Origin of the sequence: Baaleninema sp. (genome assembly GCF_049974805.1) — a bacterium.
In the GTDB taxonomy this organism is placed as follows: Bacteria; Cyanobacteriota; Cyanobacteriia; order Cyanobacteriales; family Geitlerinemataceae; genus Baaleninema.
Map to the genome: position 1 here is coordinate 16,459 of NZ_JBNGCO010000016.1, position 41,114 is coordinate 57,572.

A 41,114-nucleotide genomic window follows, 5' to 3' on the forward strand; every position below is an offset into this window, starting at 1 on the left:
TTACCACAACTCCCCGCCCTCGAGCAACCCCTTTTTGAGGTGGGCGCGAGTTGTTTTTTTATTCAACAGGGAGAAGAGCGATCGACTGCCTATATTTCATCGTCGGAGAGCGATAAAATAAACTCCGTCCCTTTATGCGGCGGGTTATAAATTTATGATTTCCAAAGATACGCTGTTTGCAGTGTCGCTATTTCCCTATTTGGGCTTTTTGTATTTCCTGACGAGGTCGAAACAAACGCCGCGTTTGGCGCTGATTGGCTTCTACATTTTGTTAGTGTTCGTGGCGGTGACGATTCCGGCGGGAATTTACGCGAAAGTCCACTACGGGGAAAAACTGGCCAACGTGGATTGGCTGCACGGCGGCGCGGAAGTGTTTTTAACGCTGTCTAACATCGTGGTGGTGTTGGGATTTAGCGAAGCGATTCGCAAACGGCAGAAGGGTCGGGAGATGGGGAGATGATGGGATGGTGGGATGATGGTGAGATCGGGATGAGGGTGCGATAGGGGTGATGGAAGAAGTTTTAGGGATCGACCTGGGTGGAACGGCGATCAAGTTGGGACGGTTCGATCGCGAGGGGAATTGTGGTGAAAGGCTGACGGTGGAGACGCCGCAACCTTCGACCCCGGAGGCGGTTCTGGAGGCCATCGTGGGGGCGATCGATCGACTCGATCCTCGGCGAAACTGCGTCGCGGTGGGGTTGGGAACGCCGGGTCCGGCTGATGAAACGGGACGCATCGCGAAAGTGGCCATCAACCTAAGTGGATGGAAGGAGGTTCCGGTGGCGGATATTCTGGAAGGGAAGCTGAAACGGCCGGTGGTGTTGGCTAATGATGCGAACTGTGCGGGATTGGGGGAAGCTTGGTTGGGGGCGGGACGAGGGTTCGGCGACTTGATTGTGTTGACGTTGGGAACGGGCGTCGGAGGTGCGATTATTTTGGGAAACCGCCTGTTTGTGGGGCGTCACGGGGCGGCGGGAGAGTTGGGCTTGATTACTCTCAATCCTGAGGGTCCGCCTTGTAACAGTGGGAATAATGGCTCTTTAGAACAGTATGGGTCGGTGCGGGCGATTCGTCGCGAGACGGGATGCGAACCTCACGAACTGGCGGCGAAAGCGAAGGCGGGAGATGGGGAAGCGATCGAGTATTGGGAAGCCTATGGTCGGCGACTGGGGGCGGGACTGGCGAGTTTGATTTACGTTCTGACGCCGGAAGCGGTGGTGATTGGCGGTGGAATTGCGGCGGGGGCGGATTTGTTTTTTCCGGCGATGAAAGGAGAGATCGATCGGCGGGTGCTTCCGACGTCTCGGGAGGGGTTGCAAATTTTGACGGCTCAGTTAGGAAATGGAGCGGGAACGATTGGGGCGGCTCAGTTGGCGTGGCAGCATTGGCAGGAGATGTCCGGTCGATCGGAGGGGATCGAATCTTGGTAGGATTTGGGGAGGGTGAGCTACGCTAAAATTAGCCCTGAACTCGAGGTTTAAATACTAATCGTTTCAAGGCTTCCCTCAAGATTGACGAAATGCCGTTTGAGTTCCCAAAACGGTGTCAAACTAACTTATGAATTTGGCGCAAACACTGAGCGGTTGTTCGATTGCGGTCTTTATCTTCTTGCTCGGCGGAGGATACCCGTCTCAGGCGCGAGAGACTCGCACCACAGTACAAGTGGGTATTTACCAAAACGAACCAAAGGTTTTTCTGGATGAGGAGGGGGAACCGGCGGGGTTTTGGGTCGATCTGTTAGAGGAAATTGCAGCGGAGGAAGATTGGTCGCTGCAATATGTTCCCTGCGAGTGGGAGCAATGTTTGGAGGCGGTGGAGGAGAACCGCCTCGATTTAATGATGGACGTGGCCTATTCAGGGGTTAGAAACGGGCGGTTTGCTTTTAATCGAGAAGCCGTGTTGTCGGGGTGGTCGGTGGTGTACAGGGGAGCGGGGGTTTCGATCGACTCGATTCTCGATTTAGACGGGAAACGGGTGGCGGTACTCGAGGATAGCATTCAATACGATGTGTTATTGGCCCAGACGCACAATTTAGGCATCGCTCCCGAGTGGGTGGTGGTGAGGGATTTTCGGGAGATGTTTCGGCGACTGGCTCGTGGGGAGGTGGATGCGGCGGTAGCCAATCGGTTTTTCGGCCGGGATAGGCTCGAGAGCGACAACATTGTTAAAACGAACATTTTGGTGAATCCGTCTCGGCTGCATTTTATCGCGCCGAGGGTGTCGGGGGAGCCGTTGTTGGCGGCGATCGATGGCCATCTTGAAGACCTCATCGCCGATGGGAACTCTGCCTATTATCAGGCGATGGAACGTTGGTTGGAACCGAAGCGGAAGTTGGGTTGGGGGGACTTTCGCCGCCTTGGGAGAGAGGTGGTGATGTACGTGGCGCCGCTGGGTTTGGTGGTGTTTGGGATTTGGAACTACACCCTCAAGCGGGAGGTCAAACGTCGCCGCCAGGTTGAAGATCGCCTGCAAACTTTGGCGGACAATATCCCCGGCACGATTTATCAGTACGTTTTGCATGCAGATGGCTCTGACGGACTGCTCTACGTCAGTTCCGGATGTCGCCAGTTGTGGGAAGTGGAAGCGGAGGCGGCGATCGCAGATACGAACCGCTTTTGGGACTTGGTGCATCCGGAGGATATCGACGCGATGCGGGAGTCGGTGTTGGCGTCGGCGCGATCGATGACGCCTTGGGAGTACGAATGGCGCATTATCACGCCGTCGGGGCAGTGCAAATGGCTGCAAGGGGCGGCGAAACCCCAGCAGTATCGCAATGGCGATGTGGTTTGGGACGGTTTGATTTTGGATATTAGCGCCCGTAAGGAAGCGGAAGAGGCGTGGCGTCGGAGCGAGCAACGGTTTCACAATATGGCGGCCAACGTTCCGGGGGCGATTTTTCGCTACGTGCTGCACGGGGACGGTTCCGACGGGGTGGAGTATATGAGTCCTGGTTGTTTCCGACTCTGGGAAGTGGAGGCGGAGGCGGTGGTGGAAAACGCTCAGATTTTGTGGGATATGGTTCATTTGGACGACCGAGCGGCGATGTACGAATCGGTGTTAACCTCGGCTCGGACTCTGGAACCTTGGTTTTGGCAGTGGCGCATTACGACGCCGTCGGGGAAGGTGAAGTGGCTGGAGGCGTCGGGGAAACCGGAACGGCAGGACAACGGCGATGTGGTGTGGGATACGTTGATTACGGACGTGAGCGATCGCAAGCGTTCCGAAGCGGTATTGCAGCAGCAGTTTCAGCGGGAGCAGGCACTCAATCGGGTGGTGCAGGCGATTCGCAATTCTCTAGATTTAGATACGATTTTCGCGACGGCGACGGCTGAAATGGCTGGGCTATTGGCGGGTTTGGACTGTTTTGTGGCGCGGTATTTTCCGGAAGCGGGGGTGTGGCGGCACGTGGCGGAATTCCGTCGCGATGGCGATTTGCCTTCGACTCTGGGATTTGAGGTGTCCGATGCGGACAATCCTTTTACGGATCGACTCAAGCAGTTAGAAATCGTCCAGGTTCGAGATAGCGATTTAATTGAAGACGAGGTAAATCGGGAAATTGCCCGACGGATGCCGGGGGCTTGGTTGCTGGTGCCCTTGGCGGTGGAGGGTCGAGTGTGGGGATGTGTGGTTTTGACGGCGGCCGAACGTCCGTTTGCTTGGACGGAGGAGAAAGTGGAATTGACTCGATCGATCGCCGATCAGTTGGAAGTTGCCATCCAACAGGTGCAGTTATACCAACAGGTGGAGCGAGAAAAGCAAAAACTCCTCGAGAGTCAAACGGCGTTGGTGCAGGCGCAGCAACTGGCCCGGATGGGCAACTGGGAGTTAGAGGTGGCGACTCAAAGGCTGGTTTGGTCGGAAAATTTGTTTCGGATGTTTGGGTTCGAGCCGGGTGACGCGCAACTGGATCTGGCCAAGGTTTTGTCAGAGTATATCCATGCGGTGGATCGGGAAAAGCTCGCTCGCGTTCTCGAGGACGCGATGACGGAGGGGAAACCCTACGATATCGATTTACGATTTTTTAGGGTCGATGGGTCGATGGGGTACATGGAAGCGCGAGCGGAAGCGATTCGAGATGCTAACGGGCAAATCGTGAAGGTGTTCGGGACTTCGATCGATATCAGCGATCGCAAGCAAACAGAAATTGCGCTGCGAGAGAGCGAGACGCGCTATCGTACTGTTGTGGAATATCAGACGGATTTTATTCTGCGATCGCGCCCCGACACGACGATTACCTTTGCCAACGAGGTATTATGTCGGGCTTTGGGGATGAAGTTAGAGGAAATTGTGGGGAAAACGTGGCACGATTTCGCCAACGCGGACGATTTAGAACAGCGCGTGTTTCAAGGTTTGGACAAACTCAGCCCCACCCATTCGAGATTTATTGTTGAAAATCGGGACACTCGAGCCGATGGAAGCGTGGGTTGGACGCAGTGGCTCAACGAAGGGATTTTCGACGATTCCGGGCAATTGGTGGAAATCCAATCGGTGGGACGGGATATTACGGAACTGAAGCAGGTGGATTTGGCGTTGCGGGAAAGCGAGGAACGTCTGCGGTTGGTAACGGAGAACATGAGCGATTTGGTGTGTTTGCACCATCGGGACGGACGTTATTTGTACGTAACCCCTTCGAGCGAGGCGTTGTTGGGATATCGTCCGGAGGAGTTAATCGGACGGGATCCTTATGAGTTGTTTCATCCCGACGATCGCGATCGCGTGCGCGAGGATTCCCACGAGGCTGTTTTGAAGGGTCAATCGAGAGCGATTACTTATCGCATTCGCCAGAAAAGTGGGAAATACATTTGGCTGGAAACTCTCACGCAAGGGATTTTAGGCGAAGCGGGGGAGATTCTACACTTGCAAACCACTTCGCGAGACGTGAGTGATCGCGTGAAGGTGGAGAAACAGTTGAAACACGACGCTCTTCACGATGGGTTAACGGGGTTGCCGAACCGCAACTGTTTGATGGAGCGATTGGATTTGGCGCTCAAGCGATCGAAACGCTACAGCCAGTTTCAGTTTGCGGTGTTGTTTTTAGATTTGGACAATTTCAAGGTCGTCAACGACAGTTTGGGTCACTTCATCGGTGACGAACTGTTATTAAAAGTGGCGGAACTGTTACAGGAATTCGTGCGCGAAACAGATTTAGCGGCGCGGTTAGGGGGCGACGAGTTCGTGATTCTGCTCGAGGAAATCGAGGACTTGGAGGCGGCGGTACGGGTAGCCGAACGGGTGTTAGAGGCGTTGCGATCGCCGTTTCAGGTATCGGGGCGCGAAGCCTTTACCAGTGCCAGCATCGGCATCGTCATGGGAACGCCCCATCACAATCGTCCCGAGGATTTGTTGCGGGATGCGGATTTGGCGATGTATCGGGCCAAACATGCCGGACGGGGACGATACGCGATTTTCGACCCGGCGATGCATTTTCAGGTGGTGCAGCGGCTGCATTTGGAAAACGATTTGCGTCGCGCCTTGGATAACGACGAGTTCGTGTTGTACTATCAGCCGATCGTGTATTTGGAAACCCAGGTGCTGCGCGGGTTCGAGGCATTAATTCGCTGGCAGCACCCCGAACGGGGGGTGGTGTCGCCGGGGGATTTTATTCCGGTGGCGGAGGAAACGGGGTTAATCGAACCGATGGGGCGTTGGATTTTGCAGGCGGCGTGTCAGCAGTTGGCGGTTTGGCAAGGTCAGTTTCGGGATCGATCGATTAAGGTTAGCGTGAATTTGTCGGCGAGACAGCTTCACGAGGGACTGTTGCGACAGCTTGAAGATTTGTTAAAAGACTGCTGTTTGTACAGTGAGGGGTTGGTTCTCGAGATTACGGAGAGTATGTTGGTGCAAAACGTCGAGGCGACTTGTGATTTACTAGAACGGGTTCGATCGAAAGGGATTCGTTTGAGCATCGACGATTTCGGAACCGGGTATTCGTCGTTGAGTTATTTGCATCGGTTGCCCGTAGATGCTTTGAAGATCGATCGGGCGTTTGTGAGTTTGTCCGAGTCCGATTCTCGCAATCAGGCGATCGCGGAGTCGATCGTGGCGTTGAGCAATTTACTCGAACTCAATGCGATCGCCGAAGGCATCGAAACGCCGCAACAGTTGGAATGGCTGCGGGGACTCGGCTGCGAGTTAGGTCAAGGATATTTGTTTTCTGCCCCCGTTCCGGCCGATATGGCCACAGAAATGTTGAAACATCCCGCCCTCAGTTGTCCGCGCCGTGAGTTTTGAGGGGATGAGGGGGTTGTTTTATATCATAAATAATTTTATTTGTCAAGTCTTTTTTCGATAATTTCTGTTACGCTCGTCCATTGTCCGGTGGCGTCGTAGCTGCGGAGGAGGCGATAACGGAGGTTTTCCTCGACCAGCCAGCCCGATTCGAGAAAAAACGGCGAATTTCGAGGAATTTTGACCGGGACGTTGCAGGATGCGCCGTCGGGGAGTAATAGGACTTGCATGGGGGTTTTGCCGCTGTCGAAGCGAATGCGAGACCCTTCGATGCGTCCAGTAGAGGAGAATTCAAACTGGGGCGTTGTCAGGTGTTGGTGAAGTGTGTTTCCGTCGAGGCGAATCGAGAGGCGAGAGGAGGAGACATCGGGGTGGCGATAGTCGGGATACATTGTTGTTACGGTGCCTTCCCACTCGCCGACGAGTTTCTCGGCGGTCAGGGGTGGAAATTCCGGGGCGTCGCTTCCTTGGCGAAATTCCCGAATTAACGTGAATCCCGAAAAGTCCCCAGAGGGGTCGAACAGTTCCACCATGCGCATTCGTCGATCGCGGTAAATTAAACCCAATTCTGCGCCAAAGGTGGCGATGGGGGAAAACTGTACAGAACCGATGGAAAACGCGCCGTCTTCAAAAAACAGAATATTTCGCCCCAAAGTGCGATATTCCAAAGTTAACGGCGAGGGTTCCGGTTCACCGGGAAGATATTTAAAGACCTGTTGTTTAACGAGTTGGTTATCCTCCAAGCCCTCGAAGGTGACGAGAGTGGGAATATCGTTGAGGATTTCCCCGCGAGGCGAGAGTTGAGTGAAGGAACCTCGCCAAGCCCCCAGGTTGCGGAGGAAATATTGCCATTGGGTCGAAGTGGTCACGGCGATCGATCTCCCGACAGTTGCTCTGATTTTCCCATCCTCGCATTATCAGAGGTCGGGTTCGATGCCGGCCGCCCGCAATTGTTCGGCGAGGCGTTCGGCCCGCTGGTGTTCGGTTTCGGCCTGTTCTCGTTCCTGTTGGGCGATTTCGGAACTCCACAACAGCAGGTTTCCGGCGTCGTCCCACCATTGCAACCAGTACCCCGAACGATTTTCGCGTGTTCCTTGCCAAACCCCTAGGGAAAGGTGCATGGGTTCGACGGGGTATGGTTCGGCGGGTTCGACGAGTTGATATCGTCCTGTTTTGCCGAGTTTGAAGAATTCTAAGGGTCCGTTTTCTGGGTTAAAGATGGCGTAATAGGGAACCCGTAAAATTTGTTCGTAGAAGAAATATTTTCCGGGAGGATAGGTAGATTTGATGGAATATTCGGTTTCATTGGGGTCGGAGATAAACTCGACGACAATGAGGGGAAAATCTCCTTGGAGTTGGGGGTATAGCTGCGGGTGATTTCCTCGCGAGGAACGCGAATTTCGGGAATATACGCCCAATCGGGGGCTTTCATGACGAGGCGGCCGTTGAGGGTGGCGCAAATCCCGTAGTTGGTCGGGGTCAAGGTGCGATCGCCGATGTAGCCGTTGGCTTGTAAGCTATCGGTCAAGGCTGCTGCCAATGGGGGTTGGTTGATGTTGTCCACGGGGTCGTTGGGAAGTGGGAAATCGTCGGGAAGTTTTTCCCAGGTAATTTTGTATCGATCGACTGCTAACATCGTCTCAAATTTCCTTGAAGAGGGAACGGGGAACGGTGCGTAACGCGGTAATACCGGCCGGACTTTGACCCCATTTTCTGCCCGCGTCACACACCCTTGTCTGTTGGCGGTGTAAATTGTCGGTGCGTGACGATTTCTCGGTTTCATTGCGACACCCGATTTTTGAAGTCACGCATCCGACCACTGTTCACTGTTGGCTGTTGGCTGTTGGCTGTTGGCTGTAAGAAGCGATCGCCTGATAGAGTCCTTCAATGGTGTATTCTTCGGCTTCGATGTCGCAGCGTCCGAAGAGGTCCAAACAGGCTTCGGTGGTTTGGGGACCGATGGAGGCGATGGCGACGTTGTCTAGGGAAATATCTCCAGCGTCGTGGACGAGTTGGGCGAAGTTTCTGACGGTTTTGGAACTGGCGAAGGTGACGACATCGACGGTTTGGCGACGTAAGGCGTCGAGGGCTTCGGGTTCGAGGGAGGCGGGACAGCGGGATTCGTAAGCCGGAACCATTTCGACGGTCGCCCCGGCTTCGGTAAATTGTTGGGCTAAGAGGGTGCGTCCGCCGGTTTCGACGCGGGGACAGAGGAAGGTTTTTCCGGCGACGGGTTCGGGGAAGTTCTCGACGAGGGAATCGGCGATGAAGTCGGGGGGAATGAAGTCGGCGTTGAACCCGCGTTGTTCGAGGATTCTGGCGGTTTTGCGACCGACGACGGCGATTTTGAGTCCGCTGAGGCTGCGAACGTCTCGTCCTTTTTCTTTTAAGCGATCGAGTAGGTATTCGATACCGTTACTGGAGGAAAAGACGACCCAGTCGAATTTGGATAGGTTGTCGATGGCGTTGTCCAATTCGTCCCAACTGGACGGGGGGCCGATTTCTAAAGCGGGGGTGGAAATAGCGTTGGCCCCGGCGTGGGTGAGTAGGGTTTGAAAATTGCTCGATTGTCCGCTCGATCGCGTGACTAAAATGGTTTTTCCTGCTAAAGGACTGAATTTCGTTGCCATAGACTCCTCAAAACCTCGGAATTCCTCGTGCAACTGCACGACTTCGCCGATGACGATAACTGTCGGCGAGGGGGGATGTCCCGCAGTGCGTTTGACTATATTCTCTAACGTTCCGGTGCAAACGGACTGTTGGGGACGACCGGCCCAACGGATGAGGGCGATGGGAGTTTGGGGGGATTTTCCTTGCTGGAGGAGTCGATCGCAGATTTGGGGGAGGTGGCGACGGCCCATCAAAAATACGAGGGTGTCGAGTTTCGTTAAGGCGTCCGATGGGAGTCGATCGGGGTCGTGACCGCTGAAAACGGCGAATCCGGAACTGAGGGCGGCGTCGGTGAGGGGAATTCCGGCCAGGAGTGGGGCGGCGAGGGCTGAGGAAATTCCGGGGACGACTTCGACGGGACAGTTGGCTTGATGCAGGGCGCGGAGTTCTGAGGTGCTGCGGCCGAAAATGAAGGGATCTCCGGCTTTGAGACGCACGACGCGCCGTCCTTGCAAGCAGTAGGCGACGAGGAGGCGATCGATCTCGGATTGGGGGGTACTGGGTTGTCCGCCTCGTTTTCCGACGTTGAGACAGAGACAGTCGGAGGAGACCCACTGTAAGAGTCGATCGTCGGCGAGGGCGTCGTAAATCAAGACTTCGGCACGGCGCAGCAGTTCTCGGCCGCGAACGGTGAGATAGCCCACGTCGCCGAGTCCCGCCCCGACGAGATACACGGTGGGACGAGGGTGGTTCTTGGAACGCGGCGACGGCGCGTCGCGGTTGGGAGTCATGGAGTTCGTTTAGGGACGGGAGTTAGCGGCGCACGGCTTTCCACGCGACCCACACTTGCCAGAAGAATATGCTGCTGACGACGAGGGTAAATGCGATTTGAAAGTAGAAGTCGGGGCGCACGCTGAAGGCGTCGAGATTCCACATGGTGCGAATTGGCGATCGATTGTCAGGATAGTGAGGTCGTGGAGGTCAAAACCTTTCGCGGTTCTTTTGAGGGAGAACGGTGCGATCGAGTGGTTTTTATTCCACGGTATTTTTAGTATTTTAAGGGACGCCAACATCAAATTGCAAGTATTTTTATATTTTGAAATATTTTCGGGCTTTAAATAATTTTGATTTCGGGGGATTTCCGGGGTTATTTTTTAATCCTATAAACGGTATAATTTTGAGGTTCGTAAAATTCCGAGATCCTCCCAAGAATATCTTCAAAAACAAGAATATTATCCCAATTAAAAATCTTTCAACCCGGAGAGAGGGGAAATCGATGGGCTGGGAGTTGGGGTGATCGAGAACCGCATCGGTCAGAATCGGGGAACTCCTAAGCAATTCGGTATCTGGTGGAGTTCTGGGGCAGTTTTGGTCAGAACCCCAGACAGCCCCCCAGAAAAAATTGTTATCTTAAAAGGCTATCAGGCGATCCCTGAATATCGAAACCTCTCCAAATTCAAGATTTCTCGAATACAAACGCTTCATGGAAGATCGATCGCAAGCTTTACGCGCAGCTAACGCCATCAACATCGGAGACACCCCCATTCCCCCCGTTTCCCGCGTTCAACTGGAACTTCCCGTGGCGCGACTGGTCACGCAAACCCCGATTTCTCTCCCCGTCACGGTAGTCAACGGCTACGAAACGGGGCCGGTATTGTGGCTGAGTGCGGCGATTCACGGGGACGAAATCAACGGGGTGGAAATCGTGCGGCGAGTCCTCGATCGCGTCGTTCCCGAACGGCTTCGGGGTACGTTAATCGCGGTTCCGGTGGTGAACGTTTTCGGTTTTCTGGAACAATCGCGATATTTACCCGATCGCCGAGATTTGAATCGATCGTTTCCCGGTTCGCCGAGGGGGTCTCTGGCGTCGCGACTGGCGAACCTGTTCATGAAAGAGGTGGTTCACCAGTCTACCCACGGTATCGACTTACATACGGCGTCCGACCATCGCAATAATTTACCGCAAATCCGCGCCAATCTGGATGATCCGGAAACCTATCGCTGTGCGATGGCGTTTGGGGTTCCGGTGGTGATTCATTCGACGACTCGCGACGGTTCGCTTCGTCAAGCGGCGACTCAGCAGGGAATTCCGGTGTTGTTATACGAGGCGGGGGAAGCCTTGCGGTTCGATCGATCGGCGATCGAAGTGGGGGTAGAAGGGGTGTTACGGGTGATGAACGCCCTAGAGATGTACGAAACGCAACTGCACCCATTACCCTTCGCCCCGGTGGAAGTGCGAAAAACCCAATGGATTCGATCGCCGATGGGGGGAATTTTACTGTTGAACGTAGAATTAGGTCAGAAGGTGGTGAAGAAGCAAAAACTCGGCGTCATCGTGGATGTTTTCGGGAATATCGGCGCGAAAGTGGTCGCCCCCTGTCACGGTTCGATCGTGGGGATGACTCAGAATCCCCTGGTCAATCAAGGGGACGGTATCGTTCATATCGCCCACGTTCGGGACGATGAGGTGAAGGGATGATGGGGTGAGGTGAGGATGAGGAGATGAAAAACCGCGAACTGAAAACGGAAAACTGTCTTCACGGTTGGCTGTAATCGGTTCGATCTTGAGTATCACGTTTGGGGCTGTGCCAGATCCCCGGCATCTTGGAGATGCCGGGGATCTCGAGACAATCCGACCTTTGTTCGATCTTGAGTTTCACGTCTGTATAATTGCCACAATTGACTTAGGATTGCTATATGAAATTTTAACGTTGAAATTTCAGAGTTGAAATTTCAACTATGAATGCCAATTCCACACCTTAATTGTTTTATCCCAACTGCTGGAAACGATGGTTTTCCCGTCGTTGCTGACTGCCACTCCGGATACAGAACCCATGTGACCCGAAAGGGTGTATTGCACTCGACTGTCGGGAAGACTCCAGACTTTAATGGTTTTATCGTTGCTGGCGGTGACGAGGGCGCGATTGTTGGAGATGTAGGCGATCGCGTTGACGTCCCACAAATGCCCCGATAGGGTGTTGAGTTCGTTTCCTGTTTCGAGATCCCAGAGTTTTACGCTGCGGTCTTTGCTACCGCTGGCGAGTTGTTTGCCGTCGGGGGAAATCGCCACCGCTAATACTGAATTGAGATGTCCCGAAAGGGTGTGAACCAGGGTTCGATCGAGCAAATCCCACAGGTGAATTTTATTGTCGAGTCCCCCCGTGGCCAACCAGCGGCCGTCGGGCGAAAGGGCGATAGTTTTAATACTCCCCGATCGCGCCGTTAAGGTGGCACTGGCTTGGGATTGCTTCGGTTCCCAAATTTGCACGGTGCGGTCTTTGCTACCGCTGGCCAAAAAGGACCCGTCGGCGGCGAACGCTACGGAGGTGACGCCCCGCAGATGACCGTTTAAGGTGTTGATGAGCTTTCCGGTGCGGAGGTTCCACAACTTGATGGTGGCGTCGTCGCTACCGCTGGCTAACACCGCTTCGTCTGGGGAAATGGCTACGGCGTTCACAGGACGCCGATGTTGGTGGAGGGTATGTTGCAGTTGGTGGCTGCGGAGGTTCCACACCAAGATGCTGTTGTCCAAACATCCGCCAACCACCCACTGTTCGCCGGGACTCATGGCGACGGAGGTGATGAGCGAGGTCGGACCCGGTAGGGTATAGGCGCAGTGCCAACCTTTGGTGGTGGGAAGAGGCGGGGCGTGGGAAATCGGCGTGACGTTCGCTTCCCGTACTGTGGGAGGGGGATCGGAGGGTCGGGGACGGGACGGACGAGGCGGTAGGGGTTGGGGCGTGGTCGATCGCGCTTGACCCGATGGGGGTTCGATCTCTGTTGCGGGAAGTCTGTCGCGGGTGGGGTTTCCGGTGGCGACGGCTTTTTTCACGCGCCGATGGCGAGCGGGTTTTTTGGAGGCGGGGCGTTTGATGTCGCGAACGATTTCATCGACGGACTGGTATCGATCGATCAGTTGCTCTTGAATGGCTTTGTCGAGAATATATCCGAGTCGAGACCCGATCGATCGGTGTTGCGAGGCCAGTTTGTCCCGCCACCGCCAGCCTTTTAAGGGGTCGAACAAGGTATCGGGGCGAGCGTTGGTCAACAGTTGAATGCAGGTGACGCCCAAACTGTAAATGTCGCTGGCGGGATAGGCGATGCCGCTTCGCAGTTGTTCGAGGGGAGCGTAACCCACGGTGCCCACCTTCGTCCCCGGTTCGGACATGGCGTCCTGCGTCAGTTGTTTGGAAACGCCGAAATCGATGAGCATCAGCCGTCCGTCTTTTTGGCGACGTAGGATGTTGACGGGGGTGATGTCGCGATGGATGACGTGGTGTCGGTGAACGAAGCGCAACACGGGGAGTAACTGGACGAGAACTTCTTTGATTTGAGCTTCGCTAAAGGCGCCGTTTTGTTCGAGTTCGTGCCAGAGGGTCTGACCGTCGATATATTCTTGAACCAGGTACAGGCGAGAGGCTTCCTCGAAAAAGGCGAACAGGGTGGGGATGTTGGGATGTTCGCCGAGAAGGGACAGTTGTGCGGCTTCTTGGTAAAAGAGTTCGATGGTTTTTTCGTGGGTACTGGGGGTGGCGTCGCTTGCGGTTCCCTGGGGTAACAGTTGTTTGATGACGCAGAAGCTGTTGAGCCGATCTTCGTCTACTGCGAGGTACGTGCGACCGAACCCCCCCTGTGCCAGCGGTTTGGTGGGGCGATAGCGGTTTCGGAGTTTGAGGCGAGTGCCACAACTGAGGCAGTGAGTTGCGTCGTCGGAGTTTCGGGGGTGCGAACAGTCGGGGTTGAGACAAAAAATCATGGTGACGCACGCTTGCAGGATCTATTGCCATTGTCTCCGATCGTGCAGCCCGTGCGTCAGCACAACTCGACAAACGGGGAAACAGGAAACAGGAAACGTTGGACGGATCGGTTTATTCGATCGTATCAAGTGAATTCACACTCTCGTTTGAATTCACACTCTCGTTTTTTGGCGATCGCGCACCCCTGTAGTCGATCTCAGTGTCGCCGAGGGCAACCGACGAGGGTTTGGGAGGTTGGGTTTCGTCGTCGTTTGGGCGGTGGAAATCGACTCGTTTCCTTAGTATTGTAAAAACCTCACCCGGTTAAAGCCAGGGAACTTTTAAGAAACTTGATGATTTAAGACTTTTGCAGAAACCCGGTTGGTGACGAGATTCCGTGGTTTCAGCGCGAAGGTCGCTACGAAAAACCGGGTTTCTCGATCGAGGAGTGCGTAACTGCTAACGATTGACGGAAATCAAGAATTCGTGGAGTGTGAAAGGGTTTGTATGGAGCGTTTCTGAGTTTTTCCCATGTCGACGATCGATCGAACGCCGACGTTACTCGCCCTCGATTTCGATGGCGTTGTCTGTAACGGATTGGTGGAATATTTCCAAACGGCTTGGAAAGCCTATTGTCTGATTGCCAACCCGAGGGACGAGACGCCGCCGCCGGGGTTGGCGGAAAGTTTCTATCGCCTGCGTCCGGTGGTGGAAACGGGGTGGGAAATGCCCGTGGTGTTGCACGCCAGGCTGGGCGGTATTGAGGAAGGGCGGATTTTGCAACACTGGCCGGAACTCTGTCGCCGTTTGGTGGCTGAGGAAAGCTGGGCGGTGTCGGATTTGGCGGAAGCGGTGGACGGGGTGCGCGATCGATGGATTGCGGAAGACCTCGAGGGCTGGTTGTCGCTGCATCGGTTTTATCCGGGTGTGGTGGAACGGTTGCAACGGTGGCAGTCTCGGGGGATGCCTTGGGTTATTATCACGACGAAGGAAGGGCGGTTCGTGCGATCGCTCTTGCAACAACAGGGTGTCACTTTGGCAGAGGGGCAACTGTTCGGAAAGGAGGTCAAACGTCCGAAATACGAGATTTTACGGGATTTTGTGGAGAAAGACCCCCAGTCGCGAATTTGGTTCGTGGAAGACCGTTTGAAAACGTTGCAATTGGTGGCCAGTCAAGGGGATTTAAGCCACCTGCGCCTGTATCTGGCTGATTGGGGGTACAACACGGAGGGGATGCGACAAACTGCGAGGGGGAGCGATCGCGTGCGTTTGTTGTCTCTGTCGGAGTTCGATCGAAATTTGGCCGAGTGGCCGTGAAGATTTGTTGCTGGTCTTCCTTTTGAGTCTAGCTTTCCCCTGATAGACAAGATACCGTAAAAAACAGCGTGCGTGAGGACTGTATGTTGAATTCTGTTTTCGATTTAGCCACTTTAGCGGAGTTGTCGCGAATTCACTGTATTGGCATTTGTGCGGTGTTGGTACCGAGTAATTTGTTGGCCACTTCGGCGACGATGGTACTGGCGGCGATCGATCGATCGGCCGGGCTGCGGTGGATGTCTGGGGGAATTGCCAGTCTGTTGGCGGTGGCGATGGTTCTGCACGTTTGGACTTGGTTCGCCGTCGGCGTGGTGCGCGTTCCCACCTTCGTTTTACTGGCCTTAGCCAGTCTGTGTTTGGGATTGAACGCCTGGGCGGTGTTCAATCCCAAACCCTTCAAGCAACTCGATCGTTGGAAACAGTCGATCGTTGAGAGTTGAGAGTTGAGAGTTGAGAGTTGAGAGTCGATCGCAGGAACCAAGAACCCGCGATCGCTCTTCCCTTGTTCTTTTTCACGGAAACGTCCCCTTGTCCCTTCAAGTTGCTGTGAACGAAAGACCCCATCGAACCCTGTGGGGAGATGCGTGGCGACGGTTTCGCCGCGATCGCATGGCGGTGTTTGGGGCGATCGTGTTGGTGGCGATCGTCCTCGGAACCCTCGTTGGACCGCTGCTGTACGATGTCCCGATCGATGAAATCGATTTCGGGCGATCGAGTCTTCCGCCGAGTTGGGAACATCCCTTCGGAACCAACGATTTAGGACAAGACCAACTGGCCCGGATTCTGTGGGGCGGCCGCGTTTCGCTGTCGGTAGGAGTGGCGGCGATGCTGGTGTCGATGGGATTGGGGATTTTCGTGGGGTCGATCGCGGGATTTTATGGAAAATGGCTCGACGGACTGTTAATGCGGGTGACGGATTTATTTTTGGCGTTGCCGCAACTGCCCTTGTTGCTGTTAATTGTCTATTTGTTTCGCGATTCTCTCAAAGCGATCGCCGGCCCGGAATTGGGGGTGTTTGTCCTCATCGTGGTGGTGATTGGTAGCCTGAACTGGATGTCAGTGGCGAGGTTGATTCGGGCAGAATTTCTCTCGTTGCGAGAAACGAACTTCGTAGCGGCGGCCCGTGCGTTGGGAGCGACGCCGAGTCGTTTAATTTGGGTTCACCTATTTCCGAACGTTTTAGGAACGGCGATCGTTGCAGCGACGTTAGCCGTCGGACGTGCCATTCTCATTGAATCGACGTTGAGTTTTCTCGGATTGGGGTTTCCGCCGGACGTTCCCACTTGGGGGCGAATGTTGTTCGACGCGCAGAACTATTTAGAATCGGCCCCCCACATGGCGATTTTCCCGGGTTTGGCAATTTTTCTGACGGTGTTGAGTATTAATTTTATCGGCGATGGGTTACGAGACGCCCTCGATCCCAAGAGTCGGCGTTGAAGAGATTCCCGAGAGGGGGAGAAATTCTCAACGATCTGCCCTCATCATCCCCTCATCCCCTCATCTCCTCATCTCCAACGAGGGGATATTTCGATCGATAGGTCGCTTGGCGTCTGCCAAACCAGCTATAACGGTTATCGCGAACCTGTGCGTAGAGGCGATCGCCTGTGGGTTTCAACCCCGGTAACTGGCGGTAGGCGGAGACGAACAGTTCGCCGCCGGGGAGGAGTTGGCCAATTTCCTCAGCGGCGTCGCTCCCTTGCCAGCGTCGATCGGGGTTGTCGCGATCGAGTAAAATCATCCCTAACTCGCACCCTTGGGGAGTAATGTCGTAGCGATCGAGCAAGGTTTCCTCTTGCATAGGAGCGTAGCGAAAGCGGGTTCCGCCGTCGAGATTTTCCAGCAACTGCACCAACGTCACGCACAGGTTACAGTTGCCGTCGTAAATGACCAGATAAGACATTTCGCTTCTCGGGTTTCGCGTCTAACGTTGTCTGTTTTCCATATTTTGGCGTAGCTTTACAGTAAGCGGTGCGTGACGAGTTATCGGTAAGCACGAGTTCAACCCCGTTTTTCAAGTCACGCATCCTACCGACTACCGACTTCGTTGTCAATCATCAATTAAAATGTCTTCTCCCCGCGTTCTCTGTCTCGGTGAAATTCTCTTCGATTGTTTGGCAAACCAAATCGGCAAACCTTACGAAGCGGTAGAATCTTGGACGCCGTACCCCGGTGGCGCCCCGGCGAACGTCGCCTGTGCGTTGGTGAAACTGGGGACTTCGGCGGGTTTCGTCGGATGTGTCGGGGAAGACGAACCGGGCGATCGCTTGGTGGCATTGTTAGAAGATGTGGGGGTCGATCGCACGGGAATTCAACGACACCCCACAGCACCGACGCGACAGGTGTACGTGGTGCGGACGACGGACGGCGATCGCGAGTTTGCCGGGTTTGGGGAGTTCGACACCCGCGAGTTTGCCGACACTCATTTGAAGGCGTCGGCGTTGCCGGAATCCCTCTTCGAGTCGGCGGATTTTCTGGTGACGGGAACCCTGGAAATGGCCTATCCCGACAGCGAGGCGGCGATGGCCAAATCCCGAGAACTGGCGCAGAAACACGGTGTTCGGGTTCTCATCGATGTGAACTGGCGTCCGGTGTTCTGGCAGGATCTGGAGGCGGCGAAGGCGAAGATTCGATCGACTATCGAAACGGTGGATTTCCTCAAAATCTCGGACGACGAAGCTCAATGGTTGTTCGACACTCCCGAAGCGGCGGCGGTGGCGCAACATCTGCCCCAGGTTAGTGGGGTGTTGGTGACGCGAGGCAGTCGCGGCTGTTCTTACTGTTTCGGTGAGGTTTCTGGGGATATTCCAGCGTTTTCGGTGCAGGCGCAGGATACCACGGGAGCGGGGGACGGCTTCGCGGCGGGATTCGTCCATCAACTCTGCTTGCGGGGGGTCGAGGCGTTGCAGGATGGGGAGACGGCGCGAGAAATGGTGGAGTACGCCAGTGCGGTGGGGGGATTGACGGCGACGAAACCCGGTGCGATCGCCGCTCAACCGACGGCGGAGGAAGTGAAACGGTTTTTATCGCAACAGTAAGATTTGGGATATCGAGGGAGTTGAAATTCGGCTGAAATCGATGGGTTCTGTTTGTATGATTTTACAGGAATATAGTTGTAATTTTTTCTGATTGCCGTATTGTAAAACGTTTGGATTGAATTTTAGACAATTGGAATTTTTTAAAATTTCGCGCTTTTTCGGGTGTAGAGCGAAGCACGGCAGCCGTAGGATTTTTTGTGGCTTCCAAGGCTCCGGTAGGCGATTTTACGTCATTATACAGTGATTGGGGGTTGAGATATTCTGGTAGGACGTTAAGCTGTATTTCTAATTATTACATTACCTTTACAATCCGAGCCAAAATCAATTTAGCGCGATTAGAATCGCGATATCCGAGAAATCACTGAGAAATTTGTCTGTATCTAAAATTACGTTGAAGCACCAACAAACACAGCAACAACTGAATCAGCTTTAGATGGGTTGTGAGGCGAACGCCATACTATCGTATATCGCTTGTCGGTTGTCTGCTGTTGCAACGCGATCGAAGGCAATTTTTAAGCAATTTTTAAGATTTGCATTCGGGCAAGTTTCACAGATTTAAAACAAAAATTTCGAGCAGGAATCGGTTGGGTGACAACGGCAAATCCCAACTTACGCCGGAAGATTGGATTGGGTTTCCGGTTGGATTGCAATGCCCTATTTCGTAAGAGTATCGTATCGAGTTATTCACGATGCCACAAACGCGATCGAAAATTGAAATTCCGAGCGTCCAACTTCCCAAGGGCGGCGGTTCGATTAAGGCAATTGGCGAAACGTTTCAAGCCACGCCATTTACGGGGTCGGGAAGTTTTTCGTTGCCGTTTGAAACGCCTGCGGCGAGAGGGTTGGAACCGGATTTGAAGTTGATTTACAATTCGGGAGGTTCTCAGGGAATCTTCGGGTTGGGGTTCAATTTTTCAGTTCCTAATATTTCTAGACGCACGGAAAAACGGTTGCCAAATTATTCAGAAAAGGACGAGTTTGTTCTCTCCAATGCGGAATATTTAGTTCCAGCCCTCGTGCAACAAGAGGACGGTTGGACGCTGGAGGAATTCACGCGAACCGATGAAGAAGATGCTCAAACATACGGAGTTCAGCGGTATCGAACGCGGACGGAAGGTCGGTTTTTGCGAATAGAACGCTGGACGCGAGAGGTAGACAGCGATAGTTATTGGCGAGTTGTAACGCCAGATGGTATTGTCAATGTTTACGGTCGATCGCCAAGTGCAAAAATTGCCAATCCTGAAAATCCGAGGCAGGTATTTACTTGGCTTTTAGAAGAAACCAAAGATGTCAATGGAAATAAAATTTGCTATTTTTACAAATCTGAAGATAACGCCAACGTTGAAACGCACTTGTTCGAGAATAATCGCAGCAAGCCGAGTCAAAAATACTTGCAGCGAATTCAATACGGCAATTTTTTCGACTCCCAAGGAAACGAGCAGTATTCCTTTAGCGTCATCTTCGATTACGGGGAATACGACCTCGAGAATTTAACCAAAATTTCGATCGCGCCGACGGGAGTTTGGCAACCGCGACGCGACCCCTTTTCAGACTATCGCGCTGGATTTGAAATTCGCACTCATCGCCTCTGTCGAAATATCTTAGTTTTCCATCATTTTGAAGCGGAGTTAGGGGTTCGAGACAGTTTGGTGAGAGCCTTTAAACTCTCTTACGACGAATCGCCAGTTTTGAGCTTTCTTCAAAAAGTAGAACAGGTGGGATATCGGAGAAATTTCGATGGCAGTTATGCGGCGAAATCCTTGCCTCCCGTCAGTTTTCAATATTCCAGTTACGACCCGTTAGCACATCAGTTTCAACCCCTGTCTGTAGAGCAGCAAAATTCCTTACCAGGTCAGTTCGACGAAGACGATTATCAACTGTTGGATTTGTACGGGGAAGGGATTTCTGGGGTGTTGTTCGATCGCAACGGAACGACGATGTATTGGCGTCCCCAAGGAGCGGGACAGTACGGACTTCCGGAAGTGTTACCCGCCTTTCCTATCGAACGAAATCATCCTGGAAGTCCGTTGAATTACAGCATTACGGCGGGATTGTGGACTTGGTTAAACGTGCGATCGCACCACCGTTCGGGGTTCTATCAATTGGCGTCTGAAGACAGTTGGGAGGGGTGGAAAGACTTTGAAAGCGTTCCGTTCGATCGCCTCAATTCCGAAGCGGAATTTTCCGATGTCACTGGCAACGGATTCCCCGATATTTTAATCTTTGAAGAAGAGCGAGTGAAAGTTTATCCCGGCGTTCGACAAGCGGGTCATCTTCCGGCGATAACGGCGTTGCGAAATGCCGATTTACCGATGCGAGAAGCCACGGTTCCCGCCGATGAAATGCTTGTTTTGGCGGATATGTGCGGCGACGGCTTGAGCGATCGCGTTCGGATTCGCAACGGACGGGTGACGTACTGGCCGAATTTGGGATACGGGAAATTTGGCAACGCCATTGAGATAGAAAACTCGCCAATTTTTGACGAAACGTTCGATGCTTCTCGGCTGTTTTTAGCAGACATCGACGGTTCGGGAACTAGCGATTTAATTTACGTCCGCTCTCGTCAGATTGATGTCTATTTTAATCAAAGCGGAAATCGTTTGAGCGAACCGATTCAAATTCCCCTCCCGTCTCCCTATCATCCCCTCTGTCGCGTGCAACTGGCGGACGTTCTCGGGAACGGAACCACTTGTTTTGTCTTTTCCTACGGAACGCAGGAGATTCAACATCAGTTTTACGATTTTACCGGAGGAATCAAACCCCATCTGTTGACGGAAATCGACAACCATCGGGGAGCGTTGACGCGGATTCAATACGCTTCATCGACGAAATTTTATTTGCGCGATCGTCAGTTGGGAAATCCGTGGCTGACACAGCTTCCTTTTCCGGTGCAAGTGGTGGAAAAAACAGAAACTCTCGATTTGATTGCTCAGTCGAAACAGGTGCAATGTTACGCCTACCACCACGGTGGTTACGACTTCCGAGAGCGGGAATTTGCCGGGTTTGGATTGGTGGAACGGTGGGACAGTCAAGGGTTCGAGCAGTTTGGGGAAGATAGAGAATTTGAATTGCTGGAGTCCGACCTTTACGTACCGCCAATTCATACCAAAACTTGGTATCACACGGGACTCGCCGAACGGGAAGATACGCTCTCTCGACAGTTTGCGCAAGAGTATTATCGCGGCGATAAAAATGCTTTAGAACTGGAAGACAGTCAGTTTGAAACGCCGGAAGGAGAAACCCGCATTTTTCAAGACGCCTATCGAGCCTTGCGGGGGAAGGTTTTACGAGAAGAAGTCTACGCAGACGACGACCGACCGGGAGTTAGCGATCGTCCCTATTCAGTGAAGGAATATGCCTACAATTTACGGCTGATTCAACCCATTGAAACTCAGCGATATTCGGTATATTTTGCGTTAGACCGAGAAGCGATTACCTATCAGTACGATCGCAATCCCGACGATCCCCGAATTCGCCATCAGTTTTATTTAGAATACGACGCCTACGGAAACGTTCTTCGCAGTGCAACGATTGCTTACGGACGGCGGGAAAATGGACATCCCGACCCGCAACAAACTCAAGGAATCTATACCTATCAAACCTTTTTAAATTTCACGGAAAACCGTTATCGATTGGGACTTCCCACGGAATACCAAACCTTTGAATTGGGGGGATTGTCTCAAAGTGGGTATTTGACGGGAGAAGATATCGAGAATTCCTATCCCAAACCGGAGGAAACCGCCTTGGATTTCGATCGCGTTATAACGGGAGTGGGAACGCGGTTAATTGGCTGGAAACAGTATCGCTACTGGAACGACGCACAAACGGAGATTTTACCCGTCGGCGAGGCGGGATGGCGAGGGTTGCTGGGGTATACGGCGACCGCTGTGGGGTCTCGCGGTCAAATTGAATCTTTATTCAATGCTTTCGACCCGAACCGCCTTCACGAGAAGTTATTGAGTACCGATAGCGACGGCGGCGGGTTTCGCAGTCAAAGGCGAACGGCGAGCGATCGCATCTATTATTTCGACAGTGGTATAACGGCGTATTATGGCGATTCAACGCAGTTTTTTCAACCGATTCGCTTTGTAGACCAATTCGGAACAGAAACCATCGCCAGTTACGACAGTTACTATCTGTCTATTGTCGCTACAGAAGCCAAGCTAAGCGACACGCAAAGCCTAACAAATCGAGTCGAACTCGATTATCGAACGCTCAAGCCTAGCGTTGCTATTGACATCAATAACAATACAACAGAATACCTGTACGACGAACTGGGAAACGTGCAAGTGGTCAGTCGTTACGGCATCGAAAACGGCGTTCGTCGCGGCGATTTACCGATTCAAAATTATAGCATTGTTTCCAAAGCCTCTTTAGAGGAAATTTTAGACAACCCCGAGACGTATATTCAAACGGCGACGAGTTTCTTTTGCTACGATTTACTGGCGTGGGAACGGGAACGACAACCGGTTTACGCGGTGAATCTCCATCGCGATCGCTATCTCAGCGACGACGAAAACAGTTCGCTTCAAATTATGTTGGACTATTCCGACGGATTCGGACGCAGTTTGCAGAAAAAACGCAAAGCCGAACCGGGAGAAGCGTTAATTGTCAACGGCGACGGAACGGCGTCCACGGTGGAATCCGAAAACCGTTGGATTACCAGCGGACGGACGGTTTACAACAATAAAGGAGCCGTCGTTAAACAGTACGAACCCTTCTATTCTGCCAGTCCTCGCTATCAACCGGAACGGGTTTTAACAGAATACGGCGTGACGGCAATTCGTCATTACGACCCCCTCGGTCGCGTTTATCGAGTCGACCTGCCGAAAGGCTATTTGACCCGAACTCAATATAGTGCCTGGTCGGTGGTTCGAGAAGATGCTAACGATACGATTCTCGAGTCTTCTTACTATCAAGAAAGTAACGATCGCTTGTCTCCTGACGCACAGGACGCATTGGATAAAGCGGCACAACACGCCAATACGGTAACGGAAGAACGGTTAGATGCTTGGGGTCGCGCGTTTTGGGTGTTGGAATATGTCGATTTAGACCGAGAGCCGCTACAAAGTTATACTCAATTCGATATTTTAGGAAATCGAATTCGGCTGCAAGACCCGCGATTGAGAAGTCGGGATTTATTCAACTTTGAAGTGGATTACAACATGGCGGGACAGCCGTTAAAACAGGTTGGCGTGGATAACGGAACCCACTGGGTTTTGTATAACGCCGGTGGCGATGCGATTCAGCGGTGGGACAGTCGAGGTTTTCATATTTCTAGTCATTACGACGCACTATCTCGACCCATTGCAACCTGGGTTGATGGGAACGGGTTAAACCATCAAGTCGAACGCATCGTCTACGGTGAAGAAAACGACCCGGACGGCGATCGCAATTTGCGGGGTAATATTATTACGCATTTCGATCGCGCCGGACGGTTAGATTTTTCTCTGTACGGCATTGACGGTCAATGGTTGCAAACGCAGCGACAGTTTCGCGAGGAGTACGAGACTGAGCCAAATTGGTCGGATACCGTTACTTTGAGCGACGAAACCTTGACGATATCCCGTCAGTTCGATGCCTTAACTCGACTGGTTCAAACGGTGTATCCCGACGGTCGCCAGGTGTCGAACAGCTATCACGAATCGGGACGGTTGAGCGGGATTTCACTACAAGATAGGGACGGCGAACAATCGATTATTTCTGAGATTCAATATAACCCTCGCAACCAGCGGGAACGATTAGTGTATGGAAACGGTACGATTTCCACCTACGAGTACGATTTGCAAACCTTTGAACTGGTGACGTTACAAAGTCGTCGAACGGGAGACAATCGGCGGTTGCAGGATGTCGAATATACCTACGACCCCAGCGGGAATATTACCCGAATTCGCGATCGCTCTCAGGAGGCTATTTTTAGCAACAACCAACTCGTCGAACCGTTACAGGATTACACCTACGACGCACTCTATCAACTGCGGTCCGCCAGCGGACGAGAACATCCGGGGTTGTATGGGAATCGCACAGAATCGGAACTTCCCGATTACGCGCAATTTCTAAACGTTTCGCCGAATATCAACGACCGTCAAGCGGTGCAAAATTACCGGCGGCGGTTTACTTACGATGTGGCGGGAAATCTCACGCGAATTCAACATTTAGCTAACGGAAATTCCTTTACGCGAGACATTTTAATTTCCGAGACATCAAACCGCTTTATTTATCGCGATCGCGATGAATCTTCCACTTACGACGCCAACGGAAATTTAGTCTATTTAGACAGTTTACCCGCGTTGGTGTGGGACTTTGGCAACCAACTGGCGGCGGTAGATGTGGTTCAGCGAAATACCGGAACGAGCGATCGCGAATATTACGTTTACGACGCGGACGGCCAGCGAGTTCGGAAAATTTACGAACGACTCGTCAGCGGACAGATCGAAATTGACGAAACCTTCTATTTCGGCGAGTACGAAATCAAGCGAACTCGTCGGGGAAACCGCGTCACGCAAGAGCGAACCACGGTGACAGTGAGCGACGGACAAGAACGGGTAGCAATTGCCCATCGCTGGACGGTTTTACCCTTCGGACAAAATCGCAATCCACAGCTACGATTTCAACTGGGAAACCATCAAGGGTCGGTTTCTTTAGAACTGGACGACAACAGCAACGTGATTACTTATGAAGAATACTATCCCTTTGGGGGAACGGCGTTAATTGCAGGACAAAACCAACAGGAAGTGGAGCGAAAACGCTATCGATACGGCGGACGCGAACGGGATTCAGTTACGCAGTTTTACAGTTACGGTACGCGATATTACGTTCCCTGGTTGGGACGCTGGCTCAGTCCCGATTTGGCGGGGCCGGTGGACGGGTTAAATCTCTATCAATTCGTTCGCAACAATCCGGTTCGCTATACCGATGACAACGGCTTTAGAACTGTCAGTCCTGGGATTGCCAGACAGGTGGCGTTTTTTGAAGGACAGTCGAGAGCAATTTCGCGGGGAATTCCTAATGGCTTGGTTCGCCGAAGAATCGACTTTTTTGAAGGAATTAATCGGGAAACCGCGAGGCGAGGAATTCCGCCAGGGTTGGTGTCGCAACGAGTGGCACAATTCGAGCGATTGCGGGAGATTCCCAGCGGCTTGGTGTCGCAGCGGGTAGCGCAATTCGAGCGATTGGCTCAAGAAGGCTCCTCGCGGGGAATTCAAGCGGGATTGGTGAACCAGCGGCGGGGTCAAATCGAGCGGCGTCAGGAAATCCCCAGCGGTTTGGTGTCGCGGCGGGTGGGACAGTTCGAGCGTCGCATTCAGCAATCCTCAGAAGATAGAACGGCAAATTCGGCGTCGGTTCGCTTACAAACGCGGGGATTTTCTGATGATATTGCCTCGAAATTCGACCGTTCGGAATCGTCATCGGGGGGCAGTTTTACGATTTCCCTCAATACGGACATGAAAACGGCAATTTTGATTGCAGTGGGGATTTTGATTGCCATCGAACTGCATACGCAGCGACAGGAGTTAATGCGATCGCAACTGCGAAGTCGGTTGCATCGATTTCGGGATTTAAACAATGAAATTCGGCGGTTCGATCGCTCGCAGTTGAAACCGAGCGATCGCGACGACGACAACAACGATGTACGGAGTGAAAATAACGATGACAATCCTGTTTTAGATGACCGATTGGTTGGAGGGGTACAAGTGTCTGAGTTACAAGAGCCATTGGATTCGGACGCAGATGTTTCGGATGAAAAACAGGAACAAGAAGATGTTGAGGAGGAGGTGATGCAAGCCAGTGCGTCGGAAGCGGAGCGACGCCGCCACAACACCATTTAGAAATATCTGGCGGTAGGCTGTAGGTTGGGTGGAACGGAGTGAAACTCAACAGACCCCATCTCAAAAGGTTTTGTCAATGTATTAAAGGTTTTCTATTTTTAGAGAATTTGCCGATGTTGGGTGGAGTGAAACGCAACCCAACCGACCCAAATACTCCCCAAATATACAACACAGAAAACATCACGAGGTTTACTCATGTCTGCTATCAAAACTCTGTTTTCGTTTGATTTGCTGGAATCCTTTAAAGAAAGTCATCCCGATCTCAATACCGTCGAACAAATTCTCTCGTTTTCGGAAGAGCGGTTTGTTGAGATTTACCAAGCTGATTTTAACGGCGATGCTCGCAAGGCACGGCAGGTGTATCGCGAAGCGGAACGAGTGCGGGAACGGGTGGTTTTGCTGTGGGCAAATATTAAGGATACCGTGGCGTCTCTATCGATTCGCAACGGATTATTTAATAACATTCAAATTCCTGAATCCTTTATCCGCCATCAACAATCGATTCCCAGCTACGATCGCATTTTTGGAAACTTAGACTATTTAGACTGCGATGCCTGTCGGTCTATTTTCGGCCCGGCGGCCTATTTCGTAGATTTACTGCGGTTTATCGAAACCCATATTCCCCAAGAGGAACTGCCTCGCGGTCATGCTTTGGAAGAGCGACAGCCGCGTCTGTTTCAAATACCCCTGGATTGCGACAATACCTATAATTTAATTCCCTATATCGACCTGGTGAACGAAGTTTTAGAAGACATCCTTCGCAACAATCAGACGTCTCCCTATGAAGTGGTGGAAGCGGCGACGTTTCCCATGACGCTGCCGTTCCATTTGCCGTTAGAAGAAATTCGGCTGTATCTCAAACAACTGAAGCTGGATTTGCAGGGAATTTATCGGTTGTTTGGGGTCGTGGAACCGGAAATCGCACGGGAAATGTTGGCGTTGTCGCCTCGGGAATACGCCACGGTTGAATCTCAAATTGTAGATAAAACGGTTCTCGATGATTTTTACGGTGTGGATACCGACGAACGGGGAGAAGGGAGCATCGAAGATGTGTCGGTATTCCTGCAACAAACGGGGTTGTCTCGGGAGGAATTAAATCAGTTGCTCTTTTTAGATTTGAGCAACGATGAAATTTTGGCGGGGTTGTCTCGGTTGTTTTTTATTAACAAGACGGGAGATGGAGAAGGGTATCTTTATATCGAGATTGGCGAGACGTTCGATCGCTTGGTCAATTTGACGGCTTTAAAACTCGATCGCATCTATCGATTTTTGAAACTTTCTCGAAAACTTGGTTGGTCGTTTACCGATCTCGATTGGGGAATTCGCACGTTACAGGGGGAAGAAACCGCCGAAAAAGTATTGCGGTTTGATGGCATTAACGACTTCGTGTCGGTCGCCAACGCGGGAGATTTGCAACCGCAAGAATTGACTCTCGAGGCTTGGGTATTACCCGTCAAATCCGGTGTAAATCCGATTGTGGCGAAAGGAAGTCCCGATGGGTTGACGCAGTTTTTGTTCTGGATTACGCCGCAGGGAAAACTGGGATTTTTTAGCCATTTAGGAGACCCCACGCAGTCGAATTGGCAAGATTTCATTCGAGATTCTGGAAACTATCCGTTTACAGAAGTGTCGAACGATTTGGTAGCCGCCGAAGAACCGAACGGCTTAAACCTGATTGGAGAACGGACGCTGTCGTTTGCGGCATTCAGTCACGTGGCGGTTACGGTCAATCAAAAGAGCGGCAATTACTATCAACTGAAATTTTATATTAACGGGGTGTTAGATAGTACCTGGTCGCTTGACAAGCCGATTCCGATTTCTCGCAACCCTCAGAATTTCGACAATCTTGAAATTCGGCTGGGGAAAGACTTTAACAATTCCTTTTTTACCGGACAACTCACAGAAGTTCGTATTTGGAATGGGGTACTTTCGGCTGAAAACATTGCCGAAAACCGTTTCAAACGCTGTCACGGACGAGAAAGCAACCTCATCGCCTACTGGCCGTTAGTGGAAAGTCCCGATTTGCAAGTTCGCGATTACGCCGTTGTCGAACCGCGACACCCCGGAATTCTCGGGGGAGACAGCCACCATTCGACGCCGATTTGGGTAGACGGCGATTTGGCGTTGACTCCCCTTCCTCGACCGATTTCCACTTACGCCTACCACTTCAACGGCCGCGATAATTACGTTGGCGGACGGGTGGAGAATTTGGATTCAAACACCTTGACGTTGGAAGCTTGGGTGTCGATTCAAACGTCGGGAATTCACCCGATTTTGTACAAGGGAGACGAGACGCAGAATCAGTTTCAATATGCACTTTGGATTAACGCTCAAAACCAACTGGTGTTTAGCAGTTCGTCGCTAAACCAAGATGTGGTTTCGACGCAAGAGATTTCTCTCAATACGCTCACTCACGTAGCCGCAACAGTGGATGCGTCGGGAGTCACGCTGTATCTCAACGGGACAGTGGTGGGAAGTCCCAATTTGACGGTTTCCACGTTAGCAGCGGCGGGAGATTTACTCTATCTCGGTCGCGATTTCTCCGATAACTATTTACACGGCGTTCTGCAAGAGGTTCGGATTTGGAATCGGGTTCGCAGTGAGGACGAATTGCGGACGGCAATGCACCATCATTTGGTGGGAACAGAACCGGGATTAGTCGCCTATTGGCGGTTGGACGAACCGAATCCTCAAGAGGTTCAAACGGTCGATCGCACCTTCAATTTTAACCATTTGTCTCCTGGGGGTATTTTAGAAACCTATCAACCCCAAATGGTGACGCGAGACGAGGTGATTTTACCGAACCCGGTTCGCGAAACGGCGTATGTGTTGAATTTTGCGCCGAATCGCTCTCCAGTTAAGCTACAAAACCCCAAACGCTACGGACTCGGACATTGGGAACAGTTCAGCCTTCAGTTTTGGTTTAAGGCGGAAAATCCCGACGCTGCGACGCCGCAATTGTTGTTTAGTCAAGGCGATCGCGAAATTGGGATTAGCGTGTATTTAACCTCTGGAAATCTCGTCGTTTACGCTTGGTGTGCCGCGTTTGGTGGCAATCCTATCGAACGGGAAATTACTTTAGAACGGAGCGGAATTTCAGCGAATCAGTGGCACTATTTCACGCTAATTTACGACGAAACCGCAGAAAACGGCATTGCATATCGATTTTATCTAAATGGCGATCGCGTGGGTGAAATCACCGACGGTTTCCGACTCGACCCGATTGGCAATAGCTGCCTCGGCGGACTTCCTGACGACATGGTGACTCGCTTTTCTGGCGACGTTCCCGAGGAAAATTACGGTTTTTCCGGTCAAATTTCCGATTTACGAATTTGGCAAATTGCCATTTCTGAAGAAGACATTACCAATCCCATCACTCGTTACCATCACCGCCACATTCCACCCCATTCGGAAGAGAATTTGCTGGGCTATTTTCCGATGACGGAGGATTACGGACGCAGCGTCAGCAACCACGCCGGACCGAAGTATGTTTCGCAATCTGACCGAGGGCTGGAAATTCCCGATCGCACCCCAAATCGACTTCACGGAAACCTCTACGTTGGACCCGACGATATTACGACGAAATGGCAAGATGCCGGGAGTTTACCAGTTTTCCCCGATACGGTGTTGAAACTGGCAAATTCTCAGTTCGTTCGCTTACCAAACGCCGCCGAATTGGATTTAATCGATCGCTCTTTTACATTAGAAATTTGGCTGCGGGTGAGTTCCTTCGTCGCCGACTTGCCGATTTTGTCCGGTGAAACGGTCGTTTGGAAACTGACGGAAACCGGAGAAGTCAACCTTCAAATTGCCGGAGAAGACTTCATTTCAACGAGTTCTTTAAATCCCAACCAATGGCATCATTTGGCGTGGCGTTACGACAACGCCACTCAGACGCATCGCCTGTTTGTCGATGGAACCGTCGCCAGTGAAGAGTTTGTGGCGTCGGGAATTGCAGAATCGGAACTGTTGAATTTAGGTGCTTCTGGAGAAGAAATCGCCGAGTTTCGAGTTTGGAAAACGCCGCGAACCGAGGCAGAAATTCAGCAATTCTGGAATCAAACTCGGTTAGATACTGGCAATTTAACGGCGCGTTGGATATTCGATCGCGACCCCCGAAAACAACTGGTCGATCGCACTCAAAACGCCTATTCCGCCGTCATTGAAACCAACGCAGACATCGCCTCGAAATGGGTGGAATTGGAGGCAATCCCTGCTTTTACTCGTCAATCTGGCGCTCTCGTAGTTAACAGCAACCCTGGCGTTACACCGGACTTTATCGAACTGTCTACGTATTCGATCGAAGACACGGGAACTCTCGAACTGTGGCTACAGTTTCGGTCGTCTGAAGACGCCGTGATTCTCGATTCCTCGAAGGGAAACGCTAAGTTTTTCCTCGAAGTTGGCGGGGGATTCCTTCAATTTACCGTCAGCGACACCTTGGGAGTAGAAACGATCGATCGCCTGCGACTTCCCCAAAGTGACAATTTCCATCACGTGGCGATCGCGTGGCAGTTTGACGCCACAGAAGCCGTCACCCGAATTCGCCTGTCCGTCAACGACATCGAAGCCAGTTCTCAACAGTTCGGAAACGGCATCAAACCAGAATTTGCCACGCCGTATCTGGCATTGAACCAAGGGGAAACCCTCGATGGCGTCAAACCCTTCCACGGTGCGATCGCACAATTGCGAGGCTGGAACCTTGTCCCTTCTCATGCAGAACTCCAGCGGTTAAAAGATGCCGATCTCGAGGGAACGGAAACGGGATTAGTTACCTATTTACCCTTCGACGAAGCCACCGGAACCAAGGTTCGCGATGTGGTTTCTGGGGAAACCGTCCAACTGAAAGCCTTGTCCGTTCTCCATCCCGATCCGCAATGGATAGACATCGATCGCGCCTTAGAACTCGACGGACTCAACGATCGCATCGAAATCGACAGTTACACCCCCCGCGATACCGGAACCATCGAACTTTGGCTGAAATTTTCTCCCAACCGCAATCAGGTTTTATTCGATGCCTCCGTCGAACCCTTCGACAAATACTTTATTCTCGATGTGGCCGCGCAAAAATTGCGGTTCCGACTCGAAGATGTCAGCGACGCCGACTTCAAAGCCGAAATCGATCTCAGTCGCGTGTCCCTGGCCGAATTTACCGCACAATGGCATCACGTGGTCGTGGTTTGGGAATATCAAGAATCCAGCCGCAACGTCAACGCGGTTCTCTATTTAGACGATCGCACTCCCGAACCGAGTTTTCTCGACGACGCCTTCCGACCGATTCGCGGCGAAAAACCCGATTTCGATACCCTCTACGTCGGTCACAACCGCAGCGATTACGCCTTCGTCCGCAACAACCCGCTACAGGGACAGTTGCGCCACCTGCGAATTTGGGATCGGATGCTGTCTGCCGAAGAAATTCAACAGTTGCAACAGTTACCCTGGCAAGGTGTCACCGCCGGATTGTTGGTAGACCTTCCCCTCGAGGAAGGTTCGGGAACGACTCTCGGAAACCTCGTCGGAGACGCCGCCACCCTCACCACCGGCCGCAACGATGACCCCGATGCGAAATGGGTCGTGGTCGATCGCGCCTTGGAATTGGTGGGGTCGGAAACCTTTATCGATGCGGCGAACGTTCCCCCTAGCAGCGGATCGATCGAACTCTGGACGCAATTTTCCCGCAACGGGTCGAAAATTCTCTTCGACGCCTCCAGCGACGAGATGGTGTTTCGCCTCGATGTGGCCGACGGACAACTCGGATTTTCCGTGGGAGGGGACGACGGCGCAACCCTCGACCTGGCCTCCCGTCCCGACAGCTTCGAGGCAGGATGGCATCACATCGCCGTCACTTGGGAATGGGATTCCCAACGCCAAACCGTCGCCACTCAGCTTTATTTGGACGACGGCGACAACGCCAGTTACGAAACGACGGTCTCCGCCTGGACTTTACAGAGTCTCTACCTCGGCATTTCTCGCCTCGAAGCCGCCACCCTCGCGGGATATCGCGCCTTCGACGGTAGCATCAGCCAAGTTCGCCTGTGGAATCGCGTGGTGTCGCTGGCGGAGTTGCGGCGGTTGCGTTACGCCGACCTCACGGGGACGGAAGCGGGACTGCTGCTGTATCTCCCCATCAAGGAAGGGTCGGGGAATCGCTTGCAAAACTTGGCAGGCGGCGGCGACGTTTACTTAAAATTGGGAATTTTTGCACAGTGGGAGTGGCTGCAACGCCGTTTGAACCTGTTCCGATTCGACGGCGACCGTCTCGCCTTACCCCCAGCGACGACTTTCGGCTTCGTCAGCGGCGACTTCACCCTCGAAGCCTGGGTCAACTTAGCGGACGTGACGGGTTCCCATCCCATCGTCAGTTCCGTTCCCCCGAAACTCGACCCCACCTCCGAAGCCTTCAGTTTGGCGGTGGAAAACGGCGGATTGCGCTTGACCCTGGAAGGTCGAGAACTCGTCGCCGACGATTTGTCTTTGTCGCCGAACACCTGGCATCACGTGGTTTGTCGCTACGCTGACGGCACGTTTGCGCTGTCGGTAGACGGACAAACCAGCGCACAAACCCTCGAGGCGGAACCCGTTGCCATTTCCCGAACTCTCTATTTCGGGGTGTCTCGCCAGTGGGACACCAACGCCGCCACTTGGCAAGACCGCTTTTTCCGAGGCTTCATCGACGAAATTCGCGTTTGGGAGACGGTTCGCAGCGACGCAGAATTACAACAACATCGCGATCGCCGTTTGCGGGGAGACGAAAACGGCTTAATCACCTATTGGATTTTCTCGGACGCGCAACATCGCACGCTGTTCGACGCTGCTTTTTACCACAAGCAAGCGTATTTGTCAAGAAATCCCGACGAAAATTCCTTCGTCTCCGCGCGTCCTCCCCTCTACACGGCGCGTCAGGCTCCCGTTCTCGAAGGGTACAACGACTATATCGCCTTGCCCCCCTTACGAAGGGGGGATGGGGGGATGGCGATCGACCTCACCCAACCCCACACCGTCGAATTCTGGTTTGCCGACGAACCCCAGCAATGGCAGCATCTCGCGGCGGTTTACGGCAATAACGGCGAAATTTCGCAGATTTACCACAACGGCGTTTTAGAAACTCAGCCGTCCGCCGCGTTAACGGACAAACTCAACGCTTATTTCGCCAATGCCAGCGATACAGAACATCCCGATCGCGTCACCTCGGGACAAATCGCCGAACTGCGGCTGTGGCAAGGCGTTCGGACGGCGGAGGAAATTCAAAACGGGTTCGATCACCACCTCAGCGGACGAGAACCTAACCTCTGCGGATACTGGCGTTTGGACGACTCGGCGGGTCGCCAACTCAAAGACACCAGCGAATCGCTTCCCCCCGCGACGTTAGTTGTCGGGTTAGAAAACACCGCCGAAAAATGGCAACCCGTCCCGCCGCCGCTGAACGGTTCCCTGTCGGCGTTGTATTTCGACGGGAAGGACGATCGCGTCATTTTGTCCGACGTGACCGATTTGAAATTAGGCGGCGATTTCACCGTGGAAGCCTGGGTGAAACTGGCCGAACCGGACGGATTTATGCCAGTCTTAGGCTGTGCCACCACTGGGGAAATCGACAATCCGCCGCTGTTGAATTTAGGCGTCAACGGCGGAAAACCCGGCTTTAGCTTCGATGTCGAATCCACTTTCGAGGCATCCCCCCTTGCCCCCCTTAGTAAGGGGGGATGGGGGGGATGGCATCACCTCACCTGGCAATACGACGCCACCGCGCAAGTGGCCCGCATTTTCGTCGATGGGGAACAGGTGGCGCAACGGGAGAACGTGGCCGCGTTTATCGGAATTGGGGAAGCCTCCATCGGCTACGCGCAACAGTGGGATACGGCGACGTTAACGGGAAGCGATCGCTACTTCCACGGTTGGATTGGCGAAGTGCGGATTTGGCAAACTCTCCGTACTCCAGAAGAACTTCGTCAAAACTGGAACCGTCCGCTTCCGGCGAGTCAAGCGACGTTGGCGGCGTTAACGGCGTATTGGATTTTCGACGATCGCGCCGATACGATCGTTCTCAGTCGCGTCAGCCAAGACAACAACCGCTATCAGCTCTTTTGGACGAGCGACCCCGGACGGGAACAGCCGATTTGGACGGAAATTGACGATTATCCGATTTTACGGAATCCCCTGCCGCAACAGGCGTTGTCCTTCGACGGAACGCGACAGTATCTCGCCACCGCAGACTTTGCCTTTCCCGAGGGAGATTTTACCCTCGAAGCTTGGATTCGCGTAGACAGTTTGACGGAACCGCGATCGATCGCCGGGTGGCGAGAAGTTCCCGCGACTGGTGATATCTCCACGGCGTTCGAGTTGCGACTTTCGACGACGGGAAATCTGCAATTTGAAGCCTTGGGAAGCGTCGTTGCGGAAACTCAGGACGCGGTGGAATTGCGGATGTTAACTCACGTGGCGATCGCGGTCGGCGGAAATCGCGTCACATTATATATAGATACAGAGGCGAAAGCGGAAGGAACCTTCGACGGTACGCTTCAACGCAGCGGTTTGATTTTGGAAATCGGTCGCGGCTTTAGCGGTTTGCTGCAAAACCTGCGGGTTTGGGAAGTTGCGAAAACCGCCGACACGCTGCGAGAAACCGCCTACAGTCCAGTTAAAGCCGAGGAAGACGGTTTGGTGGCGGCGTGGCCTTTAGCGACAACGAACACCGTAGACTCTCGCCAAACGACGCCGAACGCGATCGCCTCTCCACCCCTGGAACTGGGGGGACTTCGCGAGAGTCGCAAACCCACGCCGGGAGAACCGACGGCGTTCCTCGATGCGCGTCGGTCGGTGTTGACGCTTCCGGTGGCGGAAAACCGCCTCGGAGAGGTTCGCGTTCCGGCGATGAAGGCGCAACAATACGAACATCGTGCCTTGCGATCGATCGAAATTTGGTTCCTCTGCGAGAATCCCAATTCCGCCAAACGTCAAATTCTGTATGCAGAAGGCGATCGCGATCGCGGCTTGAGTATCTACATCCAAAGCGGCAAACTCTACTTTGAAGGGGTCAACCGCGTTCACGACGAAAGCGGTTGGAAGGGAAGCCGCATCGCCACCGAACGCATTCAACCCCGCCACTGGCACCACGCCGCTTTGATTTTAGACGGTCGGTCGGAACTGCGAGACGATGCCTTTTGCGCCTTACTGGACGGCCGCGTTATCGACAAACAACCCGGTTCGCAACTTTGGGGAACCGCCGCAACCCTCAATATCGGCGGATTGCAATTCACCCCTTCCCGCGATGGCGAGAGTGTTGTGGATTCCCAAGCGCATTCCCTCAACGGTCAAATCGCGGAAGTTCGCATTTGGGAAGCGGTGCGATCGCAAGCGGAGATTCGCGAAAATCTTTATGGATTGTCCGACACTAATCTCCCCGAATTGCTCTTTTTCTGGAATACCTCGACGGGATTACCCCTCGGCGTCGCCAAACCGATGCTTCTCCCCGACCTGGCCGACGGCGGACGCAGCAATCCGACGCTTCCCTTAGTGGAACTGGCGTGTTTGCATCAACTGAAAAACGAAACTGATACAGAGATCGATCGCCTAACTGCACTATGGTCGAACCTCAAACATACCGGAGTCGGCGACGGCGAAACCCCCTACGACAACCTCTTCAATTCCTCGAGTTCCGATACCCCTTGGACTTTCGCGCAACGGTTGTCCTGGGACGTTTACAGTACCAAGTCCGACCAACGGGAAATCCGCACTCGCTTGATGAGTTCGCTGCGCGTGTCTTCCCAAGACGACTTGTTAAACATGGTGGCGGCCATTAGCGGCGAAGATACCGCCACGGTGGTCTTAGACGGTCGCTATCTCACCCATCTGTATCGCATTCGCTTGCTGTCGCGGATGTTAGACTTGTCGATTTCCGAAGTTATCCGACTGCGAAACCTCCTCGAATTGGAAACCCAACCCAGCGAAACGCCTCTCAACGGGTTTACCGAATTCACCATCCGCGACGTTCTGGCGATGAAAAACCGCAGCCAGTGGATGCAGGAGACGGGAATCGATTTATCCGAATACGAATTCCTCGTGTACGATCGCCAAGACAGTCGCGTATCGCCGCCGTTTACCGACGCCGACGTTATCGACAGCTTCACCACCCTACTCGATCGCTCTCGGGGATTCCTTCTCAGTCGTACCAGTTTCGTGTCCGAAGAAGTCAGCGAAGCCGCCTCCAGTGCCATTTACGACGTATTGCAACAGCGAGGCGACATTGACGAACTCACCTTATATATTCCCTCCGCCGACGGAAGTACCGGAGATACCGTCACCGTCAGCGTGGTACTTCCCGGTTTCGTCAGTTTCACGAAAGACGATCTCGCCGCCGTCACCGACGAGTTGAACTGGTTGAGTACCTTTGTCGGGTTGGCGATCGATCTCGAAACGCTGCAAAACGCCGGACTCATCGACGATCGCGGTATGGTGTTAACGGAAAATCCCCTCGATTACAGCGTTGACGCCTTGAGTGCGATCGCGATAGCGGAACGGAGTTCTCTCGCCACTTCCGACGACATCGAACCCGAAAAACTGGTTGCGATTCGGGATTTACTCGATCGCCGCCGCCAAACCCAAACCCACCTCCCCACCGCCATTACGACGCAACTGCAAACCTTGCGACAGGGGTTGAACGACACCATTTCCCTGGCGTTGGCGGACTTACTCGACAGCAACATCGATCGCCTGTCGATGTTGTTGAACCTCACCACTGGCGAAACCTACGATCGCGGAACCCTGGATGTGGCGACGATATTAACCGACGCCAGCCAAACCGTCGAAAATCGGGGGGTGGAGTCCGAGTCGGCGGTGGCGATCGACCTCGATCGCCTCTATAAAACCCTGTTCTTACTGCAACAATTCGACCTCAGCGATGACGAAATCGAAGCCTTACTGCGTCAACCGCAACAGTTCGGATTGCAAGCCGAAAGCCTGGTGACGCCGAGTTATTCCGACCTCGATCGCCTCCATACCTTCGTCCGCCTCAAAACCGAACTCAACGACCCCGGAAACCAACTCGCTGGCGGTTTGAGCGACGAAACTCGCGTTCTCAACCTCACCGGATGGTCGCGACTCGACATCGAAACCTTAATTCCAGAATTGTCGATCGAAGGCAATTTCAACACCATTCCCGCACTGAACAAACTCGCCGAAGCCTTTCAACTGGTGCAAACATTAGGAGCCGATGTCAATTCCCTTATCGACTTAGCAAAAACCGACGACCTCAGCTTTAGCTTCTACCAACGTCACGCCACGGCACTGTTTAATTTAGTCCGGTCTAAATACGACGAAAATCAGTGGCCGACCGTCTACAAACCCCTACATAACCGGTTAGCCGTGCGAAAGCGCGATAGCCTCACCGCCGTCGCCTTAGAACAGCTTTCAGACGAGATCGCGATCCACAAAACCCCCGAAATTTTCTCCGACTATCTCCTCATCGACATCCAAACCGGAAGCGAAGTCGAAACCTCTCGTATCGTCCAAGCTACTGCCAGCCTACAGCTTTACGTTCAGCGAGGTTTAACGAACCTCGAACGAGGCGTAAATCCCGAAGAAATTCCCGTCGATGAGTGGGAATGGATGAAAAACTATCGGGTGTGGGAAGCCAATCGCAAAGTTTTCTTATATCCCGAAAACTACATCGAACCGGAACTGCGAGACACCAAAACCGAGCTTTTTGAAGCCTTAGAAAGCGAACTTCAACAAAACGAAGTCACACAAGAAACCGTCACCCAAGCCTATACTCGCTATCTCGACAAGTTCGCCGAGGTCACCAACTTAACCATCATCGGCAGCTATCTCGACACTGAAGAACTTCCCAAAAGTTATGCCCTCAAATTTGACGGAACCCAGCATTTTACCGTCCAGCAAACTTTATCTACGATCGCCCAACAAATCCCCCAAAATTTTACCATCGAAATGTGGGTGAAACCCGACAGACAACTCAGCGACGGCGGTTTAATTGGCGCGAACAACTGGGATCGCGAACAGAAAGGGTTTTTATTCCGCGCCGCTTCCGGGTCGTTCCGAATGCACCTTTCGACGCAAGACGACCAGCGATTTCGTTCGGTGATAGTCCGTCGTGGATTCGGACAGCGCGTCGTTGTCGAGCGTCAAGAATTGGGTACGATGTCAACCGTAACTGCCCCTTATACTGCCAATCGTTGGCATCACGTCGCCGCCACTTATAACGGATCGGAATTGCGGCTTTATGTCAATGGAGAACTCAAGGTTTCGGTAGCGCGATCGGGTAATATTTTCTATCCCAATGTCAACGATACGAACATTCAATTTGCACTCGGTGCAGAAAAAGATCGCGATAGCTTAAAACGCTTCATCGGTGAAATGCGAGACGTACGGATTTGGAATACTGCTCGCAGTCAATCGCAAATTCAAAACAGCATGGTATTCGGGATTTCCAATCCCCAAACCGAAGCCAATCTTTTGTACGATTGGAAAATGACAGAAGGCTCGGGTACGACTGTTGAAGACTTCAAAGGTTCGACCGATTTACAACTGCGATCGGGGATCGACTGGACGACTGCACCGAACCTTCAATTAACCGAGCGATCGCACGCCGACGCGCCCACAACGCTCTATCTCATCGGACGGAACGACAACACCCAAGAACACTACTTCCGACGGTGGATCGATCGCCAACAGTGGGAACCTTGGCAAAAAATCGATCTGACGATTAATGCCTCTTACGTCGCACCCGTCTTTGCCTTTAACAAATTGTTCCTGTTCTGGGCGGAAATTCCCGACAGCGTTCGCGCCGAAGATCGCAAATGGGTGAACAATAACAGCAACGGAAAACCCGTAGACCAAAACGGCGAAGAAATCGTTTTAAGATTCCCACAGGTTCTCAACCAAACCCTTCCCAACGGTCGAACGATCTCCACGGCTGCCGCAACCCTCGACACCACAAACGGCGGAAGTTTGTCCAGTCAATTTGTTTACAGCGACAAACACGACGTCATCGAACAAGTCAACGTCACGGTCAAAACCCCCGTCATCAAATATTCCTACTACAACTTCAGTAAAACCTGGGTGCAACCGCAAACCCTGGAAGTCACCGATCTCGAAGGCGTCGAACTCGAAGACTGGCAACAACGCCAACCCAAATGGCAACGGGTTTACGCGCAACGGTGGCGGGAGTCGGACGTGGCACCCCCAGTACAGCAACCCTCCGAACCGCTGACGAGTTTGGACGTGGCGCAATTGGGGCCGAACTCCTACGCCGAGGAACCGTTACCCTCGTTTTCCACCCATCAGTTGAGTGTGTCGTTCTGGCTACGGGTTCGCGACTTCACCCAAACGACGACTTCGACAACGGAAATTCCCACGTACCGCTTTACGCTGTTTAGTTACGACGGCGAAAGTAACAATCCCCTCACTGCGACGCTGACTCATACGCCATCTGCGATCGACCAAAAACCAGAAATTATGACGGCGGTGAACGAGTCGCAAACGGCGTTTGCAGAAATTGCCGATGCGATCGCCGCAATTGAGCGATTCCGCCGGCCCGGCACCCTCCTGTCTCTCGACGATGCCGATTCGGCATTAACCGCACAACGCAGCCTGACTGACGACGCCGCCGATGCCATTTCCAACCGTGCAGAAAATGCCAAAAAACTGGCAAATGCCACGGTGACAGCCATCGACAACGCCGCAACGGCGATCGACGATGCCAATACCGCCGCCGAGTCCAACGATATTGAAGACATTGCCGACTTAGCCAGCAGCGTCGCCACCGTCGCCACCCAAGCCGTCGCCGCAGCGGAATACGCCCTCCTCATCGCCAATTCTTCGAGTAGGGCTTCGACTGCCCTCGAAAATGCCAAAACACACCGAGACACCGCCACCACGAAGGCCAGCGACGCACAAACCGCCGCTTCGACATCTGGTGGAACGGGGAACGATACGGTTTCCGGGGGAAGTACCACCGTCGATACTTCTGAAGTGGACGGACATACCGACGCCGCCATTCAAGCCGCGATTAACTGTTTGACCGAACTGCAAACCGTCCTCGAAGAGGCGCGATCGCAAGAAGCCACGGTTCCCAAGTACCAACGAGGCGACCTCGAACTCAAATTACAAGTTGGAACCACGGAAAAGACGGTGCTGTCTTCCGTCAATTACGACACTTGGCAACAGGTGGTCTTTATCCTGAACCACAACGGCAGTCGCTATACCGTCACCTCTTACATCTATGAAGGTTACACTGCCAGCGTCAGTGGTCGCTACGCCGCCGAGGGAACGCCCCTCACCTTTACGGGAAGTCCGTTAGCGTCGGCGGGAACCCTGCAAATCGGCGACGCCGCCAATCCCCGGATAACGCCCGATTCCGAGGAGGCTCTCGAGTTCCTGTTCTACGAGCCGTTGATGAGCGAGTTTCGCGTCTGGAACTACCTGCGATCTAAGGCTGACATCGAAGCCGAACGGTTCCAACGCAAACACGGCCGGGAATTCGGCTTAGAACTGCACTTACCTCTCGACAGCCAATCGCAACTCACGCGGGTCTCGCAAGACGAGTTGGGATTAGACCAACCGTTGAGTCTCGAACAGGTGTTTGCCCCATCGGTTCCCGAAAGTACCCGCGAACGCATTCTGTTGGTGTACGGCGATGTCGTTCAAACCTTACGGAACAATTTGAAAGATATCGGCTATCAATACACTTTGCTGAAGAATTCCGATGCGGGCAACAATTACAGCCTGTCTCTAGCCGAACCGCAATCGGGAGCGATCGTGGGTATTGATGACGATGCCAAAATTGCGATCGAAGACTACGTTCAAAACGAAATTTATCCCCTCGATCGCTTCCGTCCCCAAGATCGTATCGCCATCTTAGACGCCCAGACGACCGAACTCAGTAGCGCCATTACCGAATGGAACGACAATACCCGCGATTTAGTTCTCCTGAACAATCGCGACGGCGGAACGCAACTCAACATCACCGAATCCTATATCCTCGACGTTCACAACCAACCGGGTTGGTTCGTGTTGGATATCGGCGACGAAATTTTCCTGGTGCAAACCGCCGCCGACGACTGGCGCGTCCAAACCGCCGAAGAACGGCTGCGATCGAGCATTGCTTCGGGTTCCAGTGGCGGCGGAACGCAGAAACAGTTCGATCTCTATTTCGATCGCGATTTCGCCTTGGAAACGGGTAACAGTTCCCACCTTCAATTCAACTTTATCCGTCTCAACACCTTCGCCGTGCAAACCTTAAGCGAAAAACTCTTCGGCGAAGGCATCGACGGCTTACTCAGCCTCGACTCTCAAAACACGTAAAAAGTCCGGGAGCTTGGTAGCCCCGTCGCTTTAGCGCGGGGTGG

Annotated in this window: 15 protein-coding genes and 1 pseudogene; 10 read left to right on the forward strand and 6 right to left on the reverse strand. The window is 53.0% G+C overall.

Going from position 1 to position 41,114, the window contains the following annotated elements:
• Positions 1–154: 154 nt before the first annotated feature.
• The 3 genes from ACP5D4_RS05245 to ACP5D4_RS05255 all read left to right on the forward strand — a co-directional run bounded on the left by ACP5D4_RS05245 (position 155) and on the right by ACP5D4_RS05255 (position 6,231).
• Positions 155–460 (forward strand): DUF3593 domain-containing protein, encoded by a 306-nt coding sequence (locus ACP5D4_RS05245; protein WP_428010577.1) that lies wholly within the window; start codon positions 155–157, stop codon positions 458–460.
• Between the two features lie 49 nt (positions 461–509).
• Positions 510–1,430: an ROK family protein gene (locus ACP5D4_RS05250; protein WP_428010578.1), complete on the forward strand. Its 921-nt coding sequence runs from the start codon at positions 510–512 to the stop codon at positions 1,428–1,430.
• Between the two features lie 127 nt (positions 1,431–1,557).
• Entirely contained in the window at positions 1,558–6,231 is a 4,674-nt protein-coding gene (locus ACP5D4_RS05255) for an EAL domain-containing protein (protein WP_428010579.1), read from the forward strand.
• Between the two features lie 35 nt (positions 6,232–6,266).
• Here the strand turns inward: ACP5D4_RS05255 and ACP5D4_RS05260 are convergent, their stop codons facing one another.
• The 4 genes and pseudogenes from ACP5D4_RS05260 to ACP5D4_RS05275 all read right to left on the reverse strand — a co-directional run bounded on the left by ACP5D4_RS05260 (position 6,267) and on the right by ACP5D4_RS05275 (position 9,774).
• Entirely contained in the window at positions 6,267–7,097 is an 831-nt protein-coding gene (locus tag ACP5D4_RS05260; RefSeq protein ID WP_428010580.1) for a DUF3598 family protein, read from the reverse strand.
• Between the two features lie 48 nt (positions 7,098–7,145).
• A pseudogene (locus ACP5D4_RS05265) lies at positions 7,146–7,864 on the reverse strand (Uma2 family endonuclease).
• A 187-nt stretch (positions 7,865–8,051) separates the two neighbouring features.
• A complete protein-coding gene (cobA, locus tag ACP5D4_RS05270; protein ID WP_428010581.1) occupies positions 8,052–9,629 on the reverse strand; it encodes a uroporphyrinogen-III C-methyltransferase in 1,578 nt (525 codons plus the stop codon).
• Between the two features lie 22 nt (positions 9,630–9,651).
• Positions 9,652–9,774, reverse strand: a complete 123-nt coding sequence (locus ACP5D4_RS05275; protein WP_428010582.1) for a hypothetical protein — start codon at positions 9,772–9,774, stop codon at positions 9,652–9,654.
• Between the two features lie 547 nt (positions 9,775–10,321).
• On the opposite strand from ACP5D4_RS05275, the gene ACP5D4_RS05280 reads away from it, so the two are divergent.
• Positions 10,322–11,317, forward strand: a complete 996-nt coding sequence (locus ACP5D4_RS05280; protein ID WP_428010583.1) for a succinylglutamate desuccinylase/aspartoacylase family protein — start codon at positions 10,322–10,324, stop codon at positions 11,315–11,317.
• Positions 11,318–11,575: 258 nt separating this feature from the next.
• On the opposite strand, the gene ACP5D4_RS05285 is transcribed toward ACP5D4_RS05280, so the two are convergent.
• Positions 11,576–13,594, reverse strand: a complete 2,019-nt coding sequence (locus ACP5D4_RS05285; RefSeq protein WP_428010584.1) for a protein kinase domain-containing protein — start codon at positions 13,592–13,594, stop codon at positions 11,576–11,578.
• 511 nt (positions 13,595–14,105) lie between these two features.
• Between ACP5D4_RS05285 and ACP5D4_RS05290 the strand changes: the two genes are divergently transcribed.
• The 3 genes from ACP5D4_RS05290 to ACP5D4_RS05300 all read left to right on the forward strand — a co-directional run bounded on the left by ACP5D4_RS05290 (position 14,106) and on the right by ACP5D4_RS05300 (position 16,328).
• Positions 14,106–14,891, forward strand: a complete 786-nt coding sequence (locus ACP5D4_RS05290) for an HAD family hydrolase (RefSeq protein WP_428010585.1) — start codon at positions 14,106–14,108, stop codon at positions 14,889–14,891.
• Between the two features lie 83 nt (positions 14,892–14,974).
• Complete coding sequence (locus tag ACP5D4_RS05295; protein ID WP_428010586.1) at positions 14,975–15,331, forward strand: hypothetical protein; 357 nt, start codon at positions 14,975–14,977, stop codon at positions 15,329–15,331.
• Positions 15,332–15,437: 106 nt separating this feature from the next.
• Positions 15,438–16,328: an ABC transporter permease gene (locus tag ACP5D4_RS05300; protein WP_428010587.1), complete on the forward strand. Its 891-nt coding sequence runs from the start codon at positions 15,438–15,440 to the stop codon at positions 16,326–16,328.
• Between the two features lie 52 nt (positions 16,329–16,380).
• Here the strand turns inward: ACP5D4_RS05300 and ACP5D4_RS05305 are convergent, their stop codons facing one another.
• Positions 16,381–16,791, reverse strand: coding sequence for a thiol-disulfide oxidoreductase DCC family protein (locus tag ACP5D4_RS05305; RefSeq protein ID WP_428010588.1), 411 nt, complete (start codon positions 16,789–16,791; stop codon positions 16,381–16,383).
• Positions 16,792–16,954: 163 nt separating this feature from the next.
• Here ACP5D4_RS05305 and ACP5D4_RS05310 point away from each other — a divergent pair, with 163 nt between their 5' ends.
• The 3 genes from ACP5D4_RS05310 to ACP5D4_RS05320 all read left to right on the forward strand — a co-directional run bounded on the left by ACP5D4_RS05310 (position 16,955) and on the right by ACP5D4_RS05320 (position 41,070).
• Entirely contained in the window at positions 16,955–17,926 is a 972-nt protein-coding gene (locus ACP5D4_RS05310; protein ID WP_428010589.1) for a carbohydrate kinase family protein, read from the forward strand.
• 689 nt (positions 17,927–18,615) lie between these two features.
• Positions 18,616–25,755, forward strand: a complete 7,140-nt coding sequence (locus ACP5D4_RS05315) for a SpvB/TcaC N-terminal domain-containing protein (protein WP_428010590.1) — start codon at positions 18,616–18,618, stop codon at positions 25,753–25,755.
• Positions 25,756–25,950: 195 nt separating this feature from the next.
• The gene (locus ACP5D4_RS05320) at positions 25,951–41,070 is read left to right on the forward strand and encodes a LamG-like jellyroll fold domain-containing protein (RefSeq protein ID WP_428010591.1); all 15,120 of its coding nucleotides are present in this window, start codon (positions 25,951–25,953) and stop codon (positions 41,068–41,070) included.
• Positions 41,071–41,114 lie beyond the last annotated feature (44 nt).

Excerpts from the sequence above, each read along its gene's own strand:
- cobA (WP_428010581.1), bottom strand. The coding sequence starts at position 9,629 with ATGACTCCCAACCGCGACGCGCCGTCGCCGCGTTCCAAGAACCACCCT.
- ACP5D4_RS05315 (WP_428010590.1), top strand. The coding sequence starts at position 18,616 with ATGCCACAAACGCGATCGAAAATTGAAATTCCGAGCGTCCAACTTCCC.
- ACP5D4_RS05305 (WP_428010588.1), bottom strand. The coding sequence starts at position 16,791 with ATGTCTTATCTGGTCATTTACGACGGCAACTGTAACCTGTGCGTGACG.
- ACP5D4_RS05310 (WP_428010589.1), top strand. The coding sequence starts at position 16,955 with ATGTCTTCTCCCCGCGTTCTCTGTCTCGGTGAAATTCTCTTCGATTGT.
- ACP5D4_RS05285 (WP_428010584.1), bottom strand. The coding sequence starts at position 13,594 with ATGATTTTTTGTCTCAACCCCGACTGTTCGCACCCCCGAAACTCCGAC.
- ACP5D4_RS05320 (WP_428010591.1), top strand. The coding sequence starts at position 25,951 with ATGTCTGCTATCAAAACTCTGTTTTCGTTTGATTTGCTGGAATCCTTT.
- ACP5D4_RS05245 (WP_428010577.1), top strand. The coding sequence starts at position 155 with ATGATTTCCAAAGATACGCTGTTTGCAGTGTCGCTATTTCCCTATTTG.
- ACP5D4_RS05280 (WP_428010583.1), top strand. The coding sequence starts at position 10,322 with ATGGAAGATCGATCGCAAGCTTTACGCGCAGCTAACGCCATCAACATC.
- ACP5D4_RS05275 (WP_428010582.1), bottom strand. The coding sequence starts at position 9,774 with ATGTGGAATCTCGACGCCTTCAGCGTGCGCCCCGACTTCTACTTTCAA.
- ACP5D4_RS05290 (WP_428010585.1), top strand. The coding sequence starts at position 14,106 with ATGTCGACGATCGATCGAACGCCGACGTTACTCGCCCTCGATTTCGAT.
- ACP5D4_RS05250 (WP_428010578.1), top strand. The coding sequence starts at position 510 with ATGGAAGAAGTTTTAGGGATCGACCTGGGTGGAACGGCGATCAAGTTG.
- ACP5D4_RS05255 (WP_428010579.1), top strand. The coding sequence starts at position 1,558 with ATGAATTTGGCGCAAACACTGAGCGGTTGTTCGATTGCGGTCTTTATC.
- ACP5D4_RS05295 (WP_428010586.1), top strand. The coding sequence starts at position 14,975 with ATGTTGAATTCTGTTTTCGATTTAGCCACTTTAGCGGAGTTGTCGCGA.